This window comes from Pseudomonas quercus, from assembly GCF_012033695.1.
GTDB classification, from domain to species: Bacteria; Pseudomonadota; Gammaproteobacteria; order Pseudomonadales; family Pseudomonadaceae; genus Aquipseudomonas; species Aquipseudomonas quercus.
Map to the genome: position 1 here is coordinate 400,238 of NZ_JAAVJI010000002.1, position 56,717 is coordinate 456,954.

At 61.1% G+C, this 56,717-nt stretch carries 53 protein-coding genes and 1 tRNA gene (2 of these 54 running past the window's edge); 21 read left to right on the forward strand and 33 right to left on the reverse strand.

Translation table 11 applies throughout. The annotated features are described in order from the left end of the window. From dnaE to rpsB, 16 genes are all read right to left on the reverse strand, one after another. Positions 1-1,138, reverse strand: the beginning of a protein-coding gene (gene dnaE, locus HBH25_RS05105; RefSeq protein ID WP_168082174.1) for a DNA polymerase III subunit alpha. It extends 2,384 nt beyond the left edge of the window; only the first 1,138 of its 3,522 coding nucleotides appear in the window; its start codon is at positions 1,136-1,138; its stop codon lies off the left edge, out of view. A 78-nt stretch (positions 1,139-1,216) separates the two neighbouring features. Further along, positions 1,217-1,852 (reverse strand): ribonuclease HII, encoded by a 636-nt coding sequence (gene rnhB, locus HBH25_RS05110; protein WP_168082176.1) that lies wholly within the window; start codon positions 1,850-1,852, stop codon positions 1,217-1,219. A 13-nt stretch (positions 1,853-1,865) separates the two neighbouring features. Further along, positions 1,866-2,996 (reverse strand): lipid-A-disaccharide synthase, encoded by a 1,131-nt coding sequence (gene lpxB, locus HBH25_RS05115; RefSeq protein WP_168082178.1) that lies wholly within the window; start codon positions 2,994-2,996, stop codon positions 1,866-1,868. Next, a complete protein-coding gene (gene lpxA, locus HBH25_RS05120; RefSeq protein WP_168082180.1) occupies positions 2,996-3,772 on the reverse strand; it encodes an acyl-ACP--UDP-N-acetylglucosamine O-acyltransferase in 777 nt (258 codons plus the stop codon). Before lpxA ends, lpxB begins: the two co-directional genes overlap by 1 nt. After that, positions 3,769-4,209, reverse strand: coding sequence for a 3-hydroxyacyl-ACP dehydratase FabZ (gene fabZ / locus HBH25_RS05125; RefSeq protein WP_168082182.1), 441 nt, complete (start codon positions 4,207-4,209; stop codon positions 3,769-3,771). Before fabZ ends, lpxA begins: the two co-directional genes overlap by 4 nt. A gap of 120 nt (positions 4,210-4,329) precedes the next feature. After that, complete coding sequence (lpxD, locus tag HBH25_RS05130) at positions 4,330-5,391, reverse strand: UDP-3-O-(3-hydroxymyristoyl)glucosamine N-acyltransferase (RefSeq protein WP_195755874.1); 1,062 nt, start codon at positions 5,389-5,391, stop codon at positions 4,330-4,332. After that, entirely contained in the window at positions 5,388-5,891 is a 504-nt protein-coding gene (locus HBH25_RS05135) for an OmpH/Skp family outer membrane protein (RefSeq protein ID WP_168082184.1), read from the reverse strand. Before HBH25_RS05135 ends, lpxD begins: the two co-directional genes overlap by 4 nt. 46 nt (positions 5,892-5,937) lie before the next feature. Then, positions 5,938-8,295, reverse strand: coding sequence for an outer membrane protein assembly factor BamA (gene bamA, locus HBH25_RS05140; RefSeq protein ID WP_168082186.1), 2,358 nt, complete (start codon positions 8,293-8,295; stop codon positions 5,938-5,940). A 73-nt stretch (positions 8,296-8,368) separates the two neighbouring features. Further along, complete coding sequence (rseP, locus tag HBH25_RS05145; protein ID WP_168082188.1) at positions 8,369-9,715, reverse strand: RIP metalloprotease RseP; 1,347 nt, start codon at positions 9,713-9,715, stop codon at positions 8,369-8,371. A 58-nt stretch (positions 9,716-9,773) separates the two neighbouring features. Continuing rightward, complete coding sequence (gene ispC, locus HBH25_RS05150; RefSeq protein WP_168082190.1) at positions 9,774-10,964, reverse strand: 1-deoxy-D-xylulose-5-phosphate reductoisomerase; 1,191 nt, start codon at positions 10,962-10,964, stop codon at positions 9,774-9,776. Continuing rightward, positions 10,961-11,782, reverse strand: a complete 822-nt coding sequence (locus HBH25_RS05155; RefSeq protein WP_168082192.1) for a phosphatidate cytidylyltransferase — start codon at positions 11,780-11,782, stop codon at positions 10,961-10,963. Before HBH25_RS05155 ends, ispC begins: the two co-directional genes overlap by 4 nt. Then, entirely contained in the window at positions 11,782-12,546 is a 765-nt protein-coding gene (gene uppS / locus HBH25_RS05160; RefSeq protein WP_324616856.1) for a polyprenyl diphosphate synthase, read from the reverse strand. Before uppS ends, HBH25_RS05155 begins: the two co-directional genes overlap by 1 nt. Positions 12,547-12,556: 10 nt before the next feature. Next, positions 12,557-13,114, reverse strand: a complete 558-nt coding sequence (frr, locus tag HBH25_RS05165) for a ribosome recycling factor (RefSeq protein ID WP_168082194.1) — start codon at positions 13,112-13,114, stop codon at positions 12,557-12,559. Next, positions 13,114-13,854: a UMP kinase gene (gene pyrH / locus HBH25_RS05170; RefSeq protein ID WP_168082196.1), complete on the reverse strand. Its 741-nt coding sequence runs from the start codon at positions 13,852-13,854 to the stop codon at positions 13,114-13,116. Before pyrH ends, frr begins: the two co-directional genes overlap by 1 nt. A gap of 170 nt (positions 13,855-14,024) precedes the next feature. Beyond that, entirely contained in the window at positions 14,025-14,891 is an 867-nt protein-coding gene (gene tsf, locus HBH25_RS05175) for a translation elongation factor Ts (protein ID WP_168082198.1), read from the reverse strand. A gap of 155 nt (positions 14,892-15,046) precedes the next feature. Beyond that, positions 15,047-15,790 (reverse strand): 30S ribosomal protein S2, encoded by a 744-nt coding sequence (gene rpsB / locus HBH25_RS05180; protein WP_168082200.1) that lies wholly within the window; start codon positions 15,788-15,790, stop codon positions 15,047-15,049. 287 nt (positions 15,791-16,077) lie between these two features. On the opposite strand from rpsB, the gene map reads away from it, so the two are divergent. Genes map through dapC form a run of 3 tightly spaced genes read left to right on the forward strand, consistent with a single transcriptional unit; the run spans position 16,078 to position 20,815 of the window. Continuing rightward, positions 16,078-16,863 carry a type I methionyl aminopeptidase gene (map, locus tag HBH25_RS05185; RefSeq protein ID WP_168082202.1) on the forward strand — a complete coding sequence of 262 codons (786 nt, stop codon included), beginning with the start codon at positions 16,078-16,080 and terminating at the stop codon, positions 16,861-16,863. Between the two features lie 36 nt (positions 16,864-16,899). Continuing rightward, a complete protein-coding gene (locus HBH25_RS05190; protein ID WP_168082204.1) occupies positions 16,900-19,602 on the forward strand; it encodes a [protein-PII] uridylyltransferase in 2,703 nt (900 codons plus the stop codon). A 13-nt stretch (positions 19,603-19,615) separates the two neighbouring features. Next, the gene (gene dapC / locus HBH25_RS05195) at positions 19,616-20,815 is read left to right on the forward strand and encodes a succinyldiaminopimelate transaminase (RefSeq protein WP_168082206.1); all 1,200 of its coding nucleotides are present in this window, start codon (positions 19,616-19,618) and stop codon (positions 20,813-20,815) included. Between the two features lie 40 nt (positions 20,816-20,855). On the opposite strand, the gene katB is transcribed toward dapC, so the two are convergent. After that, positions 20,856-22,385 (reverse strand): catalase KatB, encoded by a 1,530-nt coding sequence (gene katB / locus HBH25_RS05200; RefSeq protein ID WP_229631819.1) that lies wholly within the window; start codon positions 22,383-22,385, stop codon positions 20,856-20,858. Positions 22,386-22,749: 364 nt separating this feature from the next. Between katB and HBH25_RS05205 the strand changes: the two genes are divergently transcribed. From HBH25_RS05205 to HBH25_RS05220, 4 genes are read left to right on the forward strand one after another with little or no spacing between them, the layout of a single operon-like run. Next, entirely contained in the window at positions 22,750-23,097 is a 348-nt protein-coding gene (locus HBH25_RS05205) for an ArsC family reductase (protein ID WP_168082210.1), read from the forward strand. Between the two features lie 33 nt (positions 23,098-23,130). Continuing rightward, positions 23,131-24,165, forward strand: a complete 1,035-nt coding sequence (gene dapD / locus HBH25_RS05210; RefSeq protein WP_168082212.1) for a 2,3,4,5-tetrahydropyridine-2,6-dicarboxylate N-succinyltransferase — start codon at positions 23,131-23,133, stop codon at positions 24,163-24,165. Positions 24,166-24,217: 52 nt separating this feature from the next. Then, positions 24,218-25,423 carry an aminotransferase class V-fold PLP-dependent enzyme gene (locus HBH25_RS05215; RefSeq protein ID WP_168082214.1) on the forward strand — a complete coding sequence of 402 codons (1,206 nt, stop codon included), beginning with the start codon at positions 24,218-24,220 and terminating at the stop codon, positions 25,421-25,423. Then, complete coding sequence (locus HBH25_RS05220; protein ID WP_168082216.1) at positions 25,420-25,824, forward strand: SufE family protein; 405 nt, start codon at positions 25,420-25,422, stop codon at positions 25,822-25,824. The genes HBH25_RS05215 and HBH25_RS05220 overlap by 4 nt, the downstream gene beginning before the upstream one ends. A gap of 73 nt (positions 25,825-25,897) precedes the next feature. Here HBH25_RS05220 and tcdA read toward each other — a convergent pair whose 3' ends face one another. Next, positions 25,898-26,689 (reverse strand): tRNA cyclic N6-threonylcarbamoyladenosine(37) synthase TcdA, encoded by a 792-nt coding sequence (tcdA, locus tag HBH25_RS05225; RefSeq protein WP_168082218.1) that lies wholly within the window; start codon positions 26,687-26,689, stop codon positions 25,898-25,900. 139 nt (positions 26,690-26,828) lie between these two features. Between tcdA and HBH25_RS05230 the strand changes: the two genes are divergently transcribed. From HBH25_RS05230 to HBH25_RS05255, 6 genes are all read left to right on the forward strand, one after another. After that, entirely contained in the window at positions 26,829-29,420 is a 2,592-nt protein-coding gene (locus HBH25_RS05230) for a glycosyltransferase (protein WP_168082220.1), read from the forward strand. A 69-nt stretch (positions 29,421-29,489) separates the two neighbouring features. Beyond that, a complete protein-coding gene (gene dapE / locus HBH25_RS05235; protein ID WP_168082222.1) occupies positions 29,490-30,641 on the forward strand; it encodes a succinyl-diaminopimelate desuccinylase in 1,152 nt (383 codons plus the stop codon). Then, positions 30,641-31,474 carry a putative RNA methyltransferase gene (locus tag HBH25_RS05240; RefSeq protein ID WP_168082224.1) on the forward strand — a complete coding sequence of 278 codons (834 nt, stop codon included), beginning with the start codon at positions 30,641-30,643 and terminating at the stop codon, positions 31,472-31,474. The genes dapE and HBH25_RS05240 overlap by 1 nt, the downstream gene beginning before the upstream one ends. Before the next feature lie 23 nt (positions 31,475-31,497). Then, positions 31,498-31,872, forward strand: coding sequence for a hypothetical protein (locus HBH25_RS05245; protein WP_168082684.1), 375 nt, complete (start codon positions 31,498-31,500; stop codon positions 31,870-31,872). 64 nt (positions 31,873-31,936) lie between these two features. Beyond that, on the forward strand, positions 31,937-34,507 hold the full coding sequence (gene plsB, locus HBH25_RS05250; protein WP_168082226.1) for a glycerol-3-phosphate 1-O-acyltransferase PlsB: 2,571 nt from the start codon (positions 31,937-31,939) through the stop codon (positions 34,505-34,507). 113 nt (positions 34,508-34,620) lie between these two features. Then, positions 34,621-35,013, forward strand: coding sequence for a YbaY family lipoprotein (locus HBH25_RS05255; RefSeq protein ID WP_168082228.1), 393 nt, complete (start codon positions 34,621-34,623; stop codon positions 35,011-35,013). On the opposite strand, the gene HBH25_RS05260 is transcribed toward HBH25_RS05255, so the two are convergent. After that, positions 35,010-35,792, reverse strand: coding sequence for a class I SAM-dependent methyltransferase (locus HBH25_RS05260; protein WP_168082230.1), 783 nt, complete (start codon positions 35,790-35,792; stop codon positions 35,010-35,012). The two genes, HBH25_RS05255 and HBH25_RS05260, sit on opposite strands and share 4 nt — an antisense overlap. 94 nt (positions 35,793-35,886) lie before the next feature. Here HBH25_RS05260 and HBH25_RS05265 point away from each other — a divergent pair, with 94 nt between their 5' ends. The 4 genes from HBH25_RS05265 (at position 35,887) to HBH25_RS05280 (ending at position 37,656) form a co-directional block, all read left to right on the forward strand. Continuing rightward, positions 35,887-36,519, forward strand: a complete 633-nt coding sequence (locus tag HBH25_RS05265) for an energy transducer TonB (protein WP_168082232.1) — start codon at positions 35,887-35,889, stop codon at positions 36,517-36,519. A gap of 64 nt (positions 36,520-36,583) precedes the next feature. Further along, positions 36,584-36,796 (forward strand): cysteine-rich CWC family protein, encoded by a 213-nt coding sequence (locus HBH25_RS05270; protein WP_168082234.1) that lies wholly within the window; start codon positions 36,584-36,586, stop codon positions 36,794-36,796. Next, on the forward strand, positions 36,786-37,496 hold the full coding sequence (locus HBH25_RS05275) for a pseudouridine synthase (protein ID WP_168082236.1): 711 nt from the start codon (positions 36,786-36,788) through the stop codon (positions 37,494-37,496). Before HBH25_RS05270 ends, HBH25_RS05275 begins: the two co-directional genes overlap by 11 nt. 86 nt (positions 37,497-37,582) lie before the next feature. Next, positions 37,583-37,656: transfer RNA gene (locus HBH25_RS05280), tRNA-Gly, on the forward strand. A gap of 24 nt (positions 37,657-37,680) precedes the next feature. Here HBH25_RS05280 and HBH25_RS05285 read toward each other — a convergent pair. The 4 genes from HBH25_RS05285 to parS all read right to left on the reverse strand — a co-directional run bounded on the left by HBH25_RS05285 (position 37,681) and on the right by parS (position 39,744). Beyond that, positions 37,681-38,031: a HigA family addiction module antitoxin gene (locus HBH25_RS05285; protein ID WP_168082238.1), complete on the reverse strand. Its 351-nt coding sequence runs from the start codon at positions 38,029-38,031 to the stop codon at positions 37,681-37,683. A 123-nt stretch (positions 38,032-38,154) separates the two neighbouring features. Then, entirely contained in the window at positions 38,155-38,628 is a 474-nt protein-coding gene (locus HBH25_RS05290; protein ID WP_343041257.1) for a helix-turn-helix domain-containing protein, read from the reverse strand. A 178-nt stretch (positions 38,629-38,806) separates the two neighbouring features. Beyond that, on the reverse strand, positions 38,807-39,280 hold the full coding sequence (locus HBH25_RS05295; RefSeq protein WP_168082240.1) for an RES family NAD+ phosphorylase: 474 nt from the start codon (positions 39,278-39,280) through the stop codon (positions 38,807-38,809). After that, positions 39,280-39,744: a type II RES/Xre toxin-antitoxin system antitoxin gene (gene parS, locus HBH25_RS05300; RefSeq protein ID WP_168082242.1), complete on the reverse strand. Its 465-nt coding sequence runs from the start codon at positions 39,742-39,744 to the stop codon at positions 39,280-39,282. The genes HBH25_RS05295 and parS overlap by 1 nt, the downstream gene beginning before the upstream one ends. Positions 39,745-39,903: 159 nt before the next feature. On the opposite strand from parS, the gene HBH25_RS05305 reads away from it, so the two are divergent. Beyond that, complete coding sequence (locus HBH25_RS05305) at positions 39,904-40,167, forward strand: hypothetical protein (protein ID WP_168082244.1); 264 nt, start codon at positions 39,904-39,906, stop codon at positions 40,165-40,167. Positions 40,168-40,284: 117 nt separating this feature from the next. Here HBH25_RS05305 and HBH25_RS05310 read toward each other — a convergent pair whose 3' ends face one another. Beyond that, a complete protein-coding gene (locus HBH25_RS05310; RefSeq protein ID WP_168082246.1) occupies positions 40,285-40,710 on the reverse strand; it encodes an HPF/RaiA family ribosome-associated protein in 426 nt (141 codons plus the stop codon). A 188-nt stretch (positions 40,711-40,898) separates the two neighbouring features. Between HBH25_RS05310 and HBH25_RS05315 the strand changes: the two genes are divergently transcribed. After that, complete coding sequence (locus HBH25_RS05315) at positions 40,899-41,111, forward strand: hypothetical protein (RefSeq protein WP_168082248.1); 213 nt, start codon at positions 40,899-40,901, stop codon at positions 41,109-41,111. Here the strand turns inward: HBH25_RS05315 and HBH25_RS05320 are convergent. Next, on the reverse strand, positions 41,105-42,214 hold the full coding sequence (locus tag HBH25_RS05320; protein WP_420708429.1) for a glycerophosphodiester phosphodiesterase: 1,110 nt from the start codon (positions 42,212-42,214) through the stop codon (positions 41,105-41,107). The genes HBH25_RS05315 and HBH25_RS05320 overlap by 7 nt on opposite strands. Positions 42,215-42,413: 199 nt before the next feature. Here HBH25_RS05320 and HBH25_RS05325 point away from each other — a divergent pair, with 199 nt between their 5' ends. Then, positions 42,414-43,427, forward strand: coding sequence for a DUF4917 family protein (locus HBH25_RS05325; protein ID WP_168082250.1), 1,014 nt, complete (start codon positions 42,414-42,416; stop codon positions 43,425-43,427). 1 nt (position 43,428) lies between these two features. On the opposite strand, the gene HBH25_RS05330 is transcribed toward HBH25_RS05325, so the two are convergent. Continuing rightward, positions 43,429-44,646, reverse strand: coding sequence for a class I SAM-dependent methyltransferase (locus tag HBH25_RS05330; RefSeq protein WP_168082252.1), 1,218 nt, complete (start codon positions 44,644-44,646; stop codon positions 43,429-43,431). Between the two features lie 163 nt (positions 44,647-44,809). Here HBH25_RS05330 and bglX point away from each other — a divergent pair, with 163 nt between their 5' ends. Next, positions 44,810-47,098: a beta-glucosidase BglX gene (bglX, locus tag HBH25_RS05335; RefSeq protein WP_168082254.1), complete on the forward strand. Its 2,289-nt coding sequence runs from the start codon at positions 44,810-44,812 to the stop codon at positions 47,096-47,098. A gap of 89 nt (positions 47,099-47,187) precedes the next feature. Here the strand turns inward: bglX and HBH25_RS05340 are convergent, their stop codons facing one another. From HBH25_RS05340 to HBH25_RS05370, 7 genes are all read right to left on the reverse strand, one after another. Continuing rightward, positions 47,188-48,801 (reverse strand): ABC transporter ATP-binding protein, encoded by a 1,614-nt coding sequence (locus HBH25_RS05340; RefSeq protein ID WP_324616858.1) that lies wholly within the window; start codon positions 48,799-48,801, stop codon positions 47,188-47,190. Further along, positions 48,776-49,798 (reverse strand): ABC transporter permease, encoded by a 1,023-nt coding sequence (locus HBH25_RS05345; RefSeq protein WP_168082256.1) that lies wholly within the window; start codon positions 49,796-49,798, stop codon positions 48,776-48,778. Before HBH25_RS05345 ends, HBH25_RS05340 begins: the two co-directional genes overlap by 26 nt. After that, positions 49,799-50,863 carry a microcin C ABC transporter permease YejB gene (locus HBH25_RS05350; RefSeq protein ID WP_168082258.1) on the reverse strand — a complete coding sequence of 355 codons (1,065 nt, stop codon included), beginning with the start codon at positions 50,861-50,863 and terminating at the stop codon, positions 49,799-49,801. 1 nt (position 50,864) lies between these two features. Next, positions 50,865-52,739 carry an extracellular solute-binding protein gene (locus HBH25_RS05355; protein WP_168082260.1) on the reverse strand — a complete coding sequence of 625 codons (1,875 nt, stop codon included), beginning with the start codon at positions 52,737-52,739 and terminating at the stop codon, positions 50,865-50,867. 116 nt (positions 52,740-52,855) lie between these two features. Continuing rightward, the gene (locus HBH25_RS05360; protein ID WP_168082262.1) at positions 52,856-55,567 is read right to left on the reverse strand and encodes a TonB-dependent receptor; all 2,712 of its coding nucleotides are present in this window, start codon (positions 55,565-55,567) and stop codon (positions 52,856-52,858) included. 156 nt (positions 55,568-55,723) lie between these two features. After that, the gene (locus HBH25_RS05365; RefSeq protein WP_168082264.1) at positions 55,724-56,125 is read right to left on the reverse strand and encodes an ExbD/TolR family protein; all 402 of its coding nucleotides are present in this window, start codon (positions 56,123-56,125) and stop codon (positions 55,724-55,726) included. Between the two features lies 1 nt (position 56,126). Then, positions 56,127-56,717, reverse strand: the 3' portion of a protein-coding gene (locus HBH25_RS05370) for a MotA/TolQ/ExbB proton channel family protein (protein ID WP_178088840.1). Its footprint extends 117 nt past the window's final position; only the last 591 of its 708 coding nucleotides appear in the window; the start codon falls outside the window, past its right edge; it ends in the stop codon at positions 56,127-56,129.

The window sequence follows — 56,717 nt, forward strand, 5'->3', positions numbered from 1 at the left end:
CGGTGATCTTCTGCACGTAGGCCACCAGGGAGCCCGCGCCCGACCCTCGGCCAGGGCCTACCGGCACGCCGTTGTTCTTGGCCCACTGGATGAAATCCATCACGATCAGGAAGTAACCAGGGAACCCCATCTGGATGATGATATCCAGCTCGAAATTGAGCCGGTCTACGTACACCTGGCGTTTGGCGTCGTAGTCCTCGGTCGTGTCCTTGGGCAGTAGCACGCTCAGGCGTTCTTCCAGGCCATCGAAAGACACTTTGCGGAAATACTCATCGATGGTCATGCCATCGGGGATGGGGTAGTCCGGCAGGAAGTGCGTGCCTAGCTTCACCTCGATATTGCAACGTTTGGCGATTTCCACCGTGTTTTGCAGGGCGTCGGGCAGGTCGCTGAACAGCTCGGCCATTTCTTCCGGGCTTTTGAGGTACTGCTGGTCACTGTAGTTACGCGACCGGCGGGGATCGTCCAAGGCACGGCCTTCGCCAATGCACACGCGTGTTTCGTGAGCGTCGAAGTCTTCGGCCTTGATGAAGCGTACGTCGTTGGTGGCCACCAGCGGGGCACCTACGCGATCAGCCAGGGCAACGGCGGCATGCAGGTAGTCTTCATCGCCTGCCCGGTTGGTGCGCTGCACTTCCACGTAGAAACGGTCTGGGAACACACTCATCCAGTGGCGCAGCAACGTTTCTGCCTGGGCTGGATCATTGCCCAGCAAAGCCTGGCCGATTTCCCCTTCTCTGGCGCAGGACAGGGCGATAACGCCCTCGCTGGCCTGGGCTACCCACTCGCGTTCAATGATGATGAGGCCGTTGCGCTGGCCTTCAATGTAGCCGCGCGAGATCAGCTCAGTGATATTCCGGTAGCCCTGGGCATTCATGGCCAGCAGTGAGATACGGCTTAGTGGGGAGTCCGCCCCGGCCCCGGCCAGCCAGAGGTCGGTGCCGCAGATGGGCTTGATACCTGCGCCCATGGCAGCTTTGTAGAACTTCACCAGCGCGCACATGTTGCTGTGGTCGGTGACTGCGACCGCCGGCATGTTCATGGCCGCCAGGGATTTGACCAGCGGCTTGATCCGTACCAGCCCGTCTACCAGGGAGTATTCGGTGTGCAGGCGAAGGTGTACGAAAGAAACCGACATGGACGTTCCGTTGGCTTAGAAAACGATAGCGGGGCAGTGTACCGGTGGCAGCGCGCGATTGCAGCCGCCGCTCAGGCGTCAGGCTTGGGCAAAGCCTGCGTCGCGGGCTTCGAAGGCCGCACGCACGGGCGCAAACGAGCGCCGGTGGATAGGCGTAGGCCCTAACCGGGCCAAGGCTTCCAGATGGACGGCCGTGGCATAGCCTTTGTGCCCGCCCAGGCCGTAACCGGGATAGATCAGCTCGAAGGCTGTCATTTCACGGTCTCGGCTGACCTTGGCAAGAATGGAAGCCGCTGCGATGGCGGGCACTTTAGCGTCGCCCTGGATAACCGGGGCGCTGGGGACGGCGAGCACAGGGCACCGGTTGCCATCGATCAACGCCATGCGTGGCGTGATATGCAAGCCGGCCACCGCTCGCTGCATGGCCAGCATGGTAGCGTGCAGGATGTTCAACCGGTCTATTTCGTCGACCTCGGCCCGGGCGATGCTCCAGCTGAGCGCCTTTTCGATGATCTCTTCGTACAGCGCTTCGCGCCTTGCCTCGGTGAGCTTCTTGGAGTCGTTCAGGCCGAGGATAGGACGAGCAGGGTCCAGAATGACTGCTGCCGTGACCACAGCCCCACATAGGGGGCCACGGCCTACTTCATCCACGCCGCAGACCAGCTCTTCGACCAGGGTGTAATCCAGGCCCATCTGTAATTGTGTCGGTTTCATGTGGTGTTCCCGGTCAACGTGCCAGCAGTTGCAGCACCGCTTCGGCCGCCTGGTTGGAAGCGTCCTGACGAAGCGTGTGGTGAATGGCATCGAACGCCGCCGTCTGTACCTGAGGCTGGTCCAGCAAAGGCAGGAGAGCCTCGGCCAACGCCTCAGGGGTGGCGGCATCCTGCAGTATTTCAGGCACCAGGGCGCGCTGGGCCAGCAGGTTGGGCAAGGATATATAGGGACTGGTGACCATGCGCTTGAGTATCCACCAGGTCAAGGGTGCCAGGCGGTAGGCCACAACCATCGGGCGCTTGTACAGCAGCGCTTCAAGCGTAGCGGTACCTGAGGCGATCAATACCGCGTCACAGGCAGCAAGCGCCGCGTGGGACTGCCCATCCAACCAAGTGATGGGCAAAGACCGGTCACCCAGTGCTTCCTCAAGCTGCACACGGCGTTGCGGGCTGGCACAAGGCAGCACAAAGCGCAGGCCTGGGCGGGCTGCCAGCAGGCGCTCGGCGGTTTCAAAGAACAGGCCGCCCAACCGGCGCACCTCGCCCCCTCGGCTACCCGGCATCAGCGCTACCACCTGCCCTTCAAGGGGCAAGCCGATGGCCTGCCTGGCCTGGCTGCGGTCTGCCTGCAAGGGAATCTGGTCTGCCAGCGAATGGCCCACGAACTTTACAGGTACGCCCTGCTCTTCGTAGAACCTGGCCTCGAAGGGGAACAGCGTCAGCATCAGGTCGCAGCCTTCGCGGATCTTCAGCACACGCTTCTGCCGCCAGGCCCACACGGACGGGCTAACGTAATGCACCGCCTTGATGCCCGCTTGGTGCATACGTGCCTCAATGGCAAGGGTGAAGTCCGGTGCATCGATACCGATGAAGACATCCGGGCGCGCGTCCAGCAAGGTCTGGATCAATAGCTTGCGCCGCGCCAGCAGTTCACGCAGGCGGCCCAGCACTTCCACCAGCCCCATGACCGCCAAGCGCTCCATGGGGAAATAGGACGCAAGCCCTTGGGCTTCCATTAATGGGCCGCCCACACCAATAAAGCGCACATCGGGGTGCCGGGCTTTCAAGGCACGCATCAAGCCAGCGCCAAGAATATCGCCGCTTGCCTCACCTGCTACCAGTGCAACGCAGAGGGGCGCAGGCATCAGCGGGTGATACCGCGCGTGGCTTCGCGAATGGACGCTGCGAACAGGGCCACTTCGGGGCAGGCCTGGCTGGGCTCTTCCAGCAACGCCAGCGCCTGCTCAATGGTCAGCCCCTGGCGGTACACAACTTTATAGGCGTTGCGTAACTGATGAATGGTGGTGTCACTGAAGTTGCGCCGGCGCATGCCTTCGAAATTCATGCTGCGCGCTTCGGCAGGGTTGCCAGATACCGTGACGAAGGCAGGAACGTCCTTGCCAATGGCCGTGCCCATGCCTGAAAAGCTGTGGGGGCCGATATGGCAGTACTGATGCACCAGGGTATAGCCAGAGAGTATGGCCCAGTCACCTACGTGCACGTGCCCGGCCAGCGCGACATTGTTGACCAGAATACAATGGTTGCCGATTACGCTGTCGTGCCCGATGTGGGCATAGGCCATGATCAGGTTGTGATCACCCAAGGTCGTTTCAAACCGGTCCTGTATCGTTCCGCGATGAATAGTGACGCCTTCCCGTATAACGTTATGGTCGCCAATGACCAGACGGGTCGCCTCACCCTTGTACTTGCGGTCTGGCGTGTCCTCACCGATGGATGAGAACTGGTAGATACGGTTGTGGCGACCAATACGCGTGGGCCCACGCAGCACTACGTGGGGGCCGATGATCGTCCCCTCGCCGATTTCAACCCCTGCGCCGACGATCGACCACGGGCCCACCTCGACGCCCTCAGCCAGTACGGCTGAAGGGTCGATGATTGCACGAGGGTCGATCAAGCTCATAGTTTGCGTTCCGCGCAGATGATTTCGGCCGAGCATACCGGCTTGCCGTCTACGGAAGCGCTGCAATCGAACTTCCAGATCTGCCGTTTGCAACTGATGAAACGCGCCTCCAGAATCAGCTGGTCCCCCGGTGTAACTGGCTGACGGAAGCGAAGCTTGTCCGAGCCCACGAAGTAGTACAGGGTGCCATCAGCCGGTTTCACATCCAGCATCTTGAACCCGAGGATACCCGCAGCCTGAGCCATGGCCTCGATAATCAGCACACCGGGCATGATTGGGTGGGCAGGAAAATGACCGTTGAAGAAAGGCTCATTAATGCTGACATTCTTGTAGGCGCGAATGCGCTGGCTTTCTACATCCAGTTCTACCACCCGATCCACCAGCAGGAAGGGGTAGCGATGCGGCAGGTATTCGCGAATCTCGTTGATGTCCATCATATCGGGGGAAAGCCTGTATAAAAGAGGGAGAGCGCCCAAGCCCGCGGGTTGCCAGGTGCGGCACTCCTTTGCTTCAGCAGCGCCGTCTAGCGGTGATGCGCAACTGACATTGAAAAGCGATCAGCCATCTGATGATCCGTCACTGGCCCGGGTCACCGCCTCGATTCGCTTTTCTGCCTGGGCAAGGCGACGGTACATGTCGTCCAGCTGGCGGATACGCGCTGCGCTTTTGCGCCATTCGGCAGCCGGTTGCATGGCCGTACCAGAGGAGTAGGCCCCTGGCTCGGTAATGGACCGCGTGACCATGGTCATACCTGTTACGAAGACGTTGTCGCACAGCTCTATATGGCCAACCAGGCCGACCCCGCCTGCCAGCATGCAATGCTTGCCGATCTTGCTGCTTCCTGAAATGCCTACACAGGCGGCCATGGCCGTGTGGTCACCCACCTGTACGTTATGGGCGATCTGGATCTGGTTATCCAGTTTCACGCCATTACCGATCAGGGTATCGGCCAGCGCGCCGCGGTCCACGGCGGTATTCACACCGATTTCCACATCATCCCCTAGGGTGACACCACCGACCTGGGCGATTTTCTGCCATACGCCTTTCTCGTTGGCGAACCCGAACCCTTCACCGCCAATGACGGCACCCGACTGTATAACCACCCGCTTACCGATGCGCACATCGTGATAAAGCGTTACGCGAGGCGCCAGCCAGCCACCCTCACCTACCACGCTGCGGGCACCAATGACGCAATGGGCACTCAGCGTTACACCTGCACCAATGACCGCGCCACTGTCGATTACCACGAACGGACCTACGCTGGCAGTAGGGTCTACCTGCGCATCAGGGGCCACTACCGCGCTGGGATGAATACCTGCCGGGGCTCGGGGCTTTGGGTCGAACCGGTGAGAGATGCGTGCGTATGCCAGGTAAGGGTCTGGCACCACCAGGGCATTGCCCTGGAAGCCTTCGGCATCCTCGCGCTTGAGCAGCACCGCGCCCGCCTGCGTGGTCGCCAGGTGCTTGCGGTACTGGGGGTTGGCCAGAAAGCTCAGCTGAGAAGGGCCGGCCTCCTGCAAGGTGGCCAGCCCATCGATCAGTTGCCCTCGGGCGCCGACAATGTCGGCCCCCAGGGTATCGGCGATCTCGCCGAGGGTAAGGCTAGGCGTCATCATCACTTCGTCTGGTTCATGCGCTCGATGACCTGGCGAGTGATGTCGTACTGAGGCTTGACATCGATGACTGCGCCGCGCTCAAGCACCAAGTCAAAACCACCGGACTTGATCACGCCTTCTACCGCCTGATCCAGCTTGGGCTTGAGCACCTTGAGCATGTCACGGTCAGCCGAGGCCTTGGCTTCGTTCAGTTCCTTGGACTGGAACTGGAAGTCGCGAGCTTTTTGCTTGAAATCAAGCTCCAAGCGCTCGCGCTGAGGCTGCTGCATTTTGTCTCCACCCTTGACCAGTTGGTCCTGGATGTCTTTGGCACTGCTTTCCAGGCTTTTGAGTTTGGTCAGCTGGGGGCCGAACTTCTTCTCTGCATCAACCGCGTACTTCTTGGCCGCGTCCGATTCGAGCAGGGCCATCTGATAGTTCAGCACGGCAATTTTCATTTCTGCGAAGGCCGGGGTTGCGAACAGAGCCGCGGCCACGATAACCAGTTGAGTCAGCTTGCGCACAGTAGAACTCCTGCGAAGTCGTTGTGAAGGTACCAGGGAGCGACGCTTAGAACGTCTGCCCCAGCGAGAATTGGAAGATCTGGGTTTCGGCTTCGTCGGGCTTTTTCACTGGCATTGCCAGGCTGAAGCTCAACGGGCCAAGGGCGGTGATCCAAGTGACACCCAAGCCTACAGACGACGCCATGTTGGAGAAGTCAATGGAACCGCAGTCTTTGGTGTTGACCGGGTATTGAGCGCTCTTGGTGGTGTACTGGCACTTGGAATCGAACACATTGCCCACGTCCCAGAACAGCGAGGTACGCAAGGACTTCTGATCCTTCACGAACGGCATCGGGAAGAGCACTTCGGCACCACCGGTGATCATTACGTTACCACCGAAGGCCAGGGAATCCTGGTCCGGGTCATTGATAGCCGCTGTGCTGCGTGGGCCCAGGGTGCTGTCCTTGAAGCCGCGCACGGAGTTGAAGCCACCGGCGTAGTAGTTCTCGTAGAACGGCAGGCCATCGGTTGAACCATAGCCGTCGCCATAACCCAGCTCGGTATGGAAGCGCAGCGTGTAGTTCTCAGTGACCGGCGTGAACAGCTGCCCACGGTAATCCACCTTGTAGAAGGACAGGTCGCTACCCGGCGTGGTGGTTTCCAGGGTCAGGCTCTGGGAATGGCCACGGGTTGGCAACGTGCCGCGGTTCAGGGTGGAGTCCGACCAGCCGACGGACGCCTTGAAGTTGGTGAAGCTATCGCCTTCACGCTCGATGAAGTCGTAGATCTCGCCAACAGTATAGGTGCCGGTGTTGATCTCATCCTTCTGCACGGTAAGGCCGAAGGTAAGGCGCGAGGTTTCGCTGATGGGGTAGCCGAAGTTCAGGCCGGCACCCAGGCTATCCACGGCATAGCTGGCCACGTCGACGTCGAGGTCATCGTAGTCGGTTTTACGGTAGAAGGCGTTGTAGCCCAGGCTCACGCCGTCTGGCGTGTAGTAAGGGTCCACGAAGCTGAAGTTGTAGCGGCTCTGGTATTCGGAACGGGTAAGGCCGATGCTGACCTTGTTGCCTGAGCCCAGGAAGTTGCTCTGGCTGATCGAACCGCCCAGGATCAAGCCGGCGCTCTGGGCAAAGCCCACGCTGGCGGTGATCGAGCCGGAAGGTTGTTCTTCGACGGTGTAGTTCACGTCCACCTGGTCATCAGTGCCAGGCACCGCCGGTGTTTCGACGTTCACTTCCTTGAAGTAGCCCAAACGCTCCAGGCGCGTCTTGGACTGGTCGATGAGGTAGGTGGACGCCCAGCCCCCTTCCATCTGGCGCATTTCACGGCGCAGCACTTCGTCATCGGTCTTGGTGTTGCCGCGGAAATTCACACGGTTCACATACGCGCGCTTGCCGGGGTCTACCGCGAACGTGATGTCTACGGTGTGATCGTCATCATGAGGCTGCGGCACGCCGTTGACGTTGGCAAAGGTATAGCCTTCGTTGCCCAAACGGCGAGTGATCAGTTCCGAGGTAGAGGTCATGACCTTGCGCGAGAACACCTGGCCCGGCTTGACCAGCAGCAGGTCCTTGATCTGGTCCTCGGGGACCTTCAGGTCACCACTGAGCTTGACGTCACGCACCTTGTACTTTTCGCCTTCGTTCACGTTGACCGTGATGTAGACGTGTTTCTTGTCTGGCGTGATCGACACCTGGGTGGACGCGATGTCCATGTTGATGTAGCCGCGGTCCAGGTAGTAGGAACGCAGCCGCTCAAGGTCACCCGACAGTTTTTCGCGCGCATACTTGTCGTCGTTCTTGAAGAACGACAGCCAGTTGGTGGTTTTCAGTTCGAAGAGGTCGACCAGGTCGTCTTCGGGGAACACGGTATTGCCCACCACGTTGATGTGCTGGATGGCCGCGACCGTGCCTTCGTTGATCTTGATCTTCAGGCCTACGCGGTTGCGTGGCTGGGTGACCACCTCGGTGTCTACCGTGGCCGAATAACGACCCTGGGCCACGTACTGGCGCTGAAGCTCGTTACGCACGCCTTCAAGGGTGGCGCGCTGGAAGATTTCGCCTTCGGCCAGGCCGGACTGTTTCAAGCCCTTGAGCAGGTCTTCGGTCGAAATAGCCTTGTTGCCCTCGATCTCGATGCTGGCAACCGATGGCCGCTCCACCACGTTGATCACCAGGACGTTGCCATCACGGCCCAGTTGAATGTCCTGGAAGAAGCCGGTCTTGAACAGCGCGCGTGTGGAATCCACCAGCTTGCTGTCGTCAGCCTGCTCGCCCACGTTCAGGGGCAAGGCGCCGAAGACGCTGCCAGCAGAGACGCGTTGCAGGCCATTGACTCGGATATCGGAGATGGTGAAGGACTCGGCGTGAACTTCGGTGACCATCAGTGCGGACAGCACCGCAGTAAGCAGCAGACGTTTCATGAAGTCCTTTCTTATTCCAACTGGCAATAAACAAACTGCCGCATAGGCGGCAGGTTCGCAATTGTACGACTCATTACAACCGACCCAGATCGTTTATCAACGCGAGGAGCATGACGCCCACCACCAGGCTGATACCGATCTGAACCCCCCAGCCCTGTACCCGGTCTGAAACCGGGCGACCCCTGACCCATTCGATCAGGTAGAACAGCAGATGCCCCCCATCCAGGACAGGAATGGGCAGCAGATTGAGAACCCCCAGGCTGATACTCAGATAAGCCAGGAAGTTCAGGAAATCCCCAAGGCCCGACTGGGCCGAAGCGCCCGCCACTTTAGCAATGGTTATCGGTCCACTCAAGTTTTTTACCGAGAGCTCGCCAAAGAGCATTTTCTTCAGCGAATCAAGGGTCAGAACGCTCATCTCCCAGGTGCGGCGGGCGCCTTCGACAAAGCCGTCCAGCGGGCCGAACCGTACTTCACGCAGCATTTCCGGTGGCCAGGCCCCTGCTGCTACCCCCGCCCCCAGGTAGCCGGTAGCTGCTTCACCTTCCCCTTTGCTGGCCAGGTTCACTGGCACGTCGAGCCCCTGCCCTTCCCGCTCGATGTGCAGCAGCACCTGCTTGCCAGGGCGCTGACGCACCGCATCTACCACCTGCTGCCAGTCCGCCAATGCTACGTTGTCGAGGGAAACCAGCCGGTCCCCTGACTTCAGCCCTGCCGCATGGGCAGGCCCCGTTGGCTCGACTTCTGCCAATACGGGCGCCAGCACGGGCCGCCAGGGCCGAATGCCCAGTGAGCGCACAGGGTCTGGCTCGTCACTGCCCTTGAGCCACGCCACTAGGTTCAGGTCGTGAACACTGGTAGCGCCATCGCTGACCACACCTACTTGCAGCCGGCCTGTTTCGCCTAACCGCCGTACCAATTCCATGTTCACGCCGGACCACCCTGTTACAGGTTCGCCGTCGATGGACGTTATTTCCTGGCCAGGCTGCAGGCCTGCGCTGGCTGCCAGGCTGCCGCTTTCAATGGCGCCGATCACAGGGCGTACCTGCTCGCTGCCCAGCATGGCAATGAACCAGAAAAACACGATGGCCAGCAGGAAGTTGGCAATGGGGCCGGCTGCAACGATGGCGATACGCTGGTGAACCGGCTTACGGTTGAACGCTTCGTTCAACTGCTCGACCGGGACCTCGGCCTCACGCTCGTCCAGCATTTTCACGTAGCCGCCCAAGGGAATGGCCGCCACTACATATTCCGTGCCCTGCTTGTCCGACCAGCGCACCAGTGGCGTACCGAACCCCACTGAAAACCGCAGTACCTTCACCCCACAGCGGCGGGCGACCCAGAAGTGGCCGAATTCGTGAAAGGTCACCAGCACACCCAACGCAACTAGGGTGCCGACCAGCATATAGAGCGCGCTCATAGGTATCTCCGCAGCACCCGGGTGCCTTCATTCAACCCCGGGGCGCACCAATCGGAACTCATCGGCCCTGCCGAGTCAACCATTGCACGGCAGTACGGCGAGCAACGGTATCGGCTTCGAATACGGCATCCAGGTTTTCAAGGCTGCCGCCTGGCTCCTGGCTCAGAACAGCGTCAATGATACGCGCGATTTCGGTGTAGCGGATGCGGCGGTCAAGAAAGGCTGCAACCGCCACTTCGTTGGCAGCGTTCAACATAGCAGGTGCGCTTCCGCCTGCCTCCGCGGCCTGCCTGGCCAGGCGCAAGCACGGGAACCGGTGTTCGTCCGGGGCGTGGAAATCCAGACGCGCAATAGCGAAGAGGTCCAAGGGCGCCACCCCGGAGGCTATTCGCTCCGGCCAGGACAGTGCGTTGGCAATAGGCGTTCGCATGTCAGGGTTGCCCAACTGGGCGAGCACCGAACCGTCCACGTAATCCACCAGCGAATGGATCACGCTCTGGGGATGAATGACCACCTCGACCTGGGACGGGCGGGCGTCGAACAGCCAGCACGCCTCGATAAGCTCAAGCCCCTTGTTGGCCATGGTGGCCGAGTCCACCGAAATCTTGCGGCCCATTGACCAGTTAGGGTGCGCACAGGCCTGTTCGGGCGTCACCGTTTCCAGGTTTGCCAATGGTGTTTCACGGAACGGGCCACCTGAAGCGGTGAGTAAAATCCGGCGTACGCCTACCTGGGACAACCCTTGTGCATAGTTGCCAGGCAGGCACTGGAAGATGGCATTGTGCTCGCTGTCGATGGGGAGCAATACCGCCTTGCTGTCCCGCACGGCCTGCATGAACAGCCCGCCGGACATCACCAGCGCCTCCTTGTTGGCCAGCAGCACCTTCTTGCCAGCCCGCACTGCCGCCAACGTGGGCTTGAGCCCAGCTGCACCCACGATCGCCGCCATGACGGCATCGACCTCAGAAGCACTGGCTACATCGCTCAGCCCCTGCTCGCCATGCAGCACCTCTGTCGCCAGCCCTGCTTCACGCAACCGCTGGCTGAACGAGGTGGCATCGGCCGCTGTAGCCACAACAACGCATTTAGGCCGATGCCGCTGGCACAGTGCAAACAGCTCGTCGAGCCGGGCGTGGCCTGAAAGGGCAAAGACTTCGTAACGCTCCGGATGCTGCGCGATGACGTCCAGCGTGCTTTGCCCAATCGAACCCGTGGCGCCTAGTACGGTAATACGTTGCAATGCCTTCACAGCAGACCCCAACCCGTTATCCACAGCAGTACTGCAAACACCGGAATCGCTGCCGTCAGGCTGTCGATACGGTCCAGCACACCCCCGTGGCCTGGTAGCAACTGGCTGCTGTCCTTGATGCCGGCCTGGCGCTTGAACATGCTCTCCGTCAGGTCCCCTACCACTGAAACCAGTACAACCACCGCTGCAATCACCAGTGCGACAAGCACCTGGCTGGCTGCCCAGCCACGTACCCAGCCGGTGACCAGCGTCACTAGCAATGCGATACCCAAGCCGCCATACAGCCCTGCCCAGCTCTTTCCAGGGCTGACAGCCGGTGCAAGCTTGCGCTTGCCAAAGGCACGGCCAGAGAAATAGGCGCCGATGTCGGCCACCCATACCAGCACCATCACCGCCACGATCAGCAGGTTTCCCATGCCGGAAGCGGATTGCTTGAGCAGCAGCAACCCTTCCCAGGCCGGTAGCAGCACCAGCAGCCCGATCACGACCTTGGCGCCTTTTGTGGTCCAGTAGCGGGCAGACGCTGGGTACGTCATCACCAGCCAGGTGGACAGCCCCCACCAGATGACAGCCAGCCCCAACAGCCACGGTGCCAGGCCTGGCATGCTGTACAGCACGGCCAGCAGGATCGCTACCACGGCCGCGAAACCGACCCGTAGCCCCTGGGCTTCGAACCCGGCCAGGCGCGCCCACTCCCAGGCGCCCACTGTGACTACCGCACCAATGAACAGGGCAAAGGCCCCGCCATTGAGCAGAAAGAACCCGCAAAGGGCCAGGGGCAGTAACACCAGCGCGGTGAGTATGCGTTGTTTAAGCATCAGGCACGGGCTCCAGCCTCGACCTGCTCGCTGGTTTTACCAAAGCGACGCTGCCGGGAGGCGAAATCGGCCAGCGCGCTGCGCATGGCCTCGTGTTTGAAGTCCGGCCAGAACAGGTCGGAGAAATACAGCTCGGCATAGGCCAGCTGCCACAACAAGAAGTTGCTGATACGGTGCTCTCCCCCGGTGCGGATACACAGGTCTGGCACGGGCAGTTCACCGGTAGACAGATTGCCCTGGAGCAACGCTGGCGTGATGTCTTCCGGCTTGAGCTTGCCGGCCTGAACCTGGTGCGCAAGCTGCTGTGCAGCCTGGGCAATATCCCACTGGCCACCATAGTTGGCAGCGATCTGCAGAACGAACCGCCCTGCCCCGGAGGTCACCGCTTCGGCTTCGCGCATGGCCGCTTGCAGATCAGGATGAAAGCGGCTGCGGTCGCCAATGATGCGCAGGCTGATGTCGTTGTCGTTGAGCCGCCGCGCTTCGCGCCGAAGCATCGTGAAAAACAGCTCCATCAATGCACCGACTTCTTCGGCAGGCCGCTGCCAGTTTTCGCTGGAGAAGGCAAAGAGCGTCAGTACCTCGACCTTGGCCTCGGCACAGACTTCGATCACTGCACGAACGGCGTCCACGCCAGCCTTATGGCCTGCCACACCAGGCAGCAGGCGCTTTTTGGCCCAGCGATTGTTGCCGTCCATGATGATTGCCACATGCCGAGGCACGGTGGCTGGCAGTGCCGGCTGTTTGGTCTTTTCCTTGCGCACAACGCTGCCCTCAAACGGCCATGAGGTCCTTTTCCTTTTCTTCCAGCTTCTTGTCTACCTCGGCCACGCACTTGTCCGTCAGCTTCTGGATGTCATCGGCAGCGCGACGCTCCTCGTCCTCGCTGATTTCCTTGTCTTTCACCAGCTTCTTCAGCTGAGCCAGGGCGTCACGGCGGACGTTGCGCACGGCCACGCGAGCATCTTCGGCTACGCCACGTGCCTGCTTGGTGTACCCCTTGCGGGTTTCCTCAGTGAGGGCGGGCATTGGCACACGGATGGTGGTCCCGGCACTGCTGGGGTTCAGGCCCAGGTCCGAGTTGAGAATAGCCTTTTCGATGGCTTTGCCCAGGTCTTTGTCGTGAGCAACGATCTTCAAGGTACGGGCATCTTCAACGGTAACCGATGCCACCTGGTTGAGCGGCATTTCGCTCCCCCAGGCTGGCACCTTCACGCTTTCCAGAATGCTAGGGTGCGCGCGGCCTGTACGGATACCGCCCAGGTTATGCGACAGGGAATTGATGGCGCCGTCCATACGGCCTTTGGTGTCTTTCTTGATATCGTCGATCATTACATGCCTTCCTCGATCAGGGTACCTTCGCCGCCACCGACTACGATGTTCAGCAGGGCGCCAGGCTTGTTCATGTTGAAGACCCGCAGCGGCATCTTGTGGTCGCGGCACAGGCAAATGGCAGTGAGGTCCATTACGCCCAGCTTGCGGTCCAGCACTTCGTCGTAGGTCAACCGCTCGAACTTCTCGGCATTGGGGTCTTTGAACGGGTCTGCAGTGTACACGCCGTCCACCTTGGTGGCCTTGAGCACGATATCGGCGTCGATTTCGATACCGCGCAGGCAGGCTGCAGAGTCCGTAGTGAAGAACGGATTGCCAGTGCCGGCAGAGAAAATTACCACATCACCGCTGTTGAGGTGACGCATAGCCTTGCGGCGATCATAGTGATCGGTCACGCCGACCATGGAAATGGCTGACATGACCATGGCGGAAATGTTCGACCGCTCCAGCGCATCACGCATGGCCAGGCCGTTCATCACGGTCGCCAGCATGCCCATGTGGTCACCTGTAACGCGGTCCATGCCGGCTGCACTCAGTGCCGCGCCGCGGAACAGGTTGCCACCACCCAGCACCAGCCCCACCTGCACGCCGATGCCTACCAGTTGGCCCACTTCCAGCGCCATGCGATCAAGCACCTTGGGGTCGATACCGAACTCTTCGGAGCCCATGAGGGCCTCGCCGCTTAGTTTGAGCAGAATGCGTTTATAGCGAGGTTGACGACCACTCACCTGCTGGGCCATTGCGTATCTCTCCTGCGGCGTTCTTGAATAGTTCAGGCCTTGGCCTGTGTTGCTTGCTGGGCGCTTCTGACGCCCGCCGCGCTGGCCAGAGGGCATGCGCGGGTCTTACTTTGACAAAGAGGCCGCGCGCGTAAGCGGGCAGCCTCTTTGAGTGACAGATGTAGCCTGTCTTATTGCTTGCTGGCAGCAGCCACTTGTGCAGCAACTTCGTCAGCGAAGTTGTCCACAGGCTTCTCGATGCCTTCGCCAACCTTGAAGTAGGTGAAGGACACGATTTCTGCGCCGGCTTTCTGTGCCAAGGCACCTACGGTCAGCTCTGGGTTCTTGACGAACGCCTGCTCTACCAGGCTGGCTTCGGCCAGGAACTTCTTGATACGACCGGCCACCATGTTTTCAACGATGTTGGCTGGCTTGCCTTTGATTTTTTCTTCGTTGAGCGACAGGAAGACGCCCTTTTCACGCTCGATGGCTTCAGCGGACACTTCCGACGGCAGCAGGAACTCAGGGTTGCTGGCTGCAACGTGCATGGCGATGTCTTTCGCCAGTTCCACGTCACCACCTTTGAGCACAACGGCCACGCCGATCTTGTTGCCGTGCAGGTAGCTACCAACCACGTCACCTTCAACACGCACCAGGCGGCGGATGTTGACGTTTTCGCCGGTTTTGCCAACCAGCTCGATACGCGCAGGCTCCATGGCTTCGATCAGAGGCTCAACAGTAGTGAGCTTGTCGGCGAAGGCCTTGTCGACGCCAGCGGCCACGAAGGCCTTGAAGTCGTCCTGCAGGGCCAGGAAGTCGGTCTGGGAGTTGACTTCAAGCAGCACGGCGGCCTTGCCGTCGTCTTTGATGGCGACCGCACCTTCGGCTGCCACGTTGCCTGCCTTCTTGGCAGCCTTGATGGCGCCGGAAGCACGCATATCGTCAATGGCTTTTTCGATGTCGCCGCCGGCCTTGGTGAGGGCCTTCTTGCAGTCCATCATGCCTTCGCCGGTACGCTCGCGCAGTTCTTTGACCAGCGCCGCAGTAATTTCTGCCATTTCAAAAATCCTCTCGAACAGGTTTTCGGCCATACCACCCGCGCATCGGCGGGCATTGAAATTCGGACCCGACATGCCGGCTTGGCCGGTGCGGGTGGCAAAAAGGGGGCCTAGCCCCCTTTTTGCTTACCATGCCATTTTCAGGCGCGGTAGACTCAGCCTTCTGCGGCTTCGCTGGAAGCAGCTTCCTGGACGAATTCGCCAGTGCCGCCCGCAACGTGGTTGCGGCCACGGATGACGGCATCAGCCATCGAACCCATGTACAGCTGGATGGCGCGAATGGCGTCATCGTTACCTGGGATCACGTAGTCCACGCCTTCTGGGCTGCTGTTGGTATCGACAACGCCGATGACCGGGATACCCAGCTTGTTGGCTTCGGTGATCGCGATGCGCTCGTGGTCAACGTCGATCACGAACAATGCGTCAGGCAGGCCGCCCATGTCCTTGATACCACCCAGGCTGCGATCCAGTTTTTCCAGGTCGCGGGTGCGCATCAGGGCTTCTTTCTTGGTCAACTTGGCGAAGGTACCGTCTTCGGCCTGTACTTCAAGATCACGCAGACGCTTGATGGAAGCGCGGATGGTCTTGAAGTTGGTCAGCATGCCGCCCAACCAGCGGTGATCCACATACGGCGAACCGCAACGTGCTGCTTCTTCGGCAACGATCTTGCCAGCGGAACGCTTGGTGCCGACGAACAGGATCTTGTTCTTGCCCTGGGCCAGTTTCTCGACGAAGCTCAGCGCTTCGTTGAACATCGGCAGGGTTTTTTCCAGGTTGATGATGTGGATCTTGTTGCGCGCGCCGAAGATGAACTTGTTCATCTTTGGGTTCCAGTAACGGGTCTGGTGACCGAAGTGCACACCGGCCTTCAGCATATCGCGCATGTTGACTTGGGACATGATAGTTCCTTGATAAGTCGGGTTAGGCCTCCACGTATCCCAATGATCCAACCCGCGGCCTTGCGGCCTGGGCACCCAGGTCATCGTGTCGATACGTGTGTGGGTTAAGCCCTGCGGGCACCCCCGCAAAGCGGCGCACTTTATATCACACAATCGGGCAAAGAGAAACCGCAACGCGGGTGCGTGATCGCAGCCCCTTCCCCGTGCACGGTTCCCACCCCCTGGCCTATGGTAGAATCACGGCCTTGCACATTGATACCGCACCAAAAGGTGCCCAGAGAGCCCGTATGACCGTAACCATCAAGACCCCCGAGGACATCGAGAAAATGCGCGTCGCCGGCCGCCTGGCCGCCGAAGTGCTGGAAATGATCGAGCCCTATGTGAAGCCTGGGGTTACCACCGACGAACTGGACCGCCTGTGCCACGACTACATCGTGAACGAACAGAAGGCCATTCCGGCGCCCCTCAATTACAAGGGCTTCCCCAAGTCCATCTGCACCTCCATCAACCATGTGGTGTGTCATGGCATTCCCAACGAAAAGCCTTTGAAGGACGGCGATGTACTGAACATCGATATCACCGTCATCAAGGACGGGTACCACGGCGACACCAGCCGTATGTTCCATGTGGGCACCGTGCCCGAGTGGGCCACCCGGTTGTCGCGCGTGACCCAGGAATGCATGTACAAAGGCATTGAAGTGGTGCGCCCAGGTGCCCACCTGGGTGACATCGGCGAAGTGATCCAGAAGCATGCTGAGAAGAACGGCTTTTCGGTAGTGCGCGAATACTGTGGCCACGGCATTGGCAAGGTCTTCCACGAAGAACCGCAGGTGCTGCACTACGGCCGCGCAGGCACCGGCATTGCGCTCAAGGAAGGCATGATCTTCACCATCGAGCCGATGATCAACCAGGGCAAGGCCGATACTCGCCTGTTGGGCGATGGCTGGACGGCAATCACCAAGGATCGCAAACTGTCGGCCCAGTGGGAGCACACCGTACTGGTGACCGCCGATGGCTACGAAATCCTTACGTTGCGCCAGGACGACACCCTGCCCCGCACCTCTGCGCAGTAACAGGCTGCGCCCGCGCCTATAAAAGGAAGGCAATCGATGCCCCAGGTGGACCCGGAATTGTTTGATCGCGGGCAGTTCCAGGCGGAGCTGGCGCTCAAGGCCAGCCCTGTGACTGCGTTCAAGAAGGCTATTCGCCGGGCCCGTCAGGTATTGGACGCACGCTTTGCGGCAGGCCGCAACGTGCGCCGGCTGGTTGAAGACCGGGCCTGGTTCGTGGATAACCTCCTCCAGCAGGCCTGGGGCCAGTTCGAATGGAATGAAGAAGCCGATATTGCGCTGGTAGCCGTAGGCGGTTACGGGCGCGGCGAACTGCACCCCTATTCGGACATCGACCTGCTGATCCTGCTGGAACATGCCGACCATGAGGCCTTCCGCGACTCCATCGAGCGCTTTCTCACACTGCTCTGGGATATCGGGCTTGAAGTCGGCCAGAGCGTTCGCTCCATCGAAGAGTGCGCCGAGCAGGCCCAAGCGGACCTGACGGTGATCACTAACCTGATGGAAAGCCGTACCATCGCCGGCCCCGAACGCTTGCGCAAACGCATGCTGGAAGTGACGGCACCCGACCGCATGTGGCCCAGCAAGGCGTTTTTCCTGGCCAAGCGTGCCGAGCAGCAGGCGCGGCATCACAAATACAACGACACCGAGTACAACCTGGAGCCTAACGTGAAAGGCTCGCCTGGGGGGCTCCGGGACATCCAGACCATCCTGTGGGTTGCCCGGCGCCAGTACGGCACACTGAACCTGCAAGCACTGGCAGGCCAAGGGTTTTTGCTGGAAAACGAAGGCGACCTGCTGGCAGCCTCTCAGGAATTCCTCTGGAAGGTGCGCTATGCTTTGCACATGCTGGCCGGGCGTTCCGAAGACCGCCTGCTGTTCGACTACCAGCGGCGGATTGCAGAGCTATTGGGGTACAAGGACAGTGACGCCAGGCTTGCCATCGAAGCGCTGATGCAGCAGTACTACCGTGTGGTCATGCGTATCGCCAAATTAAGCGACTTGATCATCCAGCATTTCGAAGAAGAAATTCTGGCGGCAGACGCAGGCACGTGCATTACGCCTATCAATACCCGGTTCCAGTTGCATGACGGCTACATAGAAGCCACGGCGCCTCATATTTTCCGCCGGTTCCCCTTCGCCATTCTGGAAATATTCGTGCTGATGGCGCAGAACCCTGAGATCAAGGGCGTGCGGGCAGACACCATTCGGCTGCTGCGTGAGCACCGCCACCTGATCGACGACGCTTTCCGGCATGACCTGCGCAATACCAGCCTGTTCGTGGAGCTGTTCAAGTGCGAAAAGGGGGTTCATCGCAACCTGCGGCGCATGAACCGTTACGGCATTCTAGGGCGTTACCTGCCCGAGTTTGGCCATATCGTGGGCCAGATGCAGCATGACCTCTACCACATCTATACCGTGGACGCGCACACGCTGAACCTGATCAAGCACTTGCGCAAACTGCAATACACGCCGGTTTCAGAGATGTTCCCCCTGGCGAGCAAGCTGATGGGCAGGCTGCCTAAGCCTGAACTGATCTACATGGCGGGCCTGTACCATGACATTGGCAAAGGCCGTAACGGTGACCATTCCGAGCTGGGCGCCATCGATGCACAGGCGTTCTGCGCCCGCCATCAGCTGCCCCCTTGGGACAGCCGCCTGATCGTATGGCTGGTGCAAAACCACCTGGTCATGTCCACCACTGCCCAACGCAAAGACCTGTCCGACCCCCAGGTCATCCATGACTTTGCTCAGCTCATGGGTGATGAAACGCATCTGGACTATCTCTATGTGCTAACCGTGGCTGACATCAACGCCACCAACCCCAGCCTGTGGAACTCCTGGCGGGCCAGCCTGCTGCGCCAACTGTATACAGAAACAAAGCGCGCGCTGCGCAGGGGCCTGGAAAACCCGCTCGACCGCGAGGAGCAGATTCGCCAGACCCAGGCCGCCGCGCTGGACACACTGGTGCGTGGCGGGACGGACCAAGATGACGCCGAACAACTGTGGAGCCAGCTGGGCGATGATTATTTCCTGCGCCATACCTCGGCAGACGTGGCCTGGCACACCGATGCCATTCTGCAGCAGCCGGCCGATGGCGGCCCTTTGGTACTGATCCGGGAAACCACCCAGCGGGACTTCGAGGGCGGCAGCCAGATCTTCATCTATGCGCCGGACCAGCACGACTTCTTCGCCGTGACCGTCGCGGCCATGGACCAGCTGAACCTGAACATTCACGACGCCCGCATCATTACGTCCAGCAGCCAGTTCACCCTGGACACTTACATCGTGCTGAACAACGACGGCGGCTCCATTGGCGACGATCCGCAGCGCATCCAGCAGATTCGCGAAGGCCTCACCGACGCATTGCGCAACCCGGATGACTACCCCACCATCATCCAGCGCCGCGTGCCGCGCCAACTCAAGCACTTCGCCTTTGCCCCCCAAGTGACCATTCTGACCGATGCACAGCGGCCAGTGACCATCCTGGAACTGAGCGCACCAGACCGCCCCGGCCTGCTGGCCCGCCTGGGCAAGATTTTCCTGGAGTTCGACCTGTCCCTGCAGAACGCAAAAATCGCCACCCTGGGTGAACGTGTAGAGGACGTGTTTTTCCTGACCGATGCCAACAACCAGCCATTGTCTGACCCGCAGCTGTGCCTGCGCCTGCAGGACGCCATCGTCGAACAGCTCAGCGTAAGTCAGCCGCAAGGCATCGAATTGTCCCGTTTAAGCATCTGAAGCCGAGCTACCGATGAACCAAGCCCTTAGCCACCTGCAGCCCTACCCGTTCGAAAAGCTCCGCGCCCTGATGGCCGGCGCGCAACCACCCGAGGGCAAGGCACACATCGCACTGTCCATCGGCGAGCCCAAGCATGCGTCGCCGGCCTTTGTTGCAAAGGCGCTGGCAGACAACCTGGACAAGCTGTCCGTATACCCCACCACGGCCGGCTTGCCTGCGCTGCGCGAAGCCATTACTCGCTGGTGCGCCCAGCGCTTCGGCGTGCCCACCGGCTGGCTGGACCCTGCGCGCCACGTGCTGCCGGTCAACGGTACCCGCGAAGCACTCTTTGCCTTCGTGCAAACGGTCGCCGAGCGCGATCGGGAGGGGCTGATCGTCAGCCCTAACCCTTTCTATCAGATCTACGAAGGGGCTGCGATTCTGGCGGGTGTGCAGCCCTATTACCTGCCGTGCCTTGAAGCACAGGGTTTCAACCCGGATTTCGATGCGGTACCTGCCCAGGTATGGGACCGCTGCCAGGTACTGTTCCTGTGCTCGCCCGGCAACCCAACCGGCGCGCTGATTCCGTTGGATACGTTGAAGCGGTTGATCGGCTTGGCCGATCAGCATGATTTCATCATTGCCGCCGATGAGTGCTACAGCGAACTGTACTTCGACGAAGGCACGCCACCGCCTGGCCTGCTCAGCGCCTGCGCTGCCTTGGGGCGCTCGGACTTCAAGCGCTGTGTGGTGTTTCACAGCCTGTCCAAACGGTCCAACCTGCCCGGCTTGCGCTCAGGTTTCGTGGCCGGTGATGCCGATATTCTCAAAGCGTTCCTGCTGTACCGTACTTACCACGGTTGCGCCATGTCCATCCCAACCCAGTTGGCAAGCATCGCCGCCTGGCAGGACGAAACCCACGTACGCGAAAACCGTGACCTGTACCGGGAAAAGTTCGATGCCGTGCTGGACATCCTCGGCCCGGTGCTGGATGTACAGCGACCGGACGGCGGCTTCTACCTCTGGGCAGGCGTACCTATGGGTGATGAAGCCTTCTGCCGCGAGCTGTTCTGTGAACAGCACGTCACCGTGGTGCCGGGCTCATACCTGTCCCGCGAGATCGACGGCGTGAACCCAGGGGCCCACCGTGTACGCATGGCACTGGTTGCTCCGCTGGCGGAGTGCATCGAGGCGGCGCAGCGGGTGCGGGCATTCGTGGAAGCGCGTCGATAGGCTTACCCCCCCGGTTCCGGGGGGTAAACCTGGGTGGGCGTCAATCCTCTAACTGCGCCGCCAGTGCCTTCACTTTGGCCAAGTCACCCTTGGCCACTTTTGTAACGCCTGTTCCGTACTCCGGGTCGGCCTTGTACAAGTACGAGAGCATGATGTTCTTGCTCTCGGCATCCGTGGTCGCCAGGGATTCACCGAAGCTCTGGATCAGGTCCTTGCGGTCCTTCTCGCTGTAGGAACGGTACAGATCACCGGCCTGCTTGAAGTTCTGCTCACGCTGGATCTTTGCCTGCTGCGTAGTACCGGTCAGCGGCAGCTGGCTATACCGCGCGCTGTCCTGGCTCGGCCGTGGGTTCAGTCGGCTAGGTTCGTAGTTCACACCGGTGGTGGTATGGCCGCTATTGAGGCTGCCGTCCTGGTTGCCGTTGTTCACGCCATCACGCGGCCGGTTGACTGGCAGGCTCAGGCCATTGGCACCAAGGCGGTACATCTGGGTATCGGCATAAGAGAACAGCCTGCCTTGCAGCAAACGGTCCTCGGACGGCTCGATACCTGGCACCGTGTTGGACGGTGCCATGGCCACCTGCTCGGTTTCCTGGAACACATTGTCTACGTTCTTGTTCAGCACCATCTGCCCGACCTTGCGCTCAGGCACACCGGGCCAGATCTTGGTAGCGTCCAGCGGGTCGAAGGCAAACGTAGGCAGGTCTTCGGGTTTGAGCACCTGAATGTACAGGTCCCATTTCGGGAAGTCGCCCTGATTGATGGCATTCACCAGGTCATGGGTCATGTGGCTGTAGTCGGTGGACTGCACCTTGGCCACTTGGGCAGGGTCCAGGTTCTTTACGCCTTGCAGGCTTTTCCAGTGGAACTTGACGTAATGCACCTGGCCTTTATCGTTCACGAACTTGTAGGCATGAACACTGTTGCCATCCATGAAACGATAGCCGGCGGGCGTGCCCTCGTTAGAGTACAAGAGGGTAAGTGTGCGTGTGGCTTCGGGCACATGAGAGAAGAAATCGAAACGCCGGGAGTCATCATCCAGGTTGGTACGCGGGTCTGGCTTGAACGCATGTACCATGTCGGGGAACTTGATGGCATCACGAATAAAGAACGTGGGGAAGTTGTTGCCCACCAGGTCCCAGTTACCATCGGCCGTGTAGAATTTAGTCGCAAAGCCACGGGGATCACGCAAGGTTTCTGGCGAATGGTTGCCATGTACCACGGCGGAGAACCGCACAAATACCGGGGTATGCTCCCCTGGAGTGAACACTTTGGCTTTGGTGAGGCTTGAAAGGTCTGCCGACGCTGTGAACTCACCTTTTGCACCGGTGCCACGCGCATGCACCACCCGCTCCGGGATGCGTTCACGGTCAAAGCGTTGAAGTTTCTGAATCAGCTGAACATCCTGCAGTAGCACAGGGCCATTAGCCCCTGCCGTCTGCGAATTCTGATTGTCACCTACTGCGGCGCCGTTATCCCGGGTCAGGGTATCGGCAAAGGCCGGAGAAAACGCCAGGGCACTCACTGCAACCGCAGTGAAGGCTCTGCCATTAAAGCTGGAAAATAGCATGATATCCCTCATGGACAATTATTAGCAGCTCACCGCGGCTGCCTGTGAATCCTAAGAAGCGGACCGGCTGAAACTATAATCAAACCTCTCTATCTATCAGATGGATAAATATACTTCACCTAAGTTAGCAAGCCGTGCTATGCGCGCGCGAAAGATTCGAACTACCATACGGCTATCAGTTAGTTGAAAAAAACATCATCGGAACTGCGAAATGTGTACACACAAATACACATTCGCAGGGCCAATGCGCAGTAGTGCCTATGGAACTACGTAGCCATGGCGTTGAAAGGGCTAATGCCGCATACTTCACCACCCTTCAATTCGGAGTACAGGCAAGCGCCTGCCCAGGCCGCCGCTGCACCCCATGGCTTACACTCTTTTTGGCATCAAGGCGTGCGACACCATGAAAAAGGCCCGTAGCTGGCTTGACGACCATGGCATCGCCTACGCCTTTCATGACTACAAAACCCAAGGTATCGACCGCGAGCACCTGCAGCGCTGGTGTGATGCCCACGGGTGGGAGACCGTGCTCAACCGTGCGGGAACCACCTTTCGCAAATTACCGGACGCCGACAAGGCCGGCCTGGACCAGGCACGGGCGATCGACCTGATGCTGGCCCAGCCCTCCATGATCAAGCGCCCGGTACTCGACCTGGGTCAAAGCACCCTGGTGGGGTTCAAGCCAGATCACTACGCGGCGGCCCTGAGCTGATCAGCCGGCCCCGCCCTTCAAGAGGAATCGCGCATGTCTACTACCCTGTTCAGCCTGGCCTTCGGCGTTGGCACCCAAAACCGTCAAGGCAATTGGCTGGAAGTGTTCTACGCGCAACCGCTGGTTTCGCCTTCCCAGGCACTGGTCGATGCGGTGAGTGGCCCGCTGGGCTATACCGGCGGCAACCAGGCCATTACGTTCAGCAGCACTCAGGCCTCACAATTGGCTGAAGCCTTGAAGGCCATCGACCCGGTACAGGCCGCGCTGCTCACCCGCCTGGCCGAAAGCCAGAAGCCGCTGGTGGCCACGCTGCTGGCCGAAGACGCCGCGCTGACCTCTACGCCAGAGGCCTACCTCAAACTGCACTTGCTGTCTCACCGCCTGGCACGGCCCCACGGCTTGAACCTGGCTGGCATTTTCCCTCTGCTCCCCAACGTAGCCTGGACCAGCCAAGGCGCCGTGGACCTGGCCGAGCTGGCCGAACTGCAGCTCGAAGCGCGCCTGAAGGGGCGGCTGCTGGAGGTGTTCTCGGTAGACAAGTTCCCGAAAATGACCGACTACGTGGTGCCGGCCGGTGTGCGTATCGCCGATTCCGCGCGGGTTCGCCTGGGCGCCTACATCGGTGAAGGCACCACCATCATGCACGAAGGCTTCGTGAACTTTAACGCCGGCACCGAAGGCCCAGGCATGATCGAAGGCCGTGTGTCGGCTGGCGTATTCGTGGCCAAAGGGTCGGACCTGGGCGGCGGCTGCTCTACCATGGGTACGCTGTCCGGCGGCGGCAACATTGTGATCAAAGTCGGTGAGGGCTGCCTGATCGGCGCCAACGCCGGTATCGGCATACCGCTGGGCGACCGCAATACGGTGGAAGCTGGCCTGTACATCACTGCGGGCACGAAAGTGCGCCTGCTGGATGACGCTAACCAGCTGGTCAAGGTCGTCAAGGCCCGCGACCTGGCCGGCCAGAATGACCTGCTGTTCCGTCGCAACTCTGAAACCGGCGCGGTCGAATGCAAAACGCACAAGTCGGCCATCGAGTTGAACGAAGCGCTGCACGCCCACAACTGATAAGGGTAGCCGGGGCGGCATTGCTCCCCGCTCCGGCACCAAGGCCTAAAACATGTTTCAGCCATCTCCCTGGCGGGGTGAGTTTCCCGCAATCGCCGCCTTGGAGCGGCAGCAACAAACCTACCTGGACAGCGCGGCCACCACGCAAAAGCCGCGGGCCATGCTGGATGCGATGGCCCACTACTACACCCATGGTGCTGCCAATGTGCACCGTGCGCAGCATTTGCCAGGGGCGCTTGCCACCCAGGCGTTCGAAGAGAGCCGCGAGAAAGTTGCCCACTGGCTGCAGGCCAATGCCCCCGCTCAGGTGATCTTCACCCATGGCGCCACCTCGGCGCTCAACCTCCTGGCCTATGGGCTGGAGCACGAGGTAGCCGAAGGCGACGAAATCGCTGTCAGCGCCCTTGAGCACCATGCCAACCTGCTGCCTTGGCAGCAACTGGCGCAGCGGCGCAACGCCCGGCTGGTTATTCTGCCCGTCGATACCGATGGCCGGGTCGATCTGGCCCAGGCCCAGGCACTGATCGGGCCACGCACCCGGATCGTGGCCCTTACCCAACTGTCCAACGTGATGGGCACGGCACAGCCACTGGCCCCCTTGCTGGCGCTGGCTCGCCAGCAGGGTGCACTGTCTGTGGTCGATGGGGCTCAAGGCGTAGTGCATGGCCGGCAAAACATGACCACCCTTGGCTGTGATTTCTATGTGTTTTCCAGCCACAAGCTGTATGGCCCGGAAGGCGTAGGCGTGTTGTATGGTCGCAGCGAGGCATTGGGCCGGCTACGCCATTGGCAGTTCGGTGGGGAAATGGTGCACCAGGCCGGATACCACCACGCCAGCTTCCACCCTGCCCCATTAGGTTTCGAAGCCGGTACGCCACCCATTGCGGGTGTGATTGCACTGGGCGCTACCCTGGACTGGCTCGGCTCCCTGGATGGCAACGCCGTGCTGGCCCATGAGCAGGCGCTTCACCAGCAACTGCTGCGCGGGCTGCACGACCGCGACGACATTCAGGTACTGGGTACGCCAGACAGCGCATTAGCCAGTTTTTGGGTCAAAGGTGTACACAACGCTGACCTGGCCCACCTGCTAACCGACCAAGGCATTGCCATACGCGCAGGCCAGCACTGCGCGATGCCCTTGTTCAAAGGCCTGGAGCTGAATGGGGCGATACGGGTGTCCTTGGCGATGTACAACGACTCCAGCGACCTGTCGCGCTTTTTCGAGGCATTGGACCGCGCCCTGGAGTTACTGCTATGAGCCTGTCCCCACAAGCGCTTGCAGCCTTGGAACGGTTCGCGGGCTGTAGTTCATGGGAAGCCCGCGCCCGCCTGTTGATGCAAGAGGGCGCTCACCTGCCAGCCCTGGCCTTGGAAGACCAGTCTGACAGAAACCTGGTGCACGGCTGTGAAAGCCAGGTGTGGTTGGCCGGTGCGTTGGAAAACGGCCAATGGCATTTCCGCGCCAGCACTGACGCCCGGTTGCTGCGCGGTTTGCTGGCCCTGTTGCTGGTAAGGGTAAACGGGCTGGGGGCGGAGGAGCTGCAAGCGGTAGACCTGGGGGCCTGGTTTGAAGGGCTGGGGTTGCAACGCCAGCTTACCCCGTCGCGCAGCAATGGGCTGAATGCCGTGCTGCAGCGCATGAAAGCCATTGCCGGGTGACGCCGGAACATTCAGCCCTTCCCTTCCCATGTGGGAGCAGGCGCCAGCCTGCGAACCCGCAGCCCGCTACCGTTTACTGCGGCCGGCCAACGCCCGCCACGAGCTTGTCCACTACCCTGCTGGCCGCCACCATGCCAAACGTGGCCGTGACCATCATCACGGCGCCAAAGCCACTGGCGCAGTCCAGTTTCACGCCCTCACCCACAAACGCTTTGGTCGCGCAGACGGTGCCGTCCGCAGCGGGATAACGCAATTGCTCGGTGGAGTACACACAAGGCACGCCATAGTTGCGCGACGTATTGCGGGAAAAGCCGTAGTCCTTGCGCAACAGGGACCGTACCCGGGAGGCCAGTGGGTCATTCCAGGTGCGGTTCAGGTCTACGATGTCGATCTTGGTAGGGTCTACCTGCCCCCCCGCCCCCCCTGTGGTCACGATGGGCAATTTGCGGCGCTTGCACCAGGCAATCACCGCAGCCTTGGCAATCACGCTGTCAATGCATTCGAGCACATAGTCCAGTTGGTCGGTCAGGTAGTCGGCCAAGGTCTCCTGGGTCACGAAGTCCACGATTGCATGTACCTTGCAAGCCGGGTTGATGTCGCGCAACCGCTGAGCCAATACCTCCACCTTGGGCTGGCCAATGGTGCTGGCCAGGGCATGAGACTGGCGGTTGGTGTTGCTCACGCAGGTGTCGTCCAGGTCGAACAGGGAAATTTCACCCACGCCCGAGCGCGCCAAGGCTTCGGCGGCCCACGAACCCACGCCACCTACACCTACCACAGCCACATGAGCGCCCTGTAGCCGAGCCAGGCCGGCTACCCCATACAAGCGAGCTACCCCGCCAAACCTTGGATCGTCACTGCTCATTGCGTACCTCATTGATCAGGCCGCGATTATACGGATAGTGGCGCCCAGGCAAACCTGCCACCGATATTCTTCATGGCAGAGCAACTTTCCAGGCCGCCTGGTTTCAGCTATTGACGCACTGCAAGGACGTCGCAATTAAATGCCTACCCGCAAGCTGGGCCTGAACCTGATGACCGTGCTGGCCATCGCCTCACTGTTCATTGGCGGCTGGGCACTGATCAACCGCCCGGTGTCTGCCCCGGACTGGCCCGACCGCATCGGCGGGTTCTCCTACTCGCCCTTCCGCCTGGGGCAGAACCCTCAAGCAGACCGCTACCCCAGCGACGCTGAAATTCTCCAGGACCTGAACCAGCTCAGCCAATACACCGAGAGTGTGCGCACCTATTCCGTGGCCGGCACCCAGGCCGACATTCCGCGCCTGGCCGAGGAAGCCGGCCTGCAAGTGACACTGGGCATCTGGATCGGCAACGACATGGCCCGCAACGAGCAAGAAATAGCTACCGGGATCGAGTTGGCCAACCGTTACCGCAGTGTGGTCAGGGTGATCGTCGGCAACGAGGCGCTGTTTCGCGAAGAGGTCACCTCGGAACAACTGGCCCGCTACCTGGATCGGGTACGCGTAGCGGTAAAGGTGCCTGTGACCACTTCCGAACAGTGGCACATCTGGAACCATCACCCCGAGCTGGCGGCCCACGTGGACCTGATTGCCGCGCACATTTTGCCGTACTGGGAATTCGTGAAGATGGAGGACGCCGGCAGCTTTGTGCTGGCCCGTGCCCGCGAGCTGCGCCAGCAATTCCCTAAAAAACAACTGCTGCTCTCGGAAGTGGGCTGGCCCAGCAATGGGCGCATGCGGGGTGGTGCCGATGCCAGCCAGGCAGACCAGGCCTTGTATTTGCGCAGGCTGGTCAACACCCTCAACCGCCGAGGCTACGACTACTTTGTGATCGAAGCGTACGACCAGCCGTGGAAAGCCAACGACGAAGGCGCCGTAGGGGCGTACTGGGGCGTGTTCAACGCCGCCCGCCAGCCTAAGTTCAACTTCACCGGCCCGGTAGTGGCCATTCCACAATGGCGGCTGCTGGCGACGGCCTCGGCCGTGCTGGCACTGGTGGCGCTAGCCTTGCTCCTGATCGACGGTTCGGCCCTGCGCCAGCGCGGCCGTACCTTTCTCACCTTTATCGCGTTCCTGTGCGGGTCGGTGCTGGTATGGATCGCCTACGACTACAGCCAGCAGTACAGCACTTGGTTCAGCCTGATCGTAGGCGGCCTGCTGGCCCTTGGAGTGCTGGGCGTGGCCATTGTGCTGCTCGCCGAAGCCCATGAGCTGGCCGAAGCGGTGTGGACGCGAAAGCGTCGCCGACCGTTCCCTCCTGTGGAAGCGAGCGAGGCGTACCGGCCCACGGTATCTGTCCATGTGCCTTGCTATAACGAACCGCCGGCCATGGTGAATGCCACGCTGGACGCCCTGGCGGCACTGGACTACCCCGATTTTGAAGTGCTGGTGATCGACAACAACACCCAAGACCCTGCCGTATGGCAACCGGTAGAAGCCCATTGCGCCACCCTGGGGCCCCGCTTCCGGTTCTTCCACGTAGCCCCCCTGGAAGGCTTTAAGGGCGGTGCGCTCAATTACCTGCTGGAACACACGGCGCAGGATGCCGAGGTGATCGCGGTTATCGACTCCGATTACTGCGTGGCACCGGAGTGGCTCAAGCACATGGTGCCGCATTTCGCAGACCCGAAAATTGCCATTGTGCAAAGCCCTCAGGATTACCGGGACGAGCACGACAGCCTGTTCAAGCGCCTGTGCCACCTGGAGTACCAAGGGTTTTTCCGCATTGGCATGATTACCCGCAATGACCGGGACGCCATCATCCAGCATGGCACCATGACGCTCACCCGCCGCAGTGTGCTGGACCGGCTCGGCTGGGCCAAATGGTGTATCTGCGAAGATGCCGAACTGGGGTTGCGCGTATTCGAAGAAGGCTTGTCTGCCGCTTATCACCCGCGCAGCTACGGCAAAGGCCTGATGCCAGACACCTTCAGTGCCTTCAAGAAACAGCGCGTACGCTGGGCCTATGGCGCTGTGCAAATTCTCAAGCGCCATGCCGCCACGTTGCTGCTGGGCAAGGGCAAACTCACGCGGGGCCAGCGTTACCACTTTGTGGCTGGCTGGCTGCCCTGGATCGCCGACGGCATGAACATCTACTTCACCTTCGGCGCCCTGCTGTGGAGTGGGGCCATGATCATCGTACCCAACCGGGTGGCCCCCCCTCTGCTGATCTTTGCGATTCCACCCCTGGCCCTGTTCGTGTTCAAGGTCGGCAAGCTGCTGTTCCTGTACCGGCGTGCCTTGGGCCTGCCGTTGCGTCGGGGCCTGTACGCGGCTGTGGCCGGGCTGGCGCTGTCACATACCATTGGTAAAGCGGTGCTTTATGGCGTGTTCACCAAAAGCATGCCCTTTGTACGTACACCCAAGCTGGCCGGCACCCATGGCGTGGCCACCGCCTTGGGTGAAGCGCGGGAGGAGTTGTATGTACTGGTGCTGCTGTGGAGTGCCGCCGCCGGCCTGTGCCTGATTCAGGGGTTACCCAGTTCCGACGCACGCTGGTGGCTGGTGATGCTGCTGGTGCAATCCCTGCCCTACCTGGCGGCCGTGATCATGGCGCTGGTGTCCACGGCACCGCGGTTGCGCCGTGCGGCCAAGGTCGCCATGAGCGACGCTTGAGGAACAAGCCCGGCAGGCGTTTTTGCTTTACCATACGCAGCCTTTTCCCGCCCTGCCCGGAGTTACCCCATGTCGGCCGCTGTTGACCTGTCGCCTACCCTTGCCTTGGCCTGCGAGCTGATCCGGCGCCCGTCGATTACGCCGCTGGACGCCGACTGCCAAGCCCTGATGATGCAGCGCCTGGGTGCCGCCGGCTTTACCCTTGAACCCATGCGCATCCAGGATGTGGATAACTTCTGGGCCCGCCATGGCAACCAGGACGGGCCGGTGCTGTGCTTTGCAGGGCATACGGACGTAGTGCCTACCGGCCCTGCCGCTCAATGGCAACACGGGCCTTTCGATGCCTTGATCGATGAGCATGGCATGCTGTGTGGCCGCGGCGCGGCAGACATGAAAGGTAGCCTGGCCGCCATGGTGGTAGCCGCCGAGCGCTTCGTGGCGGATTACCCGGCCCACCGAGGCGCCATTACCTTTCTGATCACCAGCGATGAAGAAGGCCCGGCCCACCATGGCACCAAGGCTGTGGTGGAGCGCCTGGCAGCCCGTAATGAACGGCTGGACTGGTGCATTGTAGGTGAGCCGTCCAGCACCACGCTGGTGGGCGACGTGGTCAAGAACGGCCGTCGCGGCTCGCTGGGCGCCACCTTGCTGGTGCGTGGCAAGCAAGGTCACGTGGCCTATCCTCACCTGGCCCGCAACCCTATTCATTTGTTGGCCCCTGCCCTGGCCGAGCTGACTGCCGAACACTGGGACGACGGCAACGCGTTCTTTCCGCCTACCAGCTTCCAGGTGTCCAACATCAACGGGGGCACAGGCGCCACTAATGTGATTCCTGGCGAGCTGACAGTGGTGTTCAACTTCCGCTTCTCTACGGAGTCCACCGTTGAAGGCTTGCAGCAGCGAGTGTCAGCCATCCTCGACAAGCATGGGCTGGACTGGCATATCGATTGGGCGCTGTCGGGGCTGCCGTTCCTGACCGAACCCGGCGACCTGCTCACCGCAGTGGCGGGTGCCATCAAAGACGTCACGGGCCGTGAGACCCAGCCCTCCACCAGCGGCGGCACCAGCGATGGCCGCTTTATCGCCACTTTGGGTACTCAAGTGGTTGAGCTGGGGCCGGTCAACGCGACCATCCACCAAGTGGATGAACGTGTACTGGCCAGCGACCTGGACCTGCTCACCGACATCTATTACCACACCCTTGTAAAGCTGCTTGCCTGATGCTGACCTGCCCCCTGTGTTCCGCCCCGCTGCTGGTCGCCGATAACGGCGTGGCCTGCCCAGCGGGCCACCGCTTCGACCGCGCCCGCCAGGGCTACCTGAACCTGCTGCCCGTTCAGCACAAGAACAGCCGAGCGCCTGGGGATAACCAGGCCATGGTCGACGCCCGGCGCGCCTTTCTCGAAGAAGGCCACTATGCCCCCGTGGCCAAGCGCCTGGCTGAACTGGCCCACGAGCGCCACCCCGGCCAGTGGCTGGACATCGGCTGCGGCGAAGGCTATTACACCGCCCAGCTCGCTCAGGCCCTGCCGGAAGCACAAGGCTATGGCCTGGACATTTCCCGCGAGGCAGTCAAGCGCGCCTGTCGCCGTGCCCCCATGGTGACCTGGCTGGTGGCGAGCATGGCGCGGGTGCCCCTGGCCTCGGCCAGCTGTGATTTCATTGCCAGTGTGTTCAGCCCACTGGACTGGCAGGAGGCCCAACGGGTGTTACGCCCCGGTGGCGGCCTGATGCGCGTAGGGCCCAACCGGGACCACCTGATGGAGCTGCGCGAACAGCTGTACGATCAGGTTCGCGAGTACGTGGATGACAAGCACCTTGCGAAGGTACCTGACGGCATGACGCTGGCCCATTCCGAGGTACTGACGTACCCCTTGCACCTGCCGGCCGGTGACAGCCGTGCCCACCTGCTGGCCATGACACCCCATGGCTGGCGCGCCAGCGCCGACAAGCGCAAGGCCTTGATCGAGCGGCCCGGCCCGTTCGCGGTAACGGTGTCCATGCGGTACGATTATTTCGTCAATGCCAACGATGCTGCTTCGGTAGCCCAATGACTCCTTCATCGAGCGAACCCACTATGCGGCAACCGGATATCGAGATCTACCTCAAGGACGCGGACGTCGATCACAAGGCGATCACCGCCTGGCTGTCCACAGCCCTGGGCCCGTGCACCGCCTGGGCACAAAAAGGGCAGGTATGGAAATGCAGCGCAGGTGACATCCCTGTCACCTGGGTCCCCCTGGCCGTGGGCAAATGGAACAGCCTGTTTCTCGAAAGTGACCACACGCCTTGGGCGGATGACCTTGCGTGCGCGCGTGCCGCGCACCAGGCCCTCAACGTGGAGGTACGCTGCGCGCCGGGCACCTGGGTGGAAGAGGAAAGCGACGAGCAAGCCGACCGCTGGATTCGGGTGAGCGCCGAAGGGGAAGAAGAGATCAACTGGCGAACCTGAGGTCACGGGCTGTTCGCAGGCTACGCCAGCTTCTACAATACGGGTTTACCTGAGCCTGCCCCCTATGTCCCCTTCTGTCTTGCACCGTGTTGTCGCCAGTGCATTGCGTAGAATCCTCTACCTGTGGGTCCGCTCGGAAACCATCAACCCAGGCGCAGGCACGAGCCTGGACCGCAGCCGCGCTGTCATCTATGTGCTGGAAAGCCCAGCAGCGACGGACCTGGCCGTGGTAGACCACGAATGCCGGCGCCTGGGGCTGCCGCGCCCAGTCCGGCCAGTGGCGGTGGGCCCGGTACTGGAACCCCGCGCCCATTTCTACCTCACACCCGCGGCAGACTGGCTAGGGCGGCGAGACAAGCGCGGCGCCCCGCCGGCACTGCAGCGCCTGGTAGAGGCCTGTACCCAACACCCTGGCGAGGATGCGCTGATTGTGCCTGTGAGCGTGTTCTGGGGGCTGTCACCTGACAGCGAGTCCAGCCCCTGGAAGCTGCTGTTCGCCGACAGTTGGGCAGTGACCGGGCGCCTGCGCCGGCTGATTACGGTATTGATTCTGGGCCGCAAGACCCGCGTCCAGTTCGCGCCGGCCCTTTCCCTGCGCGAACTGGTGGACGCGGGCAAAGGCCCCGAGCGCACCGTACGCATGGCGCAGCGTTTGCTGCGGGTCCATTTCCGCCAGCAAAAGGCGGCCGTGATCGGGCCGGACATTTCACACCGCCGCCACCTGGTCAAAGGCCTGATTCACGCGGCGCCTGTTCGCCAAGCCATCGCCGACGAAGCCGCCCGCGAGAACATCAGCCTGGAGCGGGCCGAAAGCCAGGCGCTGCGTTATGGCAACGAGATCGCCTCGGATTACACCTACACAGCCATTCGCTTTCTTGAAGTGGTACTGAGCTGGTTCTGGAACAAGATCTACGATGGCATCAAAGTCAGCCAGATCGAACAGGTACAGGCCCTGGCGCCAGGGCATGAAGTGATCTACGTGCCGTGCCACCGCAGCCATATCGACTACCTGCTGCTGTCCTACCTGCTGTTCCGTCATGGCCTCACGCCGCCGCACATTGCTGCCGGCATCAACTTGAACATGCCTGTGATTGGCAGCCTCCTTCGCCGGGGCGGCGCGTTCTTCATGCGCCGCACCTTCAAGGGCAACCCCCTCTATGCGGCGGTGTTCAACGAATACCTCCACACCCTGTTCACCAAAGGCTTCCCGGTGGAGTATTTCGTGGAAGGCGGGCGTTCGCGCACCGGGCGAATGCTGCGGCCCAAGCCGGGCATGCTGGCTATCACCGTGCGCAGCTACCTGCGGTCGTCACGCACGCCTATCGTGTTCGTGCCGGTGTATATCGGCTACGAGCGTGTGCTGGAGGGCCGCACTTACCTGGGCGAACTTCGTGGGGCAGCCAAAAAGAAGGAGTCAGTGCTCGATATCTTCAAGGTGATTGGCGCCCTCAAGCAGCGCTTCGGGCAGGTATCGGTCAACTTTGGCCGGCCTGTTCGCCTCACGGAGTTCCTGGACGCCCAGCAACCCGGCTGGCGCGCCGAGCCACCCGCCGAGGACTTCAAACCCGCCTGGCTAAACCGGGTTACGCACCAGCTCGGCGAGCAGGTGGCTTGCCATATCAACGAAGCCGCGGCCATCAACCCGGCCAACCTGGTGGCCCTGGCCTTGCTGTCCACCACACGCCAGGCACTGGACGAAAGCGCACTGGCACGGGTGCTGGACCTGTTCCTGGGGCTGGTGCGCGAGGTGCCCTATTCACCCTATACCACCCTGCCCGAGGGCGATGGCCTGGCCTTGATTGCCCATGTAAAGGGCATGGGGCTGGTGGCCGAACAATCGGACGCCTTGGGCCGCATCCTGTACCTGAACGAACAGAATGCGGTACTGATGACGTACTACCGCAACAACGTGCTGCATGTGTTCGCCCTGCCCGCGCTGCTGGCAAGCCTGTTCCAGAGTTCAGCCCGTATCAACCGGGAGCAGGTATTGCGCTTCACCCGTGCGCTCTACCCCTACCTGCGCGCAGAGCTGTTCATTCGCTGGTCAGGGGAAGAACTCGATGGCGTGATGGACCAGTGGCTGGCGGCGTTTGTCAGCCACGGGTTGCTGCGCCAGGAAGGGGAAAATTACCTGAGGCCTGCCCCCAGCTCTCGGCAATTCGTGCTGCTTACCCTGCTTGCCCGGGGCATTACTCAAACACTACAGCGCTTCTACATGGCCATTGCGCTGTTGCTCAACCATGGGCAGTACGGGCTTACCGCTGAGGCCCTGGAGGACCTGGCCACGGTCATGGCCCAACGGCTGTCCATTCTTCATGGGCTCAATGCACCCGAGTTCTTCGACAAAACGCTGTTCCGGCATTTCATCCAGGCGTTGGTCGATACCGGTGTGGTGCACCGCAACGAGGAAGGCAAGCTGGGCTACCAGAGCGGCCTGGGTGAGCTGGCAGAAGGTGCTGCCAAACGGGTGCTGTCCGCCGAGGTGCGGCTGTCCATTCGGCAGGTGACCCTGCACCGTAACGAAGACCTGGCGGTGCGTGAAACGGGCGCGGCGCCCGAAGCGTTGCTGGCGGATGTTCCAGGTGAAGCCTCTGTGCAAGAGGGTGACCGCAAGGGCGCTGACGTTGTTGAATAAGCGCTTACTGAAGCGCGGTGCAGCCCCAAGGCTGGGCTTCAGAGCTTGCCCAGCTGCACGTGGCACCTTGATCCGCTACATTCAGCGTTCTGATCACGGCCAGGAGCGCCCTCTTGAAACGACTCTTCCCTCTTCTTGCAGCCCTACTGCTCAGCGGCTGCCAACACTGGCCTGACACCGCCGTGCTGAAGGGCCAAGCCTATTACCTGCAACGGATCGCATTACCGCCCACAGCGGTGTTGAACGTGACCCTGGCGGATGTCTCCATGGCCGACGCCCCGGCGGTTACCTTGGCACGCTATACAGGCCCCGCCGGGGCTCAGGTGCCCATTCCCTTCGAGCTGAGCTATGACCGTCGGCAGCTGGCCAGTGGTCACCGCTATGCAATCACCGCCCGTATCGAATCGGCTGGGGAACTGCTATGGATCAATACCCAGGCGGTGCCCGTCACGCTTGATGGTAACGACCCGCAACCGCTGCGCGTAAAAGTGGAGCCCGTGCGCTAGGGTTTCAGGGACTTCTTCGGGTAAATATCATAGCGGCTGGATTTACCTTCAATGCACAGCGCTGGCTTCGGCCCTTCAACCGGTGGCGCCTTGCGCGGGCGCTTTACCGTTACACGGTGAGTGGCCAGCGCCAAGGCCGCATCCAACAGGGCTGGCGCGTCCACGTCATCACCGACCAGCGGGCGGAACAGGCGCATCTCCTTTTTCACCAGGGCGCTTTTGTCCCGGTGAGGGAACATAGGGTCCAGGTACACCACTTGTGGCGCTTCGCCCTCCCAGTGGCTCATCCGTTCGATAGCATTGCCTTGGTGCAGCGTCATGCGGGCCACGATGGGGCCTACGTCTTGATCCAGGCTGGCCCGCGCCAGCCCATCCCGTAACAGGGTGGCAATAATGGGCTGGCGCTCGATCAGGTCCAGCCGACACCCCAAGGTCGCCAGTACGAACGCGTCCTGCCCCAATCCCGCTGTAGCATCCAGCACATGGGGGCGTACGCCGGGCTGCAGGCCCGCGGCCTTGGCGATCATTTGCCCACTGCCCCCGCCGAACTGGCGCCGGTGTGCCGCCCCACCCTGCAGGAAATCCACCCACACCGGGCCGGGTGCCTCCGCCCCCAGCTGTTGCAGCTGCACACCGGCGGGCCCCACCTGAAGGGCAAAATCCGCTGCCTCCAGCACCAAGGGCAGGCCCAACGTCGTCGCCAAGACCTGGGCGGTTTCACGGAAAGCCTCAGCCATGGGCACCACCTGAATGCGGCACGCCGCTTGTCGCTCTTGCATCACCTGTACTCGAAAAAGGTTAAATCTTCGCCGCGAGCGGCCGATAGTGACTGTGTGCGATATTTTGCCAGAGCTTTGGGTCCCCTGAACGCCAATGACCGATCTCATTTCCCCACCTGTTGGTTATCTGTCACCGGTTGGCAACTTCAGCCGGCGCAATACCCAGACCCTGGGCGGGGTGAGCCACCTGTGGCAGGACTTTTTCGCCAGCGCGCTCAAGCCTGCACCTGAAGGTGAGGCTGATACGGCCACTGACGCACCACCCTTTGTATTGCCAGCCCCCGTCAACGCCGACGGCGAACCAGTTGCCGGCGCCCAATGGCTGCAGCAAGTGCACGAGCAACGGGGCTGTGACATTGCCGAGCAGGTGATAGAGCCGCCCAAGCCGCTGTTCCTGCCCATCGCAGAATTCGACACCGACCTGTTGCCACCCGCAGCAGTCCCCTACCCGGCTGAAGAACTGCAGGCTCAACAGCTGGAACTTGATCTGGACACCGGCTGGCGCCGGCCCATCGTGTTTGCCAACGGCAAGCCGCTGCCTGAGCCAGGCCCTGCGCCCAAACCACGTGCCCTGTACTTGCCGATCGCCGAGTTCGAAACCGACCTGCTGCCCCCGGCCAACGTGCCCTTCGATGAGCAGACACTGATCTACCAGCAGCGCGAGTTCGACTTCGATACCGGTTGGGCCCGGCCCATCGTGCTCCAGAACCTACGCGTTACGGCCTGAAGCCCGGCCTCTCGTATGCGACAATGCGCACACGCGTGATCGCTCCATAAGGTTGCCCTTCTCCATGCCAGACCCTTCCACTTGCCCGGCCTGTGGCTGTTCGAACCAGTGCGCCATGGCCACGGCCGACACAGCCCCTTGCTGGTGTTTCAACGTGACCGTAGACGCCCAGGCGCTGGCTGCCTTGCCGGATGCCGCACGGGGCACAGCGTGCCTGTGCCCACGCTGTGCCGCTGGGTTAGCGCCTTTATCTGCTAAGCCTGCCGATGCGCCTTGACCGCCTGGTTGCCAACCTGCCGGGCTATAACCGCCAGCAGGCGAGGCGAGCGCTGGCCATGGGCGAGGTTGAAGTGGACGGGTGCGTGGTACAGGAACCCGCCTGGGACATTCGCCCGTTCGCGACCGTGAGCGTCCGTGGCCAAGTGGTGCAGCACGGCTACCCGGCGCGCTACCTGATGCTGCATAAACCCGAGGGCTGCGTAAGCGCCACCAGCGACCCCGAGCACCGCACGGTGCTGGACCTGTTGCCAGAAGCCGAACGCGCCGACCTGCACCTGGCAGGCCGCCTGGACTACAACAGCACTGGGCTGCTGCTGTTGACCAACGACGGCCACTGGTCCCGCCGCCTCACGCAGCCCGGCAGCAAACTGCCCAAACTCTACTACGTGGAAACCGAGCAACCCATCGAAGCGCACTATGTCAGCGTGTTCGAGGCAGGCCTGTACTTCGCCTACGAAGGCCTCACCACCCTGCCCGCCCACCTCATCCTGCTGGGTTCGCACTCGGCCCACTTGAGTTTGGTGGAGGGGCGTTACCATCAGGTCAAGCGTATGTTCGGCCACTTCCAGAACAAAGTGACCCGGCTGCACCGGGTGGCGGTAGGGCCTCTGACACTGGACCCGGCCTTGGCGCCTGGCGCGTATCGGGCGTTGACCGAGGGGGAGCTGGCCAGCCTACAGGTGCCGCTGGAGGGGTGAGGGGTAAAGCGGAAGGCAGGCGTTTCGCTTTGGCGAAAAAAAAGGTTCTGTTTTCAAACGCTTTCTGGTAAAAAGTACGCCCTTGAGCGGGTATAGTTTAGTGGCAAAACGAAAGCTTCCCAAGCTTTAGTTGAGGGTTCGATTCCCTCTACCCGCTCCAGATTTTCCTCTTCAAGCCCTCGCGTTACCTGGCTTTCGAGCTCTTTCGTTGTAGTTGATCTATCGGGTTTACACTCGGAATCGCCTTAGATTGCTGGGCACCTAGCTTAGTGATCGGTGGAACGCTTTTGTGCTGCGCGCACCACAAATCATAGGCCGACTGGCGAGCAAGCCACATATGGGCCTTGCCTACACCTGCCAACTCCAGACGCCACGCCAGGTCTGCTTTAACGGCAGAACGGCCATTGAGTAGTGTAGATAGACGCCTTCTGGAATAGCTAATCTGCTTGGCTAGGTCCGTAGTAGATAACTTGAGTTCCGGCAATACATCTTCGCGCAGCGCTTCGCCCGGATGAGGTGGGTTGTGCATTGCCATCTGTCGCTACCCTTTCAGTGCTGATCAAGGTAAAGAACCAGTTCCGCAGCCGTGTCGATAAAGCGGAAAGCCATGTGCCAGTAGCCTGTTTTGCCTGCCAACCAGAACCGATGCAGGATTCTGCTACATGGTTACAGCAATGCTCGACGTTTTAGCGGAGGCTCGAACCTGCGCAGCGACGAATGCTTTCGGGTCAATGCCAAATCGTTCAGCCAATGCAAAAGCTTTTTTGTGACTGATCGGGCGTTCGCCGTTTAGGACCTTGGATATAGCCGTTTTGTCGCCAATTTCAGGCAGGTCAGAACCGGACAGAGTGTGGATTTCCATCAGATCCTTCAACAGCTGTATAGGCGTGGCGGCAGCTTGTGCTTCAGCACTGAAACGGCTGAAGGTCGCATCGCCCTGCTCATAATCCAGAATGGCCTCCTCCACCTCAACCAAGATCTGCTCTTCATACCGGTTGAGTATGTGTCCATCGGTAAGCTCATCCAGCAGCAGGGTAGCTCGCTTGTAATCCGCAGGACCTTTGATCCCATGGACGTATTGACCGCGCAGCTGCTCCACCAACGCCTGTATTTGCTCAAGCGATTCACGCACAAAGATCGTCTTTAGGCTGGTTTTCAGGGAGTGACCCACACGTTGTCGACAGCGGCGGCCGTTGCAAAATCTTCGGCGGCGTCAGGAAATCCATGACCTAATGGCTAAACACCTGCTGGGCCCTCTCGTTTCTACAAGCAGCAGACTGCTCAGCCCTGACCTACGAGCGTCCAGGAGATCACAACCCCCTACCCACCTCAAACATCCGCGGGTCATACATAAAATCGTACATCTCAGCGACCTTAATCCGGCTCGCTTGGGGATGATTGGGGTTGACGACGACGTTCAACTCCAACGGCATGATGGCAGATGGAAGGATCAGCCCCAGATGCGTATTGGATTTCAGCCACGCAGTACCAAGGTCCATGCTGGGCCGGTCGGCTGGCAGGCTTGCCCACCCTTCTGGCAAATCAGCGGCGCTTAGTGTCTTGTACAGTGAAGGGTCTGAGGGCAGTTCGAAACAGGTGATCTTAAGCGGGAACGTCGGCTGGCCGGTTGCGTGAACGAAGGTCTCCAGGCAGCAAATAGCTGGGGTCATACCCATGTACACCGCAGGCACATCCTGGTCATTCCACCGACCGCCTTCAATAGCTGCGCCTTTGCCCGAAAGGTCTGTCGCACGTTTCTCTTTCGCTATTCGCCAAGCCCGCATTAAGCCGCCCCACCCCACTCCAACGCATGCAGCACCCGACGTACCTGTTTTGCGCCGATCTCGGTTTCACACAGCAGGATAGGCGCAACATTCCCGAGGGCTTTATTAGGCACCGACATCCACCTTGCAGCGGCATCTTGGTCTTCAAACACCTCATGCGCGAGGTTGGACACCGACGCTATGCGGTCCAGGCGCTCGGAGGCTACGGTATCAAGCGCTTGGTCTTCACGAATTCGACGCTCAAAGGTAGAGGTCGAACCATTGAAGAGAACGGCTACAACCTCTTGTTGCAGGTTGAAGGTTAGCCGCATCGCTTGGAAAAGTTGTACCGAAAAACCTTTCTTGATATGAACCAGCCGCTCAGATTCCCTGAGCGCATGCTGGCGACTAGCGAAAGCCCAGAATGCCTTCTCCCCGTCGCTACGCAATGCTTCTCGGCGCTTTTCAGTGATTGAGACGCCCATGCAGCCTCCGTCATTTGATGCTGATATTTCGTCAAATGAGTTTAAACCGCTTTTGGCTTACGGTCATCCTGCTTCCGCGGGCAATTTCGTAGGTAATACATTGTGCTCGGCTACAATCACCGCATGAATACTTGGGCCATGCACAGGGGAGAAGGAACCATGCAGACCTGCTATACACGTGCCGACGAGGAAGACTTATCGCGAATGTCAGAAGAAATGGAAACTGGTACGGTCATTGACACCGCCAAAAACAGTAAGCCGATTTCAGAGCTGGTGGCTTCTGAGGAAGCCATGAAGCTGCCTCGTATCGGATTTGCTAGAGGTATGGGTGACGAGCAATCATTCGACTATCAGGCTTTCCAAATAGCTGACGCCGATGTCGAAGCCCTATTTCGAGGTGGCAATACACCCGACTACTGCTAGAGGCGTTGGTTAGCGCGCGAGGTCTGGGGCAACCCGATGCTGGCAAGGGGTAAAGAAAGCAATAAAGCGTGTCAGGCCAAGGCCCAGCCACCCAAGCAGCCAGGCCCCTCCCCTCGTTTACTCCTTACCCAACGCCTCACGCCTGGCCAGGAAATCATCCTCCAGCATTGCATCCACTTCTGCTTCCGAGTCTTCCAGCACTGGCGGTGCGGTCAGGTGGCCAGTGGAAACCACAGGCTCATCCAGGCGGCCCATCAGGTGCTCCAGGGCATGGCACATTTTATCAGCAGCGCCTTGCACGGCCTGGTCCAGAGATTCTGCCTTGTGGGTAACGGACACAGGCGTATGGCCTTTGGGCCGGGCTTCGATCTGGCAGCGCTTGTCTTGGGCGCCAGATTTTTCGGCATTTTCATCACTGACATGGACTTCCACCCGGGTCAGCAAGTCATCGAACCGCTCCAGGGCGTCTTCCACGGCGCTACCTACCCAGTCGTGCAAACCTACGCCGGCAGTGACCTGGTTGCTGTTGACTTGTACCTGCATGGTTGCTCTCCACTGTTATTGCAAAGGCTTGTTTTCCTTAGAGGTGCAGAGGGGTGGGATCGGTTCCCTGAGATTGTTTGAAGGCTTTTTCATGTAAGCAGGCCTATGGCCACTTCCTGCCCAAAGCAAGCGGCGGGCACCAACGTGTGGCTCCAGGGTCACTATTTCACGCACAAGGAGTGACAACCATGCCCGACTCACTGCACCACGCGTTAGAGAAGATCTACGAAAACCAGGTAGCCCTGGCAGCGGCCATTGAAGAATTGGCGCTGTGGGTGGAGGTGCGGGGGGATGACGCTGCCACGGCGGGCAGCGTGCGAGATGCGCTGGATACGCTGGAGCGCAATGCCGAGCCGATCGGGCGCTGGATCGCCGACCTGCACGGCATTTCCGGTCAGTAGCCTTCGTCGTCGAGTATGGCCTGCACGGAGCGCTTCGAAGGGCGCCCGTCGAACTTCAGCAGCTCGGCCGTGCGGTTGGTGAAGATGCCGTCTACCCCGGCCTTCTTGACCTTGTCGAAGTCCACCGGGTCATCCACGGTGTACACATGCACTAGCAGGCCTTTGGCATGGGTGAGTTTGTTCATCCAAGGCTGCACCAGGTCCATGTAGCTCTGATCGCCCCCTTTGGTCAGCGCCGCTGAAGGGCCAGTGCCCACCGCACCTTGCGCTTTAGCAAAATCGACCCAGCTGGCGAAGGCTTCCTTGCTGGCAGGGCGCTGGCTGGCGTAGTACGCCGCCTTGTCCTTGATGCCCGAGTCTGCGAAGGCCACTTTGGACTCCGGCTCGATGCTGCCCTCGCCCACCCACAACAACAGCACTTTAGGCACCTTGGGCATTTCCTTGGCCAGCAGTTCCAGGCTGGCCTTTTCGAAGGTTTGCAGCACTACGTGGTGGCCAGCGGCAACCTCGCCCGAAGGGGTCAGCCAGCCGCGGGAGATCAGCTTGGCCTTCAGGTCCGCTTCGATGCCGGGGTAGAGGCTGGGCACCTTGGTTTCGATGTACAGCCCGGTACGGTTCTCAGGGTCAGCATCGGCAATGTCGATGATCTCATCCAGGGTCAACACCTTGGCGCCCTGGAAGGCGGGGCGTGCACGGTCTGGGTAGGCCGTGTTGAACCAGCTGCCGGCATCTAACTCACGCAGTTCAGCCAGGGTGAACGCGCTTATAGGCTTGTCGCGGCGGTCCGGAAAGCGCGTGGCCACGTCTGTGGTACGTAGCAGTGTGTCGTCATGAAAGGCCACCAACTGCCCGTCGCGGGTGCGTTGCAGGTCCATTTCCAGGTAGTCCGCACCCAGGTCGCGGGCGGCTATATAGGCGGGGCGAGTGGACTCAGGCGCATCGTAGCTGGCGCCCCGGTGAGCGATCACTGCAGGCCAGGCAACGCCGGCCTTCTTTGCCAAAGCCTCTGGCGAGGGCGCAGCAGCGAACACGGGCGCTGATGCCATGGCCAGGCACAACAGCGCGGCACCCAACTGGAATGTTTTGACCTGCTTCACACGCATTCCCCTTTTTCGGGTTTAACAATGGAAGGCGCTTTGCGCCAGCCTTCGAGCATAGCGCAGCGGGTGCTGTTTCAAGATGACACTCGCGACACTCACCTTCCATACGGGCACCTTCCATACGGGCGGAAGGCGCAAACCCGCGAGCCACAGCGGCAACGTGCTACAGTCGCGCCAGCCTAAGTCACCGAATTGCTGCACTATGGAATTACACACCTTCGACACCACCCTCCCCGCCTGGAAAGACACACGCCTGGCTGGCCATTGCACTGGCCTGTTGCTGGGCAATGGCGCCAGCCGCGCACTGTGGCGGGGCTTTGCCTATGACACGCTGTTCGAATTGGCGCAAAAGGTGCGCAACCGCCCGTTGGGCCAGACCGACTTGGCGCTGTTCAAGGCGCTGGGCAGCGAGAGCTTCGAACAGGTCCTGGGATCACTCAATACCACCACGCGCGTGAACGCAGCGCTGGCCATTGGCGCTTCCGGCCCACTGAACCGCTATTACGCCATCAAGGAAGCGCTGATCCACGCCATGCGCAGTGTTCACCTGCCCTGGCGGTTGCTGCCTGCTGCCACGCGCCTGGCCCTCAACACCGCCCTGCGGGACTACCACGCGATCTATTCAGGTAACTATGACCTGCTGTGCCACTGGGCCGTAGCAGAAGCGCCGGAAGGGTTCGACGATGGCCTGGACGAGGACGCCAGCTTTGATGCCAGCCGGCCGCCTGCAGGTGACCATCGCCTGCATTACCTGCATGGCGGGCTGCACCTGCTCAAGGACCGCGACGGCGCCACCCGCCGCCGCCTGGCCGTGGGTAGCGAGTTGCTGGACGGGTTTGCCATCAATACACCGGGGGAGGTGCCGCTGTTCGTCAACGAGGGTACAGGTGCCGATAAGCTGCGAAGCATTCGGGGGTCGGACTACCTTACTCGTAACCTTGGGGCACTGGCCGTGCATCAAGGCCCGCTGTGCGTGTTTGGCCACCAGTTGAACACACAGGATGCCCATGTGCTGGCGGCCCTGCGCCAGGCCCCCATTGACGCCATGGCGGTGTCCATTTTCCCGTTGAGCGACCCTTGGGTGCTCAGCCAGAAAAAGCACTACCACGCGCTGCTGGGCGATCGGGTGACCTTGGAGTTCTTCGACGCCACCAGCCACCCGTTAGGGGCACCTGCCCTGATGATTCCTCAGGAAAAGGCCCGGCCGAAGCGCTGACTCACGCCAGCAGGTGGTCTGCCTGGAGCAACGTTTCCAGGCAGTGCTCCTGTATGCCGTAAAACGCTTTCAGCGCCTCGATACGGGCCAGCCGAGTGCTCACATCGATGGGCCTCGAACGCTTGACCGCCAGAATCATCTTGTTCTTGCTGGTGTGCTCCAGGGATACAAACTCGAACACCTTCGTTTCATACCCGCAGGCTTCCAGGTACAGCGCCCGCAGGCTGTCAGTGAGCATTTCGGCCTGCTGGCCCATGTGCAGGCCGAACTGCAGCATGGGGCCCAGGGGCTCGGGGCTGGTCATCTGGGGGCGCAGCTGCTTATGGCAGCAGGGCGAGCACATGATGATCGCTGCCTGGCTGCGAATGCCGGTGTGAAGGGCATAGTCCGTGGCCACATCGCAGGCATGCAAGGCGATCATCACGTCAATACGCGCCGGGACCACCGTGCGCACATCCCCCCGCTCGAACTGTAGGCCTGGATGGTCCAGCCCGGCGGCCGCCTGGTTACACAGGGTCACCATGTCTTCACGCAACTCCACACCCGTGACTCGCGCGTCCCGGCCCAGGCCGTGGCGCAGGTAATCGTGGATGGCGAAGGTGAGGTAACCCTTGCCGGAGCCGAAGTCTGCTACTTGGACGGGGGCGTCCTGTGGCAAACCCGCCTGGTTGAAGGCGTGGGCGAACACTTCGATGAATTTGTTGATCTGCTTCCACTTGCGCGACATGGCAGGCACTAGTGCGCCCTTGTGGTCGGTCACGCCCAAGGCGGCGAGGAACGGACGGTCCAGGTCCAGCCAGCGCTGCTTGGCGCGGTCGTGCTCGGCCGGGGCTGCTGCTTGCACCTGTTGCGCCCGTGTACGGTGCAACCGCGCCTTGCCCTTCTTGCCGAATTCCAGCTGCACGGTTTCATCCGTGGCATGCAGGTGGGCGTTGCGAAACGGCGCGGGCAAGGCGTTGGCGATCTCGGCCAGCCCTTCGTCCAGCCCATAGTGACGGGTGATGTCACGGGTGCGATAGCGCAGCACGAACCCCAGGCGCGGCTCACCTTTTACAGTGAGCGGCTTGACCGTGATGCGCTCTAGCTCAGGCTCCGCCCCCACCGGCCGGGCCAGCACCAGTTTCACCCAGCGCCCGGCGGCAAGCGCACCTTGCAGCAGGTCCAGGAACACGGCACGGGGGTCATCGGTAGGTAACGCGGAAGCAGGCGCAACAGGCATCAAGCGAATCTCGAAAAAGGCAGCGGGTCGCCATTCTAAGGCAGGCGCGCTGAAAGCGGAAAAACACGCGCCGACTGGATCACCTGTCCCTAATTGGGTTACAACGGTTTGTAAATAAAGTTACAGGCCCATTGAGCCTGTTAGCCCGCCAGGAATGATTTTCATGAAGAAGCTGTATCTGCTCGGCATGGCTGCTGCCCTCGCTTGCCCTTATACCTTGGCCGAAGGCACTGCCCCTGCACAGAACAAGGAGGCGTTCATCAGCGACCTGCTGTCGCGCATGACACTGGACGAAAAGATCGGCCAACTGCGGCTGATCAGCATCGGGCCAGACATGACCCACGAGCAGATACGCAAGGAAATCGCCGCTGGCCGTATCGGTGGCACCTTCAACTCAGTCACCCGCCCGGAAAACCGCCCCATGCAGGACGCGGCCATGAACAGCCGGCTGAAGATCCCCATGTTCTTTGCCTATGACGTGATCCACGGCCAGCGCACCATTTTCCCCATTGGCCTGGGCCTGGCCTCCAGCTGGGACATGGACGCCATTGCCGTGAGCGCACGCACGGCCGCCCGAGAAGCCGCCGCCGACAGCCTGGACATGACCTTCGGCCCCATGGTGGACATTTCCCGCGACCCCCGCTGGGGGCGCAGCAGTGAAGGGTTTGGTGAGGATACCTACCTGGTGTCGCGCATTGCCAAGGTGATGGTGCAGGGCTACCAAGGCAAGGACGTGAGCGCACCAGACAGCATCATGGCCGCCGTGAAACACTTTGCGCTGTACGGCGGCGTGGAGGGTGGCCGGGACTACAACACTGTGGACATGAGCCCTACCCGCATGTACCAGGATTACCTGCCCCCCTACCGTGCCGCGCTGGACGCAGGGGCCGGTGGCGTGATGGTTGCACTCAACTCCATCAACGGGGTGCCGGCCACGTCCAACACCTGGCTGATGCAGGACCTGCTGCGCCGGGACTGGGGTTTCAAAGGCCTGACCGTCAGCGACCATGGGGCGATTCTGGAACTGGTGAAGCATGGTGTCGCCCGGGATGGCCGAGAAGCAGCCAAGCTGGCGATCCGTGCGGGTATCGACCTGAGCATGAACGACATGGTCTACGGCAAGGAATTGCCTGGGTTGGTGAAAGCCGGCGAAGTACCCGAATCCCAGATCGACAGTGCCGTGCGTGAAGTGCTGGCTACCAAGTACGACCTGGGGCTGTTCGCCGACCCTTATCGCCGTTTGGGCAAGGCTGCCGATGACCCGCAGGACGTCAATGCCGAGAGCCGTTTGCACCGCCAGGATGCCAGGGCCGTGGCGCGGCGTTCCATGGTACTGCTCAAGAATGCCAAGGACACGCTGCCGCTCAAGAAGGCTGGCACCATCGCGCTGGTGGGCCCGTTAGCCGATGCGCCTATCGACATGATGGGCAGTTGGTCGGCTGCTGGCCAGCCTACGCAGTCGATCACGCTATTGCGCGGGCTGCGCGACGCAGTCGGCAACCAGGCGCAGGTGCTGTACGCCAAAGGCGCTAACGTGACCAATGACCGTAACAGCCTGGCCTTCCTCAACCGGATCATTTTCGACCGCACCGAAGTGGAAGTGGACCCGCGTACGCCCCAGGCCATGATCGATGAAGCCCTGAAAGCTGCGGCCAACGCTGACGTGATCGTGGCGGCGGTGGGCGAGTCACGGGGCATGTCCCATGAGTCGGCCAGCCGTACCACCCTGGATATTCCGGCGCCCCAGCGTGCCTTGCTGACCGCCTTGCGGGCTACGGGCAAACCCCTGGTGATAGTGCTGATGAACGGCCGACCGTTGTCGCTGGTACGGGAAACGGAGCAGGCCGATGCCTTGCTGGAAACCTGGTTCACCGGCACTGAAGGCGGCCATGCCATCGCCGACGTCCTGTTCGGTGACTACAACCCTTCGGGCAAACTGCCAGTTACCTTCCCACGCTCCGTGGGGCAGGTGCCCATGTATTACAGCCACCTGACCATTGGCCGCCCATTCACCCCTGGCAAAGCCGGCAACTACACCTCCCAGTATTTCGATGAGGACACCACCCCGCTGTTCCCCTTCGGCTATGGCCTGAGCTACACCACCTTTGACGTGTCGGACGTTCACCTGTCCAGCGCCCGGCTCAAGCGGGGCGACACCCTCAAGGCCAGCGTGACCGTGCGTAACACCGGCAAGCGTGACGGGGAAACCGTGGTGCAGCTGTACCTGCACGACGTAGCCGCTTCCATGGCGCGGCCGATCAAGGAGCTGAAGAACTTCGAGAAAGTGTTCCTCAAGGCGGGTGAGCGCAAGGAGGTGACGTTCAATCTCACCGAGGAGGACCTGAAGTTCTATAACACCCAGCTTCAGTACGCGGCTGAAGCGGGGGATTTCGACGTGCAGATCGGCCTGGACTCCCAGGACGTGAAACAGGCGCGGTTTGAGCTGCTCTAGTCAGGCCATTCCCGGGCTGCGCCCGGTCCAACAGGTGTGGGAGCTGGCGAAGCCTGCGAACAAAAGGCTCAGCAAGGGGCCTGGCCTGGTTAACTCAGCGCATGAAGCCCTGAAGCCGCAATCAGTGCCTGGGTGTAGGGGTGTTCAGGCGCCGTGAACACCTGTTGGGCCGGCCCCTGCTCTACCACCCGGCCGTTGTGTATCACCAGCACATCATGGGCCAGCGCACGCACCACAGCCAGGTCATGGCTGATGAACAGGTACGTAAGGCCACGCCGCTGCTGCAGTGAGCGCAACAGCTCCACCACCTGCTTTTGCACGGTGCGGTCCAGGGCGGATGTGGGCTCATCCAGTAGTATCAGGCTCGGCTCCAGTACCAGTGCCCGCGCAATAGCGATGCGCTGGCGCTGGCCACCGGAAAATTCATGGGGGTAACGGTGCCGGCTTTCGGGGTCAAGGCCCACCTCCCCCAGCACACGAATCACCGCAGCCTCACGCTCAGCGGCCGTTCCGATGTTATGGGTCAACAACCCCTCAGCAATGATCTGCTCCACGGACAGGCGCGGGCTGAGGCTGCCGAAGGGGTCCTGAAACACCACTTGCATGTGCTGGCGCAAGCGGCGCATGGCCTGAGGGTTCTGCAGGGTCAGTTGCACCGTGCCAAAGCGTACGCTGCCTTCGCAGTCCACCAGCCGCAATATGGCCTGGCCCAAGGTGGACTTTCCCGACCCGGACTCCCCCACAATCCCCAGCGTCCTGCCTTTGAGCAGGTCGAAACTCACCCCATCCACGGCCTTGATGTACTCACGGCGGCGGCTGAACAGCGGCGTGGGCAAAGGAAACCACACACGCAACTCGTCCACCGTCAGCACAGGGTGCTCAAACGTGACCGGCACCGGTTGCCCACTGGGCTCAGCCTCGATCAACAACCGGCTGTACAAGTGCTGAGGGTTGGCAAACAGCTGCACGGTATCGCCCTCTTCGACAATGTCCCCCTGGCGCATTACGTACACCCGCTGAGCGATCTGCTTCACCAGGTTGAGGTCATGGCTGATCAGCAGCAAGGCCATGCCCAAGCGTGCCTGCAGGCTGCGCAGCAGCTCGAGTATCTGCTGCTGCACGGTCACGTCCAACGCGGTGGTGGGTTCGTCGGCAATCAGCAGGTCAGGCTCATTGGCCAACGCCATGGCAATCATGACACGCTGGCGCTGCCCGCCGGACAACTGGTGCGGGTAGGCCTTCAACCGTTGGGCGGGGTCGCGCACCCCTACCAGCTCAAGCAATTCCAGCACCCTGGCCCGCGCGGCCTGGCGGCCGAGTCCCTTGTGCAGGGCCAGCACTTCGCCGATCTGTTTTTCCACGGTGTGCAGTGGGTTAAGGGATGTCATGGGTTCCTGGAAAATCATCGCCACCCGGTTACCACGCAAGGCACGCAGGTGGCTGGGGCTGGCGCTGACCAGGTCCTGCCCGTCGAACAGGATCTCCCCGTGCGTACGCACATTGGCCCCAGGCAGCAGCCGCAGGATCGAGTGCGCTGTGACGGACTTGCCCGAGCCGGACTCACCCACCAGTGCTACGCACTCACCCTGGTTGATGGTCAGGCTTACCCCATGCACCACACTTCGGTCCCCAAAGGCGACGTGCAGGTCACGAATGGCCACCAGCGGAAGGGATGCCTCAGTGCCTTGGGTCAAATGCGTCACGGCATGCCTCTCCAATAAATACCAGCAGTGACAGAATCAGGGCCAGCACACAGAACGCTGTCAACCCGAGCCAGGGCGCCTGCAGGTTCTGTTTGGCCTCACCTACCAGCTCCCCGAGCGAGGCCGTGCCGGCAGGCATGCCAAACCCTAGAAAATCCAGGGCCGTGAGGGTAGAAATGGCGCCGGTCACAATAAACGGCAGGTAGGTCAAGGTGCTGGTCATGGCGTTAGGCAGAATATGCCTTAGCATCAGTGCGCTGTCGGTCAGGCCCAAGGCCCGGGCCGCCTTCACGTACTCCAGGTTGCGCCCGCGCAGGAACTCGGCCCGCACCACATCCACCAGCCCTAGCCAAGAGAACAGTGCCATGGTTCCCAATAGCCACCAGAAACTGGGTGCTACGAAACCCGAGAGAATGATCAGCAGGTACAGGACCGGCAGGCCTGACCAGATCTCTTGCAAGCGCTGGCCGATCAGGTCTGTCAGCCCTCCGTAGTAGCCCTGCATGGCCCCGGCGAACACGCCGATCAAGGTGCTGATCAAGGTCAGCAACAGGGCAAAGGCAATGGACACCCGTGCGCCGTACAGGGCCCGGGCGAGCACATCACGTGCCTGGGCATCGGTACCCAGCCAGTTCTGGGCGGTGGGCGGGCTGGGTGACGGTGCGGTCAGGTCCCAGTTCACAGACTCGGGGCCATAGGGAATGGGTGGGAACAGCATCCAGCCGTGCCTGCTGGCAATCAGGTCTCTCACGTACTGGCTGGTGTAGTCCGGCTCGAAGGGCAGCTCGCCACCGAAATCGGTTTCCTGATAAGCCTTGAGAATGGGGAAATACCAGTGGCCGTTGACGCTCACCAGCAACGGCTTGTCATTGGCGATCCAGTCTGCACACAGGCACAGGGCAAGCACGCCTACGAACAGCCACAAGGACCACCAGCCGCGGCGGTTCGCCTTGAACGCTTGCAGGCGGCGCCTGCCCAGAGGCGACAGTGTGAACATTCAGGCAGCCCTCGTGGAAAAATCGATCCGGGGGTCCACCAGCGTGTAGCAGATGTCCCCTACCAGCTTGATCAACAGGCCGAACAAGGTGAACAGGAACAGGGTGCCGAACACCACCGGGTAATCCCGGGATACCGCAGCGTCGTAGCTCATGCGGCCCAGACCATCGAGGTTGAAGAGGGTTTCGATCAGCAGCGAGCCGGCGAAGAACACATCGATCAGAGCTTGGGGGATGCCTGCCAGCACCAGCAGCATGGCATTGCGAAACACGTGGCCATACAGCAGCCGCTGCTCCGTCAGGCCCTTGGCCCGCGCCGTGGTTACGTACTGGCGGCTGATTTCATTGAGGAAGCTGTTTTTGGTCATGATGGTGAGGGTGGCAAACCCGCCAATCACCAAGGCGCTCACCGGGAGCACCAGGTGCCAGGCATAGTCGACTACCTTGCCGGGCAATGACAGCTGCTCGAAGCCTTCGGACACCAGCCCTTGCACTGGGAACCAACTGAGGTAACTGCCTCCGGCAAACACTACGATCAGCAGGATGGCGAACAGGAACGCAGGCATCGCATAGCCAATAATGATTGCCGTGCTGGTCCAGACATCGAAGCGGGTACCATGCAGTACCGCCTTGCGAATGCCCAAGGGAATGGACACCAGGTAAGTGATCAGCGTGGCCCATAGCCCTAGCGACAAGGTAGTGGGCAGCTTTTGCGCAATCAGCTCGGTCACCGGCGCCCCCCTGAAAAAGCTGTTGCCGAAATCCAGCTGGGCATAATGCGTGAGCATCAGCCACAGGCGCTCGTGCATGGGCTTGTCGAACCCGTAATGCTGTTTGATTTCCTCGATCAAGGCCGGGTCCAGGCCTTGGCTGGCGCGGCTGCCGCTACCACCGGCCATCTCGCCACCGCCACCGCCCACACCTTGCTTGCCGGCCCCTTGCAGGCGGGCAATGGCCTGGTCCACAGGCCCACCCGGTGCGGCCTGAACAATGACGAAATTTACGACCAGAATGCACAACAACGTGGGAATGATGAGCAACAGGCGACGCAGAATATAACGCGGCATCTCAGGAGCCCTCCGGGTGGGACAGCAGTGTGTTCATCTGTGCGTTGGTGAGGGCGGTAGCGCTGACCTGCCACCAGGTGTCCAGGCCCACGTCGTAGCTGGGGGGCTGCTTAGGCATGCCGAAGCGGTTGAGGTACACCGTCGGTGTGCCTTCGCTGTAATAGTTCTGAATGGCGTAGTAGCCCCATTGCAACACCCGATCCAGTGCCCGGGCATGGTGCTCCATGCTGCTGCGTGTGTCAGCCTGTACCAGGCCGTCGATCAGTGCGTCTACGGCGGGGTTCTTCAGCACCATGAAGTTGGAGCTGCCGGGCTGGGTGGCGCTGGCTGACCCGTAGAGGTTGTACAGCTCGCGGCCAGGCGAAATAAGCGGATCACCACTGCGCGGGAAGGTCACGACAATCATGTCGTAGTCCCGAGCGTTCATCAGGTTGTTGTACTGGCCACCGTCGATTCGGCGCATTTCCAGATCGATACCGATCTGCGCCAACGTTCGCTTCATGGGCAGCACCAGGCGATCGAAGCCCCCCTGCCCGTCCAGGAAGGTGAACTTCAGCTGCTCACCTGCTGCATTCACCAGCCGGTTATGGTCCGGATGCCAGCCAGCTTCAGCCAATAGTGCGAGGGCTTGCAGCTGTTTGTCGCGGATGTAACCGCTGCCGTCCGTGGTGGGCGACTGGTACACCTGGGTGAACACCTCATCCGGCACCTGGCCCCGCAGGGGTTCAAGAATAGCCAGTTCCTCGGCGTCCGGCAGTTGGGTGGCGGCCATATCGCTTTTGGGGAAGTAACTGCTCTGGCGCCGGTAGAACCCGCGCATCATGTGCTGGTTGGCCCAGTCGAAATCCCACAGCAGCGTCAGCGCCTGGCGCACCCGGCGGTCCTGGAACACGGGCCGCTGCAGGTTGAACACAAACCCTTGTGCCGCCACCGGCCTGGGCTTGGCGAGAATGGCCCGTTGCAGGCGGCCGTCTGTCAAGGCCGGGCTGTTGTAGCCTACCGCGTATCCATTGGAAGAAAATTCACGGTTGTAATCGAATGCCTGGGCCTGCAACAGCTGGCGGGCCACTTCGGTGTCACCGTAGAAATTCACAGTCAAGGTATCGAAATTATAAAGGCCGCGGCTGACGGGCAGGTCCTTGGCCCACCAGTCCTTGACGCGTTCGAAGGTGATGCTGCGGCCGGGGTCTACCTTCCCGATGCGGTAGGGCCCACTGCCCAGCGGCGGCTTGAAGCCACCGCCACCGGCGAAGTTCTCGTGTGCCCAGTAGTGTTCAGGCAGCACCCGCAGGGAGGCCAGGTCCAGAGGAAGGGTTCGGTTCAGGTTGTTCTTGAAGTCAAAGCGCACCTGGCGCGGGCCTTCCACCACCACCGCCTGCACATCCCCGTAAAGCAGCCGATAGCTGAGGCTGGCCTGGGTCGTCAGGGCATTGAAGGTGTACGCCACATCTTGGGCGGTAATGGATGTGCCATCGTGGAAACGCGCACGGGGGTCCAGGTAGAAACGCACCCAGAGGCCAGCAGGGTCGTGCTCCATTTTCTCGGCCACCAGGCCATAGACCGTGTAAGACTCGTCCAGGGAGCGGTAGGCCAGGGGTGAATACAACCAGGTGTCCACCTGGACCACGCCAGTACCCTGGTCGCTGGAAGGCATGATGTAGGTGAACGCGGAAATCTCTTCGGCCGCACGGGTCAGGGAACCCCCCTTGGGCGCGAGCGGGTTCACATAATCGAAGTGCTGGAAATCAAGGGGGTATTTAGGGGGTTCGCCATAGACGGTCATCGCGGTCACGGGTGCCGCTTGGGCGCTCGATACCACCAGGTACAGCGCCGCCGCCAGCATCAGGCGGGGCACAACAGCAGTGAACAGTGGCATCACGACAACGTCCTCGAACGCAAACCCTTGAAGCCCGAAAAAAGCCCCTGGCGCTGGGCCAGGGGTGCGATCCGCACACCATCGAACGGGCCGCAGCGCAGCCCGTGACGGGTGGCTCAGAAGTGGTAGGTCGCCCTGGCAAACAGGGTGCGGCCCAGCGGGTCGGTGTAGCGCGGGTCGTAGCCACTCTGGAAGGTGTAGTTCTGGTTGGAGAATGGCGGGTCGCGGTCAAGGATGTTCTTCACGCCCAGGTCCACGTCCAGCACCTTGCTAAAGGTGTAGCCGGCGGCCAGGTCCCAGAGCATGTAAGACGCGACATGGTCGTTGGTGGTGCGGTCATAGTCGTTGTAGCCAGAGGTATAGCGGTTGGTGATCGAAGCCCTTGCCGCGCCGTAGGTCCACGAACCGGTGATGTTGTGCTTCCAGCGAGCGGCTACGCCGTAGCCTTGGAAGTCGCCCACCCGGTCGATGTAGCTGCCACCAATGGTTTGCTGGTAGTCGTAACGGTTAACGTAGGTGCCTTGCAGGTCCAGGCCGAACTGGCCAAATGGGGTAGCCGGGAAGCGGTAGTTCAGGCTGACGTCCACGCCGCTGGTTTTCAGGTTACCTAGGTTGGCTAGGCCCGTCACGATGTGGTCGATGGACCCGTCCGGTGCACGGATGATCCGGTTGCTGTACAGGTCTGGGTTGGCAAACACTTCGGACTCGGGAAACTCTTCGATCTGCCCCGCGATCTTGATCCACCAGAAGTCCAGGCCCATGGACAGGTTGCGCACGGGTTGGTACACGAAGCCGGCCGTCACGTTGCGAGCGGTTTCGGGCTTGAGGTCCTGGTTGCCGCCCGTGTTGTTGAGGAACTGCTGGTTGCAGTCACGGCCGCCGTTGCCGCCAGGCTGCAACACGCCCCCAGCGCACAGGCGCGGGTCGTTGTAGTTGCCCTGGCTGAAGGTGGTGTAAGTGGGGTTGTTCAGCTCATACAACGATGGCGCGCGGAACCCTTCGCTGTACGCACCCCGCACCACCAGCTCCTTGAACGGCTGGAAACGGAACGAGTACTTGGGGTTGGTGCTGCTGCCAAAGTCGCTGTACTTGTCATGGCGCACGGCCGCCGACAGCTCCAAGGTGTCGAGCACCGGCACGTTTATTTCGGCGTACTGGGCGCTGATGCTGCGGTCGCCCGCCACCGAGCTGTTGGGGTCCACGCCCAGGCTGGACAGGTCGCCGGCAAAGTCGTCCACGGTTTCGTGGAATTTCTCCTTGCGGTACTCGCCGCCCAGCGCCAGCCCAACTGGGCCTGCGCCGAACCAGTCACCGATTTCCCGGGTGACCTTGCCGTCCACCACCGCCACACGGCCGGTAGAAACGGCGTAGGTGCCATGGTAGGTGTTGGCATCGATAAAGGCCTGGCCGGCGTCACTCTGCGGCCCGAAAGGGTTGAGCAAGCCGGCGTCCAGCCCGGCGATCATCGCCGTATCGCTCACATAACCACTGGTGACCTTGTTGTAGACCTGGTTCTGGTTGTAGCCCGCGCCTACGTTGTAGTCCCAGCCAGCCACCGTGCCGTCGAAGGTCAGCTGGAAGCGCTGGCTGGTGTTCTGGTCCTTGGACTCCCGGTCACCAGCGGCCGCCTCACGCCAGTTCACGCCCACGGGTTGGGTAGGGTCCAGTGCAAAGTTGTTGGGCAGCGGCGTGATGCCGTTGCCGGGGTAGTAGGGAGAACTGGGCGACAGGCTCAGCCCCGTCAGGGGCGCTGGCCCAACACTGACGCCGTTGTTGTTGCGCGACCAGAAGTAATCCAGGCTCACATTATGGTCATCCGCCAGCTTGCCGGTCGCCTTGCCGAAGAACGACGTGGCTTCGGTTTGCGGCAGCAGGTACACCGAGTTGCGGGTGCTGTAGCGGCATACCCCATTGCTGGCGATCTGGTTGGGCCCGCTGCAGGCTGGCCCCAGGGGGTTGGAGGCAAAGCCATTCTGGCTGTAGTTGCTAGGGAAGGACGTGCCCGAGGTGTTGTCCAGGCCTCTGTTAGGGACGTAGTCCCGGTTGAAACCGCGGTCGTTGGCGTCCAGGTTCTGCTGGGTGCGGTAATTGAGTACACCCATCACGTTGAAACGGTCCTGTTCCAGGTCGCCGTAGCCCCAGCTACCGCTGATGTCCTTGCTGCCCCCGCCGCCGTCCTGGGTAGGCGTTTCACCGCCCAGGGTCAGGGTGCCATCGGTCAGGGACTTCTTGGTGATGAAGTTGATCACGCCCCCAATGGCATCAGTGCCATACAGCGCCGAGGCACCATCACGCAGTACTTCAACGCGGTCGATGGCTGCGAACGGAATCATGTTCAGGTCAACCGCCCCACCCTGGGAGGTGGTACCTGCCATGGCGTTGTTGGCCAGGCGGCGGCCGTTGAGCAGCACCAGGGTCTTGTTGGCGCCGATGCCGCGCATATCGGCGAAGCTGGCCCCACCGGTTGCTGAACCTACCGAGCCTGCTGAGTTGTTGATGGAGTTGCTGCCAGTCACCCGTTGCATCAGCTCGGCAGTAGTGGTCACGCCCTGCTTTTCCAGGTCAGCCGTGCGCAGGATGGTAATGGGTACCGCTGTCTCGGCGTCCACCCGGCGAATGGCCGAGCCGGTCACTTCCACCTTTTGCAGTTGCGTGGTCACCGGCGCCGGTGCAATCACGGCCGCTTGCGCGCTGTTGGTTTCTTCAGTGCTGTCAGCGGCATAAGCGCCGCTCATGCCCATGGCCATCATGTACACAGGCACCATGCGATGTCGCTGCAAGGTGGCAACCAAAGGCTTGAGGGTGAAGCCGGGAAAACTCATCAACATGGTCACTTCCGATTGTTCTCAGGCGTTGATTGAAAGGGCGCTGTAAGCCCTGTGTGCTCCGGATGGGTTGTGCCTGCCCCGGAAAACTCCTTTCTTCATGCAAGCCGCTCCCCTGCAAAGCCGAAAATGGCTTCGCACAGGGTTCACAGCTGGGTTCTAACGGGTGGTCATAACCGAAATTTTCGTGATGCCCGAGCGCTCGATGGACGCCATGGCTTTGGCGACCTGGCCATAGTTGACGTTGGTGTCCGCCTGCAGCTGCACGCGCACCTCTGGGTCTTTGGCCTTTACGTCCTGCAGGCTGTGCTCAAGGGCCTCGGGCGCCACTTCGGCTTTGGCCAGGAAGAACTTGCCGTCTTGGTCCACGCTGACCACCACCGGGTCTTTCTTCTGGGCCGGGGCTACGGCATCGGTCTTGGGCAGGTTCACCTTGATGGCGTTGGTCATCAGGGGCGCGGTAACAATGAACACCACCAGCAGCACTAGCATCACGTCCACCAGTGGGGTGACGTTCATTTCGCTGAGCACTTCATCGCTGTCTTGTGTGGAAAAAGACATGTCAGCTCGCCTCCCGCACGCTGTGGGCGTGTTTGTGAGCGATGGGTTCGCGGGTTACCGCGAAGGCGCTGCGCTGGGCCAGGCTGTCGAAGTCGTGGGCAAAGTCGTCCATGTCGGCCAGGGCAAGCTTGAGGCGGCGCAGGAAGAAGTTGTAGATCAGAACGGCAGGTACCGCGACGGCAATCCCCACCCCCGTGGCGATCAGGGCATGGCCAATGGGGCCGGCGACGGTTTCCAGGCTGGCCGAGCCGCTGGCGCCGATGCTCTGCAGTGCTTCCATGATGCCCCACACCGTGCCGAACAGGCCGATAAAGGGCGAGGTGCTACCGATACTGGCCAATATGGCCTGGCCTGCTTCCAAGGCTCGGCGTTCGCGCTGGATCTGCTGGCGCAGGTTGCGCTCCAGCCGGTCCTGGCGGTTGATGGTATGGGCCAGCTGCTGAGCGGTACGCGGCGCGTCGTCAACGGCCATGGCTTCAAAGCCGCTGTTGGCAATACGGGCCAGCGAGCCGGGGTACTGGCTGGAATGCTCGGCTGCGGTAAGCAGGTCGGGCGCCGACCAGAATGCTTTGCTGAATTGCCGGTTCTGGGA

What these genes read in the sequence shown, in the direction of transcription:
- HBH25_RS05305 (WP_168082244.1), top strand. Translation starts at nt 39,904, where the DNA reads ATGCAGACCTGCTATACACGTGCCGACGAGGAAGACTTATCGCGAATG.
- bamA (WP_168082186.1), bottom strand. Translation starts at nt 8,295, where the DNA reads ATGAAACGTCTGCTGCTTACTGCGGTGCTGTCCGCACTGATGGTCACC.
- HBH25_RS05275 (WP_168082236.1), top strand. Translation starts at nt 36,786, where the DNA reads ATGCGCCTTGACCGCCTGGTTGCCAACCTGCCGGGCTATAACCGCCAG.
- HBH25_RS05360 (WP_168082262.1), bottom strand. Translation starts at nt 55,567, where the DNA reads ATGTTGATGAGTTTTCCCGGCTTCACCCTCAAGCCTTTGGTTGCCACC.
- plsB (WP_168082226.1), top strand. Translation starts at nt 31,937, where the DNA reads ATGTCCCCTTCTGTCTTGCACCGTGTTGTCGCCAGTGCATTGCGTAGA.
- HBH25_RS05245 (WP_168082684.1), top strand. Translation starts at nt 31,498, where the DNA reads ATGCGGCAACCGGATATCGAGATCTACCTCAAGGACGCGGACGTCGAT.
- HBH25_RS05190 (WP_168082204.1), top strand. Translation starts at nt 16,900, where the DNA reads ATGCCCCAGGTGGACCCGGAATTGTTTGATCGCGGGCAGTTCCAGGCG.
- map (WP_168082202.1), top strand. Translation starts at nt 16,078, where the DNA reads ATGACCGTAACCATCAAGACCCCCGAGGACATCGAGAAAATGCGCGTC.
- HBH25_RS05265 (WP_168082232.1), top strand. Translation starts at nt 35,887, where the DNA reads ATGACCGATCTCATTTCCCCACCTGTTGGTTATCTGTCACCGGTTGGC.
- HBH25_RS05295 (WP_168082240.1), bottom strand. Translation starts at nt 39,280, where the DNA reads ATGCGGGCTTGGCGAATAGCGAAAGAGAAACGTGCGACAGACCTTTCG.
- tcdA (WP_168082218.1), bottom strand. Translation starts at nt 26,689, where the DNA reads ATGAGCAGTGACGATCCAAGGTTTGGCGGGGTAGCTCGCTTGTATGGG.
- frr (WP_168082194.1), bottom strand. Translation starts at nt 13,114, where the DNA reads ATGATCGACGATATCAAGAAAGACACCAAAGGCCGTATGGACGGCGCC.
- fabZ (WP_168082182.1), bottom strand. Translation starts at nt 4,209, where the DNA reads ATGATGGACATCAACGAGATTCGCGAATACCTGCCGCATCGCTACCCC.
- HBH25_RS05350 (WP_168082258.1), bottom strand. Translation starts at nt 50,863, where the DNA reads ATGCCGCGTTATATTCTGCGTCGCCTGTTGCTCATCATTCCCACGTTG.
- HBH25_RS05155 (WP_168082192.1), bottom strand. Translation starts at nt 11,782, where the DNA reads ATGCTTAAACAACGCATACTCACCGCGCTGGTGTTACTGCCCCTGGCC.
- HBH25_RS05270 (WP_168082234.1), top strand. Translation starts at nt 36,584, where the DNA reads ATGCCAGACCCTTCCACTTGCCCGGCCTGTGGCTGTTCGAACCAGTGC.
- HBH25_RS05310 (WP_168082246.1), bottom strand. Translation starts at nt 40,710, where the DNA reads ATGCAGGTACAAGTCAACAGCAACCAGGTCACTGCCGGCGTAGGTTTG.
- HBH25_RS05215 (WP_168082214.1), top strand. Translation starts at nt 24,218, where the DNA reads ATGTTTCAGCCATCTCCCTGGCGGGGTGAGTTTCCCGCAATCGCCGCC.
- HBH25_RS05205 (WP_168082210.1), top strand. Translation starts at nt 22,750, where the DNA reads ATGGCTTACACTCTTTTTGGCATCAAGGCGTGCGACACCATGAAAAAG.
- lpxA (WP_168082180.1), bottom strand. Translation starts at nt 3,772, where the DNA reads ATGAGCTTGATCGACCCTCGTGCAATCATCGACCCTTCAGCCGTACTG.
- dapD (WP_168082212.1), top strand. Translation starts at nt 23,131, where the DNA reads ATGTCTACTACCCTGTTCAGCCTGGCCTTCGGCGTTGGCACCCAAAAC.
- tsf (WP_168082198.1), bottom strand. Translation starts at nt 14,891, where the DNA reads ATGGCAGAAATTACTGCGGCGCTGGTCAAAGAACTGCGCGAGCGTACC.
- HBH25_RS05345 (WP_168082256.1), bottom strand. Translation starts at nt 49,798, where the DNA reads ATGTTCACACTGTCGCCTCTGGGCAGGCGCCGCCTGCAAGCGTTCAAG.
- HBH25_RS05320 (WP_420708429.1), bottom strand. Translation starts at nt 42,214, where the DNA reads ATGCGTGTGAAGCAGGTCAAAACATTCCAGTTGGGTGCCGCGCTGTTG.
- katB (WP_229631819.1), bottom strand. Translation starts at nt 22,385, where the DNA reads ATGCTATTTTCCAGCTTTAATGGCAGAGCCTTCACTGCGGTTGCAGTG.
- HBH25_RS05220 (WP_168082216.1), top strand. Translation starts at nt 25,420, where the DNA reads ATGAGCCTGTCCCCACAAGCGCTTGCAGCCTTGGAACGGTTCGCGGGC.
- HBH25_RS05365 (WP_168082264.1), bottom strand. Translation starts at nt 56,125, where the DNA reads ATGTCTTTTTCCACACAAGACAGCGATGAAGTGCTCAGCGAAATGAAC.
- rpsB (WP_168082200.1), bottom strand. Translation starts at nt 15,790, where the DNA reads ATGTCCCAAGTCAACATGCGCGATATGCTGAAGGCCGGTGTGCACTTC.
- pyrH (WP_168082196.1), bottom strand. Translation starts at nt 13,854, where the DNA reads ATGGCCCAGCAGGTGAGTGGTCGTCAACCTCGCTATAAACGCATTCTG.
- rseP (WP_168082188.1), bottom strand. Translation starts at nt 9,715, where the DNA reads ATGAGCGCGCTCTATATGCTGGTCGGCACCCTAGTTGCGTTGGGTGTG.
- bglX (WP_168082254.1), top strand. Translation starts at nt 44,810, where the DNA reads ATGAAGAAGCTGTATCTGCTCGGCATGGCTGCTGCCCTCGCTTGCCCT.
- HBH25_RS05355 (WP_168082260.1), bottom strand. Translation starts at nt 52,739, where the DNA reads ATGCCACTGTTCACTGCTGTTGTGCCCCGCCTGATGCTGGCGGCGGCG.
- dapC (WP_168082206.1), top strand. Translation starts at nt 19,616, where the DNA reads ATGAACCAAGCCCTTAGCCACCTGCAGCCCTACCCGTTCGAAAAGCTC.
- HBH25_RS05260 (WP_168082230.1), bottom strand. Translation starts at nt 35,792, where the DNA reads ATGCAAGAGCGACAAGCGGCGTGCCGCATTCAGGTGGTGCCCATGGCT.
- HBH25_RS05230 (WP_168082220.1), top strand. Translation starts at nt 26,829, where the DNA reads ATGCCTACCCGCAAGCTGGGCCTGAACCTGATGACCGTGCTGGCCATC.
- HBH25_RS05285 (WP_168082238.1), bottom strand. Translation starts at nt 38,031, where the DNA reads ATGGCAATGCACAACCCACCTCATCCGGGCGAAGCGCTGCGCGAAGAT.
- rnhB (WP_168082176.1), bottom strand. Translation starts at nt 1,852, where the DNA reads ATGAAACCGACACAATTACAGATGGGCCTGGATTACACCCTGGTCGAA.
- parS (WP_168082242.1), bottom strand. Translation starts at nt 39,744, where the DNA reads ATGGGCGTCTCAATCACTGAAAAGCGCCGAGAAGCATTGCGTAGCGAC.
- dapE (WP_168082222.1), top strand. Translation starts at nt 29,490, where the DNA reads ATGTCGGCCGCTGTTGACCTGTCGCCTACCCTTGCCTTGGCCTGCGAG.
- HBH25_RS05330 (WP_168082252.1), bottom strand. Translation starts at nt 44,646, where the DNA reads ATGCCTGTTGCGCCTGCTTCCGCGTTACCTACCGATGACCCCCGTGCC.
- HBH25_RS05315 (WP_168082248.1), top strand. Translation starts at nt 40,899, where the DNA reads ATGCCCGACTCACTGCACCACGCGTTAGAGAAGATCTACGAAAACCAG.
- HBH25_RS05325 (WP_168082250.1), top strand. Translation starts at nt 42,414, where the DNA reads ATGGAATTACACACCTTCGACACCACCCTCCCCGCCTGGAAAGACACA.
- lpxB (WP_168082178.1), bottom strand. Translation starts at nt 2,996, where the DNA reads ATGCCTGCGCCCCTCTGCGTTGCACTGGTAGCAGGTGAGGCAAGCGGC.
- HBH25_RS05240 (WP_168082224.1), top strand. Translation starts at nt 30,641, where the DNA reads ATGCTGACCTGCCCCCTGTGTTCCGCCCCGCTGCTGGTCGCCGATAAC.